The organism is Trichococcus collinsii (genome assembly GCF_900107505.1).
GTDB classification, from domain to species: Bacteria; Bacillota; Bacilli; order Lactobacillales; family Aerococcaceae; genus Trichococcus; species Trichococcus collinsii.
Genome location: NZ_FNQH01000001.1, coordinates 461,372 through 519,042 on the forward strand (window position 1 = coordinate 461,372; position 57,671 = coordinate 519,042).

Genomic DNA, 57,671 nt, shown 5'->3' on the forward strand with positions numbered 1-57,671 from the left:
GCTAGCCTGCTTGCTGCTGAAAAGATCTTGATGGAAGATGCGGGTATCGCACCTCTGTATCAACGCTCTTATGCAGTTCTGCAAAAACCTTATGTAACAGATTTAGGCGAGCACTTAGTCGGTGCTGACTACTCATATAAATGGGCTTCAAATTCTGGAGCTCAAAACGTGGATTAATTAAGGCAATAAAAAATCCATCTGGCATACATTCATGCCGGATGGATGTTTTATTTATAAAATATAATCCCAGAGACAGACAATGCTGATCCCCAACAACAACAGACCGATAGTCAGGACATTTTGATAACTTTTCCCGACGGAAGATGATAAAGCATGCGGATTCAATGGTTCTTTGAAGCCATCCTCCTTTGGCTCTCTTCTGAGCGTTTTTCTGACGCTGTAGTGAAAGAAATCGAAACTTCCGGAAGCCAACACGAGACCGGACAAACCGATGATCAACAAAAGACCCGCTATCATGAACAGGATGTTGGATGTTTCAGTCCAACTTAAGGATCCATATTTAATCAGTTGATATACCAGTGCACATATAAAAATAAATAATGAAGCAAGTACGTTTTTTTTTGTGAGTTTCACTTATTTTTGCTCCTTTTTGTTTTCTCAATTTTAAATGTACAAAAAAAAGAAAGAAAACTCAATTAAAATATGATTTGATTTTGTGTTCATTTTCTTTTTTGTATATTTAAATATGATATACTATCAGGTGCTATTTACAAAATAACTAAATAATGGAGGATGACAAACGATGAAAAGTTATGCAAAGTACATCGGCAAGCGTATTTTATATATGGCAATTACTTTGTTTTTGATTGCATCGATAACTTTTTTTCTGATGAAAGCTTTGCCGGGTACACCATACAGTAACCAAGACAAGTTATCTGAGGAACAAATTTTTATCATGAATGAGAAGTATGGGCTGAATAAACCGATTATGGTCCAATACGCGGTCTACATTTTTGGACTACTACGTGGAGACCTGGGTGTTTCATTCCAATTCAACAATACACCGGTTACGGATTTATTGAGCAGCAGAATTGGACCCTCCATACAATTAGGACTTCAAGCAGTTATCATAGGAACGATCCTCGGTATTGTGCTGGGTGTAATCGCAGCGATGAGACAGGGTACCTGGGTGGATACAGTTGCCACATTGACTGCCATTGTCGGCCGCTCGATCCCTAACTTTGTTTTTGCTGTTATTCTTCAATTGGTATTCGGCGTATGGCTGAAAGTTTTGCCAATCGCACTGTGGAATGAAGGCTTCCGTTCTTCGATCCTGCCTACGATCGCGTTGAGCATTTCACCGTTGGCCGATTCGGCCCGGTTCATGCGGACAGAAATGGTCGATGTGTTGGGCAGCGACTATGTCGAACTCGCGAGAGCAAAAGGTCTGAGTCGTTGGGAAGTCGCGTTCAAACATGGTATTCGTAATGCGCTGATTCCCTTAGTCACCATTATCGGCCCGATGACAGTGGGTTTGATGACCGGTTCGATGGTTGTTGAAAATATTTTTGCCATCCCTGGTATCGGGGAACAGTTCGTAAAATCCATCCTGACAAATGATTACCCGACAATCATGGGCGTTACGATGATGTATTCGACCATGTTAGTCATTGTCATTTTGTTGGTTGACATCCTTTATGGTATCATCGACCCTCGTATCAGAGTTGCTACAGAAGGAGGGGAATAAGAATGAGTGAAAATGAATTACGAAATACAACAACTATTCCGACAGTCACGAAAGATCTTTTCGAAACGGCATCCGAGTCTAGTATGCAAGATAAAGAAAAAATCTCAGCGCCTTCCCTGAGCTTTATGGCAGATTCTTGGCGCCGTCTGAAGAAAAATAAAGTTGCCATGGTCAGTTTGATCATCTTGATCATCATTAGCATGTCCAGTTTGTTGGCTCCTGTCATCGCACCCCATGACCCGAATGCGCAAACGGTTCAGTACGCTAATATGCCACCGAAGATTCCCGGTATCGACATCAATGGTTTGAACGGAACCGTGAAGCAGAATGGCGTCGTCATCGATAAGTACGAGGCGTCCAACGTTCCTGAAGATGTTTACTATTATCTTGGTACAGATAGCTTGGGTCGCGATTTGTTGTCGCGTATCCTGTACGGGACTCGCGTATCTTTATTCATTGCCTTTATGGCAGCCTTTTTCAATCTTACACTCGGCGTTGTCTATGGTCTGACATCCGGCTGGTTAGGTGGAAAAGTCGACAATATCATGCAGCGAATTCTCGAAATACTTTCGGGTGTGCCTAACTTGGTAGTCGTTATTTTGATGTTGCTTGTTTTGAAGCCCGGCATCAGTTCCATCATTATTGCTTTGGCTTTGACAGAATGGCTTTCGATGGCGCGTGTCGTCCGCGCACAAACCTTGAAATTGAAAAATCAAGAATACATACTGGCTGCCCGCACGTTGGGTCAATCACCGATGAAAATTGCATTCAGACACATTTTGCCTAACTTGGCTGGTGTCATTATCATACAAGTTATGTTCTCTATTCCATCGGCAATCTTCTTCGAAGCGTTCTTGAGCTTTATCGGTATCGGTATTCCTGCTCCAAATGCATCGCTTGGTACGTTGATCAACGATGGTTACAAGACATTCCGTTTCTTGCCGCATCTGATGTGGTATCCAGCCGGAATCATGAGCGTCATCATGATTTGCTTCAACTTGTTGGCTGATGGACTCCGTGACGCGTTCGATCCAAAAATGAGAGATTAGGAGGTAACCAGATGGAAAATATATTAGAAGTAAAAGACCTACAAATTACTTTTGATACCTATGCAGGTAAAGTAAAAGCTATCCGTGGAGTCAGTTTTGACCTGAAACCAGGTGAAACATTAGCCATCGTTGGTGAATCCGGCTCTGGTAAATCAGTGACTAGCCGCAGCATCATGCGTCTATTGGCAAATAACGCCAACATTGAACACGGTCAAATCTTGTTCAAAGGCGAAGATTTAGTGCATAAGACCGAAAAACAAATGCAGAAGATCCGCGGTTCGGAAATCGCAATGATTTTCCAAGATCCAATGACTTCTTTGAATCCGACTCAAAAAATCGGCAAACAGATCGCTGAACCAATCATCAAACATCAAAACATCAGCAGGGAAGAAGCCTACAAAAAAGCTGAAGAATTATTACAGCTAGTAGGTATCCCAAGCCCTGCCAAAAGAATGAAACAGTACCCGCACCAATTTTCAGGCGGCCAACGCCAACGGATCGTCATTGCGATCGCATTGGGGTGCAACCCGGATATTCTGATAGCGGATGAACCGACTACAGCGCTTGACGTTACGATCCAAGCGCAAATCCTCGAGTTGATGAAGGATCTGCAGCAGAAAATCAAAACATCGATCATTTTCATCACCCACGATTTGGGTGTAGTGGCGAACGTCGCTGATCGTGTAGCCGTTATGTATGCCGGCAAAATCGTCGAAGTAGGGACAGTCGATGAGATTTTTTACAACCCACAACACCCTTACACTTGGGGGCTGTTGAGCTCGATGCCTACTTTGGATACTGCAGGATCGCTGTATGCAATCCCGGGAACACCTCCGGACTTGTTGGATCCTCCGACTGGTGATGCTTTTGCGCCACGGAGTGAGTATGCAATGAAGATTGACACCATGTACGATCCGCCGTTCTTCAAGGTATCTGATACCCATTCGGCCGCTACTTGGTTGTTGCATCCCGACGCACCGTCCGTGAATCCCCCTATAGGCATCATGAATCGACGTGAGACTTTCTCCGAAATGAAACTCGCGCCATCCGATGAATTGAAAGTTATGGACACTTCAGATAAGGAACAGGGTGTATTGCCTCACGGAAATAACCCGGCCATCGATCCAAAAATCACTGAGAAAGGAGGACTGCTGTAATGTATGACTCAACAGGACAGAAAAAGATTCTTGAAGTAAAAAACTTGAAGCAATATTTCAACGTCGGCACAAAGAATGAAGTCCGCGCAGTTGATGATGTTTCCTTTGATATCTACGAAGGCGAAACACTTGGCTTGGTAGGCGAATCCGGTTGTGGAAAAACGACGACCGGTCGCGCAATCATCAGATTGTATAACCCGACTTCTGGTGAAATCTTTTTCGATGGCACCGAAATCCATACGCTGCATGACAGAAAAGAACAACTGGCTTTCCGTAAAGATATGCAGATGATTTTCCAGGATCCTTATGCATCCTTGAATCCCCGCATGAAAGTGCGCGATATCGTTGCGGAAGGTTTGAAGATCCATGGGCTTGCGACAACTGAGAAGGAAGTCGATGAGCAGGTTGCGGAATTGTTGGATTTGGTTGGATTGAATAAAGATCATTCTTCCCGTTATCCGCATGAATTCTCCGGCGGTCAAAGACAGCGTATCGGAATCGCAAGGGCCTTAGCTGTAAATCCAAAACTCATCATTGCTGATGAGCCCATTTCCGCTTTGGACGTATCCATTCAGGCGCAAGTGGTCAACTTGCTGATGGAATTGCAGAAAAAACAAAAACTGACTTTCTTGTTCATCGCTCATGATCTGTCGATGGTCAAGTACATCAGTAACCGCATCGGCGTAATGTACTTCGGTAAATTGGTCGAATTAGCGCCCGCAGACGATGTTTACAACAAACCTTTACATCCTTATACGGAAAGCCTGTTATCGGCCATACCGCTGCCGGATCCGGTCTATGAGCGCACCCGCACCCGCTTCACCTATGTCCCTCGAGAAGAGAATGGTGAGCCGGAAGCAATGCGAGAAATCGTTCCAGGGCACTTTGTTTATTGCCGCGAGTCCGATGTTCCCGTTTTGAAAGAAAAATACGAAAACTATTGATACAAAAAGCCCGGAACTTGTTCTGGGCTTTTTTTGCCATAGAAACTTAATTAAATGAAGAAATGATGAAATTATTGTGATCATATTTCCCGTTATTTATAGAATATTCGGCTTTTTTATAGTATAATATTAGAATACGAATAGAAAAAGGAGAGAGATACATGAGGAGATTGAGAAGTTCTTTCATTTTAGCTACAACAGCAGTCATCTTGGCGGCTTGCGGAGGAGACGGCGCAACGGACGACAGCACAGCAAATACAGCAAGTGAAGGTGCCAGCGGACAAGTAGTCAATTATACGGCGCCGACCGAATTGGCAACGCTGGATACAACACTGATTACGGACATCAACAGTTCGAATTACATCAGCCACGCGATTGAAGGCTTATTGAAAATCAATGCAGACGGAAAGCCAGTACCTGCAATCGCCGCAGAAGCCGGCACTGTTTCGGATGATGGCTTGACTTATACTTATAAACTTCGCGATGATGCTGTCTGGTCAAACGGAGAGCCTGTTACAGCGAACGATTTCGTATTCGCTTGGCAAAGATTGGTGGATCCGGAATCTGGCGCATCCTACGCTTACTTAGCTGAGACCATCAAGAACGCCAATGAAATTATGGCCGGAGAAAAAGATCCTGCAGAGTTGGGCGTAACGGCAGTAAGCGACACAGAAATCACAATCGAGTTGACGCAGCCTACACCTTACTTCGAATCATTATTGGCATTCAGCGCATTCTTCCCGCAAAATGAGGAATTTGTGACTGAAAAAGGCGATAAGTACGGAACTAGCAGCGAAAATATTTTAGCAAACGGACCATTCACTATCGAGAACTGGGACGGCACTGGCCTGACTTGGGATCTTGTGAAGAATGAAGATTACTATGCAGCCGACGAAGTGCAGTTGGAAGAAGTCAATGTTCAAGTAATCAAAGAAACGAGCACAGTGGTGAATCTGTTCCAACAAGGATCAGTAGACAACGCACAGGTGACCGGCGAATTGGTTAAACAATTGGCGACTGATCCTAACGTAGTTGTTCAGAAAAAAGCCCGCACGGCATACATCGAATTCAACCACGACAACGTCTATCTGCAAAATGCGAAGCTGAGAGAAGCTATCGGACTTGTCATCAACCGCGATGAATTGGTCAATAGCGTAATCGGTGACGGTTCGACAGCAATCGGCGGTTTCTTGCCGGCTGATTTTGTCAGCAACCCAACAACAGGCGAAGACTTTGCCGCTGAAGCCGGCTCTTACCTGGATTATAATTTAGAACAAGCAAAAACTCTCTTGGCTGAAGCAAAAGCTGAATTAGGTGTAGATGAAATCACTTTCTCTTTAGTTGGAGATGATGATGAAAAGAACAAAAAAATCAGCCAATATATCCAAGGCCAAATCCAAAACAACTTGGAAGGCATCACTGTAGAATTGCGCAATGTACCGAAGAAAAACCGTTTGGAATTGGCGAATCAAGATGAATTCGACTTGTTGCAAACCGGTTGGGGTGCAGATTTCGCCGACGCAATCAACTACATGGACTTGCTGTACAGCACATCCGCATACAACGAAGGGCAATATGCGAATCCAGAATTTGATGCTTTGATCGATTCTTCAAAAACTACAAATGCAAACAACCCAGAAGCACGTTGGGCTGACCTAATGGCTGCACATAAGCTGATTATGGAAGATGCAGCGATTATACCGCTTTACCAAGAAGCTGAAACACAACTCAGAAATCCTAACTTGAAGGGCATCATCTTCAATTCAGTGGGAAATGAATTTGACCTTAGCAGAGCGTATATCGAAGAATAAGAATATACAGAACACACAAGAAGGACCGACTCAGTTGAGAGTCGGTCCTTCTTGTGTGTTCTGAAGAGTGTGGGGGAAATGGATACTTCGCGGTGGTATCGGGTTCGGGGCCGAAAAGATGAATACTTTGGTTTTATTCATCTTTTCTGTAATATTTTGGTCTGAAACCATGAATACTCAGCGGGTCTCCATGGTTTCCGGTGAAATCTAGGCCAAAACCATGAATACTTCATAATTATCCATGTTTTCCGGCCGCAAAAGGCCTCACCAGTCCGCCACCCGCAGCCAATCAAACCAACAAAATCAAAAAAACCTGACGTGAGCCACTAGAGAGGCTCACGTCAGGTTTTAAGTTACTTTATAGAATTAATCCGGATCAGATCAGGAAGGAATACAGTTTGGAATTCTCGTTAACCGAAATGTAATGCGGATCGAATTTTTCCAGCCTGCTGAGCAAGCCTTCGATATCGTCCTTATTTTTCAACAAAATGCCGATCAGTACAGGTCCTTCGCTGCGATGGACTTTTTTCGTATATTCGAACTTGGTGATGTCATCGTTGCCGCCCAATATGTCATTCACGAACTCTTTCAGCGCGCCTGCCCTTTGCGGGAAGTTAACGATGAAGTAGTGTTTCAGACCTTGATAGAGTAGGGAGCGTTCATCAATTTCAGCCATCCGATTGATATCGTTGTTACCGCCGCTGACGATGCAGACGACCGTTTTGTCTCTGATTTCATCTTTGTATTGTTCCAAGGCAGAAACGGAGAGTGCGCCGGATGGTTCCGCTACGATAGCTTGTTTAGTGTATAAATCGATGATGGTTCCGCAAACTTGTCCTTCAGGCACTAACAAGATGTCATCAACATTTTGTTGGCAGTGTCTGAAAGTCAAGTCACCGACAGTCGCTACGGCTGTACCATCACAGAATTTATCAATATCAGTCAAAGTCATCACTTTATTCGCATCAAGCGAAGCTTTCATGCCGGGGGCGCCCATGGACTCAACGCCGATGATCTTTGTTTCGGGCATCGCTTCCTTCATGTAGCTGCTGACGCCTGAAATCAAGCCGCCGCCACCAATTGCCGCGAAAACCATGTCAGCCGTCTCGCCTTCAGCAACGAGATCCTGGTGGATTTCCACTGCCAAAGTACCTTGCCCGGCAATCACATTGCGATCATTAAAAGGTTCAATGAAAGTCAGATTGTGTTCATCCGCATAGGCATGGGCGGCCTCATTTGATTCGTCGAATGTATCGCCAATCAGTTTGATCTCAACATACTCTTTCCCGAAATAACGGACTTGGTCTATTTTTTGGGAAGGGGTAGTCGACGGCATGAAGATGGTAGCGTTGATGGCCAAATGGTTACAGGTATAAGCTACCCCTTGCGCATGATTGCCGGCTGAGGCGCAGATTACTCCAGTCTCCGTTTCGGCTTCGCTCAGCTGCGAAATGGCATAATAAGCGCCTCTCAATTTGAAGGAGCGGACAATCTGAAGGTCCTCCCGTTTCAAAAAGATGTTGGCATGATACTTCTGCGATAGATACGCATCATGCTGCAAAGGTGTCTGCTTGACCACGTTGCGCAGTACTTTATATGCTTTAAGCACGTCTTCTTTGTTCACTAACTCATCCGTCATTCTATCTGCTCCTAATCTATTGAATACAATGATGAAGAGAGAAGGCTTAAAAATAAGGATGCTCTCAACCTACACCTGATTCATTATTGTTGTTCATTCACGAAAGGCATCATTTTACGCAATTCAGCACCGACTGCTTCGATCTGGTGACCTTGTTGCTTAGCGCGCATTGCGTGGAAGTCAGGGAAGCCAGCTTTGTAATCGTCAGTGAAGCGTTTAGCGAATGCGCCTGTTTGGATGTCAGTCAAAACGTCTTTCATGCGGTCTTTCACATCAGAAGTGATGACGCGAGGTCCGGAAACGTAGTCGCCGTATTCAGCTGTGTTAGAGATAGAGTGGCGCATTTTTTCCATGCCGCCTTCGTACATCAAGTCAACGATCAATTTCAATTCGTGCAATACTTCGAAGTAGGCGATTTCTGGTTGGTAGCCAGCTTCAACCAATGTTTCGAAACCTGCTTGAACCAAGTGAGTTGTTCCGCCGCATAGTACAGCTTGCTCGCCGAATAGGTCCGTTTCAGTTTCTTCTTTGAATGTTGTTTCCAAAACGCCTACGCGTGTAGCGCCGACTCCTTGTGCCCAAGCAAGAGCGATATCTCTTGCGTTGCCTGTTGCATTTTGGAAGACTGCGAACAAAGCAGGCACTGCAGATCCTTTAGCGAATTGACGGCGAACCATGTGGCCTGGGCCTTTTGGAGCAACCATGAATACATCGATATCAGCAGCAGGTGTGATCGTACCGAAATGGATGTTGAATCCGTGACCGAATGCGATGGCATTTCCAGCTTCCAGGTTAGGAGCGATTTCAGCTGCATAAACCTCAGCTTGTTGCTCATCAGGGATAAGGATCATTACTACGTCAGCTTGTTTTGTTGCTTCAGCAACAGAGAATACTTCGAATCCGTCTTCTTTTGCTTTGTCTGCAGATTTACCTGCACGGATTCCGATGACGACATCATTACCGTTGTCGCGTAGGTTTTGTGAATGTGCATGTCCTTGCGAACCATATCCGATAACGGCGATTTTTTTGCCCTCTAGTGCTTTTACTGTTACGTCTTGATCGTAGTATACTTTAGTCATATTGAAATGACCTCCTTATTTTTTTTATATTCTCAATGCTTTTTAAGCAATTTGATTCGGTCAGTAGGGTAGTGCGGTTGGTCGGGTTTAAGCTCTTGGGCCTAAACGTTTTTCGGTGATGTCGGTTGCGCTGATGACGTCGACTTGTTTTTCCAACTGTTTCGTCAACAGTTCAGCATCTTCTATTTTATCGAAACTGATGCCGACCGTAATCATGGAAACATCGTAATCCTCAGTGCCGGTCAGTGTCAAGGTGTCGATATTGTATTGCGGCTTCAGGATAACTTGCGTGATGCGGTTCAATACGCCAGGTTTATTCACGACTTTGGTTTGGATTAATCTTAGCATCGTCCTACACACCTTCCATTTCGTTATTTGGCCTGCCTGAAGCAACCATAGGGTATACCAATTCATCTTTTGAAATCAGGATATCCAAGACATAAGGACCAGGATAATTCAAGGCTGTCTGGATCGCTTCATCCACTTGATCGGGATCGGATACCCTCGCAGCTGTGATGCCATAAGCATCGGCCAGTTTAACGAAATCAGGTGAATCCGGAATTTCGGAATGAGAGTAACGGCCTTTGTAAAATTTGTTCTGCCATTGATGAACCATGCCCAGTACTTCATTATTCAGAATGAAGTACTTCACATTCAGTCTGTTGGCATTCAGGATCGCCAATTCTTGGTTGGTCATCTGGAAACCGCCGTCTCCGACGAAGCAGACAACCGTTTTTTCAGGATAGGCCATTTGAGCACCGATCGCTGCCGGAATGCCGAAGCCCATCGTTCCCAAGCCACCGCTTGTCAGCAATTGCTTGCCGTACTTGAACGGGTAATATTGAGCCGCCCACATTTGATGCTGGCCAACGTCGGTTACAACAATGGCTTCACCGTGAGTCAATTCACCGACTTGCTCGATTACATGTTGTGGTTTGATGAACGTATCGGATTTTTCATAACGGAAAGGGTGTTGTTTTTTGTTGTCCATCACGTGGCTGAACCAAACGGAGTGGTCGGGCACTTCAGCCAATTTTGTGTCGTTCAGCATGATCAGAGCCAATCTAGCATCAGACAACACCGGGATATGCGTGTGCATGATTTTACCGATTTCGGCATTATCAAGGTCAACATGGACAATGACAGCCTCGGGTGCAAAATTAGTTGGGTCGCTTGCTACACGGTCATCGAAGCGAGCCCCGAAGTTCAATAGCAAGTCACATTCCATCAAAGCCATATTCGAAGCGTAAGAGCCGTGCATACCACCCATGCCTAACGCAAGTTCATGTTTGATAGGGAAGCTTCCTAGACCCAATAGCGTGTTTACAACGGGAATTTGGTAGTATTCCGCGAAAGCCAACAATTCTTTCTCAGCCTGGGCATGGATAACGCCTTGACCGGCCAAAATGATCGGTTTTTTGCTTTCAGCGATTGCTTCGTTCACTTTAGCAATCTGTTCCGGAACAGGCAGACATTCTGGTTTGTATCCCGGCAGATTTTTTTCAGGTTGGTTGTAATCTTCGAAGGTGACTTCCTGGATACCGATGTTTTTTGGGATATCGATGACGACCGGTCCTTTTCTGCCTGTGTTCGCAAGGTAGAAAGCTTCGTGGATGATACGCGGTATATCCTTGGCATTACGCACTTGATAGTTGTATTTCGTCACAGGTGTCGTCATGCCGATCATGTCCGTTTCCTGGAAAGCATCCTTGCCGATACCTGCTTCGTGCACTTGACCAGTGATTACGACTAATGGGATGGAATCCATTTGAGCGGTTGCGATTCCGGTCAACGCGTTTGTTGCGCCTGGGCCGCTTGTAACGATGCAGACGCCAGGTTTGCCGGTAGCGCGGGCGTATCCGTCAGCTGCATGGACAGCGCCTTGTTCGTGTCTGGTCAATACGTGATTCGATTCGGATTTGTAGAATTCATCGTAGATGTGAAGAACAGCGCCGCCTGGATAGCCGAACAGAACTTCAACACCTTCATTTTTCAACGCTTCAACAAGAAGGGTTACGCCAGTTTTTGTTTTAGTTTTCATTTCAGATTCCATGTTAATCTCCCCGTTTCTCGTTTTTCCTATGTCCGTTTGCAATATGGATAAAAAAAAGCATCCTCATCAATCAATGATGGGATGCTTCATCCCATTTGATTACCACAAATAGGACTTAAACAATCTGCAAAAAATTTCTACAGTGTTTAACTCCTAGATCATTAAGACGATAATAATGTTTAGTGGATTCATCGTTTTCATATGGGATACCTGATTTCTATATGGATTTGTTATTGCTTAAGTGATTGATATAATCATATAAGATTTACATGAGAGTGTCAACGGTAATTTTCATATTATTTTCACTTATTTCTAATAATTGTCCAAAATGAACGTGCCGGATGATTCTTTTGTGCGGATCATCGTCTTGACAAAAAGTCCTGCAACTCAGGGAGCTGCCTTTCCGCGGCCCGTTCGGCATACTGATAATAAGCATCCAGCCGCTGCACGTTCCGTTCCATCCTGCCTATGGAAATCTGATCGGGCGCAATAACAAATGCCTTGTTTTCCTTTTCAAGTTGTTCAATCAAGGCCATCGACCGGTTATAGGCAATGTGCCGCTGTTCGATGGCTGCAACAATTTCGGGATAAGCCCGCAGATGCCGTCGGATAATGGCATTGAAGCGCTGCTTTTCTTTGATGTAGCCACGCGGACGCGTCAGGAGGATCACGTGCTTTTGGTTGCCGTCTGCGATCGCTTTTTCGATCGGTAGCGAGTCGACGATGCCGCCGTCCAGATAGAATTTGCCGTTGATTTGCGTAGGCGGCATCAGCAAAGGTACGGTGGAAGAAGCCCTGATTTTGAGGGCCAAATCTGTACTCGATGCGATGTCTTTCTTATCGAAATACACCGGCTTTGCGGTCTCCATATCCGTCACAACGATCTTCATTGAAGCTGGATTTTGCTTGAATGAATCGAATTGAAAGGGGATATCGGTCGTGATAGCATCTTCATAGATATATTTGGTGTTGAAATATCCCTGGCCGTTGAGCAAATATTTCATCCCAGAAAAAGCTGGATTTGCAGCGATATCGACAAAGGAAGCTTTGGTGCGGGAAAGGTCCCGGCTGACATAATTGATGCCATTGGCCGATCCGGAAGAGACACCAATGACATAATTCAAGTAGATTTCTTGACGCAGCAGAGTGCTGATGACTCCTGCGCAAAAGACGCCCCGCATGGCTCCTCCTTCAATGATCAAGGATATTTTTTCTTTATTTTGTTCCACACATTTTCCACCTCATTCTATAGTATAGATGACATTGCGGTGTGATGCGATGCTTTTCTCATTATTTATTCCTTAAAGCTTGGGATGGCGAAAGCCTTTTCCCTATGCGGCAAATGTGGTATATTCGCAGTAAAAGATACCCAATAACCACAATATTTTAGATGGGGTGATGTAATGATCAGATTCGACCATGTGAACGTTATTCGCGAAAATCGGAAAATTTTGAACGACATCAATTGGCACGCAACAAAAGGCGAACACTGGGCAATACTCGGATTGAACGGTTCCGGCAAGACAACCTTGTTGCAACTGTTGAACGGTTATCTGTGGCCCAGCAGCGGTAAACTGATCGTGTTGGGAGAGACTTTCGGGCAAACGGCCATACCGGAATTGCGCAAACAGATAGGCTGGGTCAGTTCGGCGCTCCAGCAACAGCTGAATCCCAACGACATCGCCGAACACATCGTCCTCAGCGGCAAGTTCGCTTCGATCGGCGTCTGGAGCATCCCGACTGAAGCTGAAAAACAACAGGCACTGGATCTATTGATAAAATGCGGCGGCAAAGAACTGATCGGTTTCCGCTACGGCATCCTGTCCCAAGGGCAACAACAGATTATTTTGATCGCCCGCGCTTTGATGGCCGAACCGGAAATATTGATACTGGATGAGCCTTGCAACGGCCTGGACCTGTTCGCAAAAGAAAAACTTCTGGAGGATATTCAGCGGATCGCCGATGAACCTGAAGGACCGACGATGATCTACGTCAGCCACCATACCGAGGAGCTCCTGCCGTGTTTCAAAAAGCTGATGCTGCTGAAAGACGGTTCCATCCACAAGACAGGCAAGACTGTCGACTTGCTGAAAGAGGAAATCCTGAATGATTTCTATGAAAAACCGGTGCAGATAGTCCACATGTCCAAGAACAGGCTAGCAGTCTTTCCCAAATGAAGAATTTGAATGAAGAGAAGACAGCAGCGAAACCAATATGCAGATATTTGGCTTTACTGCTGTTTTTTTCGCACAATCTTCACGTCTAAAAAAAGATTGTGCGAAAAATATAAAAGTTTCCAATGAGCCGTATCGAATACAAATATAAATCTTGTTATAAAGACATCTTTATTAAATTATACCTGTACAAATCATGATAAAAAAATACAATATAAAAGTAAGTAAAAGAATTGGGGGAGTAATAATGAAAAAGAGAATTGGCCTAATATCTGCTTTAAGTATGTTTATGTTGTTATCCGGTTGTGGAGCGAACACGGATAGCACAGCGGATTCAAGTGTTGCTGTTGAAAGTAAGGAATCGATTGCTGCAAGTTCTGAATCAGTGGAGGCTGTGACGGGCGCATCAGAGGTTACCTATACGGATCCGGAAGAACTGAAGAAAAGTTATGATGTCATCATCATCGGCTCTGGTGGCGCCGGTTTGACGGCGGCTATTTCAGCGAAGGATGCCGGTCTAAATCCGGTCATCTTCGAAAAAATGCCAGTCCACGGTGGAAATACAATGAAGTCTTCCGCAGGCATGAACGCATCCGCAACGAAATTTCAAGCGGAACAAGGCATCGCAGACTCAAATGAATTATTTTATGAAGAAACATTGGCTGGCGGGAAGGGCACAAACGATCCCGAATTACTGCACTATCTTGTCGACAATTCCGCGTCCGCCATCGATTGGTTGGATACAATGGGTATCACTTTGAATAACATCACCGTTACAGGCGGCATGAGCGTAAACCGCACGCATCGTCCATCCGATGGTTCAGCAGTCGGGCAATACTTGGTTAAAGGTTTGTACGCAAATGTCATGGAACGCGAGATTCCATTGTTCGTGAATTCGGATGTAAAGGAAGTCATCATGACTGACGATAAAGCTAGCGGAGTAAAAGTCGATTTCAATAACGAAGGTGAAATCACGGTTTCCTCTGATGCGGTCATCATCGCAACCGGCGGATTCGGTGCCGATTTTGATATGGTCACGGAACTTGCACCGCAACTCGAAGGCTATGTGACCACCAACCAACCAGGCTCGACAGGCGACGGCATCAAAATGGCGCAAGCTATCGGAGCCGCTGTCGTGGACATGGATCAAATCCAGATCCACCCGACCGTGCATCAGGAATCTTCATACCTGATCACTGAAGCGATCCGCGGCGAAGGCGCTATCCTTGTGAATCAACAAGGCGAACGTTTCATCAATGAATTGGAAACCCGTGACACTGTATCGGCAGCAATCAATGCTTTGGAAGAAGGCTATGCTTACCTGATTTTTGATGCAGGCGTGAAGGACCGTGTGAAAGCAGTCAACACGTACATCGAAAAAGGCTTTGTCCAATCGGATGAAACAATCGAGGCTTTGGCAGGTCAATTGGGAATTGACGGCGCAACATTGGCGCAAACGTTGACGACATGGAACGAAACGGTCGCTTCCCAAGTGGATGGCGCATTCAACCGTACAACAGGTATGGTTAACCCATTAGCAGCCGCACCATACTACGCAATCCAAATCGCACCTGGAATCCACCATACAATGGGCGGATTGAAGATCAACGCCAACGCACAAGTCATCAGCACGGAAGGCACTGTCATCGAAGGCCTTTACGCTGCCGGCGAAGTTACCGGAGGCGTACACGGCAGCAACCGTATCGGCGGAAATGCTGTAGCGGACATCATCGTATTCGGACGCCAAGCAGGGAATCAATCAGCCAGCTACGTCCAATCTAAGGAATAAATGATTCACCGACAAAAAACAAGAACGGCAACCCAATCGCTGGGTTGCCGTTCTTGTTTTTTCTTTAATTACTTTTGAGGATCACTGGTCGATTCCCAAGAACTGGGCCTCGTAGAGACGGCGGTAGGTGCCGTCCTGAGCCAGCAATTCCTTGTGCGAGCCTTGTTCGGAAATCCCTTGTTCATCGACGACGATGATCCTGTCGGCATGCTTGATAGTCGTCAAACGGTGGGCGATGATCAGAGTCGTCCGGCCTTTCGACAGGTTATCCAACGATTCCTGGATGACTTGTTCGGTCTCGGTATCCAGCGCGGAAGTCGCCTCATCCAAAATCAGGATCGGCGGATTTTTCAGGAACATGCGCGCAATCGAAAGCCGCTGCTTTTGCCCACCGGACAATTTGACGCCGCGTTCTCCGATCATCGTGTCGAATCCAAGCGGCATCTCCGCGATGACCTTGTCGAGATTGGCCATCTGGGCTGCTTGGGCGATTTCGGCATCGGTAGCATCCAATTTCCCGTAAGCGATGTTTTCCCTGACTGTCCCCGGGAAGAGGAAGACATCCTGCTGCACGACGCCGATCTGGTTGCGCAAGGACCGCAGTGTCAGATCCTGGATGTTGATGCCGTCGACAGTGATGGTCCCATCCGTTGCTTCGTAAAAGCGGGGTAGGAGGTTGCACAAGGTCGTTTTCCCCGCGCCGCTCGGACCGACGAAAGCGACTGTTTCGCCAGCCTTAATCTGCAGATTGATCTCGTCCAACACTTTTTTGGAACCGTCATAGCCGAACGACACCTTATTGTAGACGATGTCTCCATTCAGATGGTTCACTTCGATGGCACCGGGTTTATCCAGAATATCCGGCGTGCGGTCCAACTCTTCGGTGAAACGTCTGAAGCCGGCGATGCCTTTCGGGTAACTTTCGATCATCGTGTTCACTTTCTCGATCGGACGCACAAAGATGTTGGACAAGAGGATGAAACCGACGAACTCCCCGTAGGAAAGCTGGCCCTGGATCGTGTAGTAGGCTCCGAAGAACAGCGCGAACAGGTTTATCAACCGGATCAACAGATAGTTATAGGAAGAACTGATGCCCATCATTTTATAGAAGGCAATTTTGGAACGGCGATAAGCCTGGTTCAATCCTTCGAACCGTTTGGCTTCATAAGCTTCGTTCGCGAATGCCTGCACGACCCGGATGCCGCTGACTGATGCTTCAATCCCCGCGCTGAATTCCCCCAGCTCTTCAAAAATGCGGGTGTTGATCTTCGTCATTTTCTTGTTGAAAAAGACTAGCGCAATCGTAATGAAGGGAATCATGACGAAAGTGGCGATTGCCAATGGCACATGGATCTGCAGCATCAACAGGAAAGATCCCAACAAGGTGATGATGGTGATGAAGATATCTTCAGGGCCGTGATGCGCTACTTCGGATATTTCGAAAAGATCCGTCGTCAGCCGCGACATCAATTTGCCGGTCTGCTGGTCATCATAGTAACTGAAAGGCTGCTTCTGCATGTGACCATACAGTTCCCGGCGCATATCGGTTTCGATGTTGGCGCCCAGCACGTGCCCAAAATAGACGACGATATACTGCATCGCTGTGTTGACGATGTACAAAACCAACAGGCCCAGCGAAACCAAGAGAATCAAATTCCACTGCCCGGAAGGCAAAATGGAATCAATGACGCTGTTGACGACGACCGGGAAAGAAAGTTCCAGGACAGCCGCCAAAATAGCGCAACAAAAATCAAGCATAAACAGATGCTTGTAGGGTTTATAATAGCCGAAAAAACGTTTAAGCATGAGTGCCTCCTCTAAAATCATTCGAATATAGTTATAACATAGATTACCGGAATGAGGTATTGATACGCTCCTTACGCTTGATTTCCAAGGTTTCCGTCCACACCAGTCAATAATAATTTTATCCAGATAAGTCCACTATTTTTTATCTATCTTCATGATATGTGAAATGAGGAACAAACTTCAATGCGAAAAGCGAATGGCTATTTTAGAAATCGAATAATACGCTTTGATCGAGCGGATCAAGGCTTGGGCGGCCGGCTTGGCAATGGCGGATTAATAACCCAGGTCGATTTCGAAAGTATGGAAGGACCCTTCAATCGGAATCATGCGGATCTCCTCGGAGGAGTAGGTCAGATTGCAGTTATCCGGAAAATAGCAGATCAGGTTTTGGGTCCGGATCGCGAACAGCTCGGTTTCGACATCATCAACCGTTTTTGAGATCTGGGGCTGATAGCCATCCTTTCCAATATAACCCTTACAACCGATGTTCTTAAATACAAAGGATGCGCTGACCGAAGCTAATTAACGGTTTTTGAGTAAAGGATTCGTAAAGCGGAGAATGTCGGGCGCTGCAGTAACGGTTGACTCTTTCGGTGTGATACAATTTGAGCAAAGAGGAAAAGTTAAAAGGTGTTGAAATCCGTCAGATCGTCCAAACTGTGCCAAGAAGAAAATAATATGGAATGGCCGCAAAATGACTTGATGTCGTTTGTGTGGCTGTGACTTGCAAATGAGAGCGCTTGTTGATTTGCGGGTTTCTTTTGGAAAAGGAGTGGATTATTTGTGATTACGTTAAACGAGCTCGGTTTTATCCGGGCAGGAGTAGCCGTTCCAAAGCTTCAGGTTGCGGATCCAACGTTCAATTGTCGGCAAATATTGGATTTAAGCTTTAAAGCCGCTTCTCAAAAGGTCAACGTGCTTCTGTTCCCTGAACTCAGTATCACGGGCTACAGCAGCGGGGATTTGTTCCATCAGCGTCTGTTGCTAGAGGCGGCCGAGAAAGAGTTGACGGAATTGCTGCAGGGGACAAAATCTCTTGAAATGGTGATTGCGGCAGGGATGCCTGTGCGGGCAGACAATCAACTGTTCAATTGTGCTGTCGTTTTCTTCAAAGGCAGAATATTAGGCATCGTCCCCAAAACCTTTATCCCTAACTACAATGAATTTTATGAGAAACGTTGGTTTTCTTCATCCATTCACCGCATTTCCGACAAAATCAGCCTCTGCGGGCAGGAGGTCCCGTTTTGCGAGAATCTGTTGTTCAAAGATGCCGGTTCGGAGTTGGTGATCGGTGTGGAAATTTGCGAAGATCTATGGGTTCCGATTCCGCCCAGTTCCAACCATACGCTGTACGGGGCCAACCTGCTCCTCAACCTATCGGCCAGCAATGAAGTGGTGGGCAAGGCAGCCTACCGAAAAAGTCTGGTGGCGGGGCAGTCCGCGAAATGTATCGCAGCATATCTATACGCCTCGTCTGGCTCCAGCGAGTCTACCACCGATCTGGTTTTTGGCGGGCATGCCATCATCGCAGAAAACGGAACCTTGCTGCAAGAAGACAGGATGAGCCTACAGGAAACCCTGCTCATTCAGGATATCGATATCGAGCGTCTCATGAATGACCGCAGAAAAATCAATTCCTTCATGGGCAATGTGGAACGCCATGACTATCAAACCGTCATTTTCCAGCTGCATCACGCGGCAGCAGATCTGGAAGCGGAAAATGAAACGACTGACTTTCGCCGCAAGGTTGACCCTAAACCTTTTGTCCCGTCAGAAAAACAGACTCGTGAGCAGTCGTGTTCCGACATATTCACCATTCAAGCAACCGGATTGGCCCAACGTTTGAATAAGACAGGCATCAAGAAGGCGGTGTTGGGGATTTCCGGTGGCCTCGATTCCACCTTAGCCCTTCTGGTGACCTATCATGCGTATAAGCAGCTTCAGCGCCCAGCCAAAGATATCATCGGGGTCACCATGCCGGGATTCGGGACATCCAATCGCACCTACGCTAATGCCGCATCACTGATGCAGGCGTTGGGGATCACGACTAAAGACATATCCATCCGGGACGCCTGCATCCAGCACATGGAGGATATCGGCCATGATCCAAATGAAAAGGATAGCACCTACGAGAATCTCCAAGCGAGGGAGCGGACCCAAATTTTAATGGATATCGCCAACCAGGAAGCTGGACTGGTGGTCGGTACGGGCGATTTGTCGGAGTTGGCATTGGGTTGGTGCACGTATAATGGTGATCATATGAGCATGTACGGCGTCAACGCCAGCATACCAAAGACCTTGGTTAAATATTTAGTAGCATGGTTTGCGGAATCGGCTGAGCCCAATATCAAAAAGGTACTGGAAGATATCCTCAATACGCCGATCAGTCCCGAATTGCTTCCGCTGGATGAGGCCGGGAACATCCAGCAGATGACGGAAAAGGCTATCGGCTCCTATGATCTGCACGACTTTTTCCTTTACTATGTCCTGCGGTTCGGCTTCAGCCCCGCCAAGATCATTTTCCTGGCTGAGCACGCCTTTGAGGACAGCGATAGGCAAACGATCATCAATCAACTGCGGGTGTTCTACAAACGTTTCTTCACCCAACAATTCAAACGCTCCTGCATGCCGGACGGCGTGAAAGTAGGTTCGGTCAGTCTTTCCCCCCGAGGTGATTGGCGCATGCCGAGTGATGCCAGCTATGAACTTTGGCTGAGTGAATTGGAGCGGATGGTGTAACATAATAGGACTATGCTGACCGTCTCTGGATCCGGAGATACAAAGAAGACGCGAAAGGCTGAAACCTATTCTATAAGCAGAATTATTGGAAAGGAAATCAGTGAATCCGATGAAAAATAATAATGTCAACGTTCTGCATATCCTCTCATTCTTGATCATCATTTTAAGTGTGGTGTCTACTGCCACGGGGTTTTTCTATACAACAGGCGGAGCGCCTTTCGACATCATCAACCAGTATGGCGATAGCGTCAAAATGTACGGGGATGGCATCTATGCCCACGATTCTTTTTTCAGGGTACCCATCTTCAAAGGGACTGACTTAACTATTCTTTTGGTGGGGGTCCCGATGCTGGCTGCAGCAACGCTGTTGGACTTGAAAAAGAAGACTGTGAAGCGACGAATCCTACTGACCTCCATGATAGCTCTATTCCTCTACTATGCTTCAAGCATTGTGTTTGGCGTGACCTATAATTCTCTCCACTTGGTATATACCGCCCTTTTTTCATCATCGCTCTTTGCCTTGATCATTGCGATGAGCGGCATGGATTATTCAGAGTTGGAAAAGTCCATCACGAACGTACTCCCGTATAAGGGGATTTATACTTTCCTGGTGGTGACGGGTATCGCACTTCTCATTGCCTGGCTGCCCGATATCATCAGCGCCTTGCTGGCCGGCCGTTCCTTGGCGATGATCGAGGTCTATACTACGGAACCAACCTATGTTTTGGACATGGGCATCATCAGCCCACTGGCATTCAGCTGTTTATTTCTCCTGCGCAAGAGGGAGGGACTGGGCTATATGCTTCTTTCGATTTTGCTGATCATCTGCATGGTCATGGGGATAATGTTGCCTGTCCAGACGGTGTTCCAAGTTGCGGCAGGAATAGCGATTCCTTTGCCGGTCCTGATCACAAAAATTGGCATTTTTGTGGTTTTGGCAGTGTTCGCTGCCTATTTCGAAATCCGGTTCATGAGAATATTGCAACAACGATAAGGCAGCCAGAGATGTCACTTTTGAATTTAGGCCAAAATCCTGCACTAGGGATTTTGGCCTTTTTCCCGCAATACACTTCCACAGGGACTGTCTCTCATTGAGGCAAGCTTTTTTGCTGTTTTCAGATTTCTGATCCAAGACGTTCAGGAATGTTTCATTTAGCAGGCAATCAGTGATTTTGAGAGGATTGTTTCACTCATTTGATTCCGGGTCCAATAGTCTAGACAAATTTATTTCAACATAAGCGTTTCGCCTGTCATTTTTGGATGAATGGCATATACTAACGTTAATTATCAAGGAGGTATTCAGATGAAAATAGAACATATCGGTCTTTGGACTGCGGATTTGGAAAAAATGAAAGCATTCTACTGTGATTTCTTCAAGGCTACAGCAGGTGAAAAGTATCATAATCAGAAATCGGGATTCCAATCCTATTTCTTGTCCTTCGCGGATGGTGCCAGATTGGAAATTATGCATCGCCAAGATGTAATCAAAGGCTCCCATACAAATGAAATATTAGGCTTTGCGCATCTGGCAATCGCAGTAGGCAGCAAAGAGATTGTGGACGCATTGACGCAAAAGTTGGTGGATGCAGGCTATCCTTTGTTGAGCCCATGCAGAGTGACCGGCGACGGCTATTATGAATCCGTCATCGGCGATCCGGAAGGAAACAGAATCGAAATCACGATTTGACAATGAGATATGAGGTGAATTGAATGGATCTGAAAGCGATCGTTTTGGATATCGACGGCACATTGTTGAATGACCAGAAAGAAATCACGCCAAAGACGAGAGAGTCATTATTGCGGGCTCAGGAGGCCGGAGTGAAACTTGTGCTGGCATCCGGCAGGCCGTTGCCCGCGATGCTGAAATTTTCAAAAGAACTGAAGATGGAACACTATCATGGCCTGCTGCTTTCCAATAACGGGGCCTGCGTGACGGATTGTGCAACGGATGAGATGCTGTTCAGCCAAAGCATCTCAGAAGAAATAGGCGCAGCGCTGTTGACGCACTTGGAGAAATTCGAGGTCAAACCGATGATTGCGCATAAGGACTACATGTACGTGAACAATGTGTATGATTGCATGATCACCGCACCGCCGCACGGCTTGCGGAACATCATCGAATACGAGTCCCGTAGCGGTGACTTTAAGTTGTGCGAAGTGGAGCATCTGGCGGACTTTGTAGATTTCCCGCTGCATAAGATCCTCATCGCCGGGGAGCCGGACTACTTGGCGCAGAACTGGGAGGAAATCATGCAGCCGTTTGAAGGAAGGATCAACGGCTTTTTCTCGGCGCCGTTCTATTTCGAGATTGCCGACAAAGGCATCGATAAGGCTTTTGCTTTGGACAAAACCCTGCAGCCATTGGGAATCAATGCCGAGCAGGTCATCTCATTCGGGGATGGGCAGAACGACGCTTCCATCGTCGCCTACGCAGGGGTCGGGGTCGCGATGGGCAATGCGAACGACGCCCTGAAAGCAAACGCGAACGAAATCACCTTATCCAACAATGAAGACGGCATCGCCCATATGCTGGAAAGATACTTGTGAGAACAGAATAAGCTGAAAAAGCCAGGCCGCATCCTTTGGGCGGTCTGGCTTTTTTGGCGACCATAAAGTGGAGCACGTTAGTTAAGAATTGTTTAAAAGAATAAATAATTATTGTTAAACGATAAATAATAGACTAAACTAGCATTAACAAATCCAAACGAGGTGTTGTAAACATGAAACGAGAAACATTCTTTTTGAAGGCGGTCGTCGTTCTGATGGGACTTCCGGTGGTGGCGCTATGCATTTTTATCATCCCGGAAATTGCGGCTTTCCTGGTCGAACTGGTCCCAAGTCTTACTTATTTGCAATATCCATTTATGATCGGACTGTACGCATCTGCTGGCATCTATTTCGTCGCTCTGTACCAAGTCTTTAAACTGCTGGGCTACATCGATAAGGACTTGGCGTTTTCCGATTTGACGGTGCAAGTCCTGAAGAACATCAAACTCTGTGCAGCTGCGATCGGCGGGCTGTTCATCCTGTTTATGCCGCTCATTTTTATGATGGGTGATATGGATGACGCTCCCGGTATTGTCCTGATTGGCTTGATCGTCATTTTTGCCTGCATGGTGATTGCCGTATTTGCCGCTGTCCTTCAAAAACTCCTGCAAAATGCGATCGCAATCAAGCAAGAAAACGACTATACGATATGAGGTGTGCAAAATGGCAATAATCATCAATATAGACGTCATGTTGGCAAAACGAAAAATGAGTGTGACCGAACTGTCGCAGCACGTCGGCATCACGATGGCCAATCTCTCCATCCTGAAAACCGGGAAAGCGAAGGCGATCCGCTTCTCGACTTTGGAAGCCATCTGCAAGGCGTTGGACTGTCAGCCTGGTGATATTCTGGAATATCGGGACGATGAAGAGGAATAGCAGTACTGCGCCGACATGATCAAAAATACAGGGGAAACCCTTAGTTCGACATAGTGCGAACATTCACAATCCGTGGTAAAATAGTAAAAAAACGGAGGTTTACCATGGCCAGATATGAAGAACAACGCAATTTTCTGAAATCGGATTTCAAAACATTCAGCACGATCGAAACGGATAAACAAAAGGGGATTCCGCAACCGCCCAACGTCAAAGCCTACGATGCCGATGCGGAAATCGTGGACTTGCCTGCCATCGATGGCGGGGTTGTGAAGAAGGAAAACATCTACGAAATCATCAAGGAAAGAAGAAGCGTCCGCCACTATGCGAAGGATGCGCTCACGATAGATGAACTCTCCTACCTGTTGTGGAGTACGCAAGCCATCACGGGCACCAACCGATCGGGCATCACCTTCCGCACGGTCCCGTGCAGCGGAGGGACGCATTCGTTTGAGACCTATCTGTTCATCCTCAATGTGGATGGGTTGAAGAAGGGCGTGTACCGCTATTTGGCGGATTGCCATAAACTATTGTACCTGAGCGAAGTCAACGACATCGATGAACAGGTCGATAAAATGACGCTTGATCAACCATTCGTGCCGAACTTCGCCAAACGCGCTTCGGTCATCTTCTCTTGGAGCTGCATCCCTTACCGTTCCGAGTGGAAGTATGACATCACCGCCCACAAAAAAATCCTGATTGACATCGGTGCAGTCATGGAAAACTTGTACCTGACGAGCGAATCGATCGATGCCGGCACTTGCGCATTGGGCATCTACGACCAGGACATGGTCGACGAGCTGCTACATTTGGACGGAGAAGAAGAATTCACGATTTTCCTGGCGGCTGTCGGCAAGAAAGTGGAGAAGAAATAGCAAAGAAATTGAATGTATGCTCAGAAAAAGCCCGCCAAAAGCATTTTGGCGGGCTTTTTCCGTTCCGAACACAGTGAGAAAAACCGCGAAAAGCATCTTGACGGGGTATCTCGTGTTGCCCTTGGACATTTTACCCCGCTAAATGGGCTTTCGCGGGGAAAGTCTTAGCACATTACATCAGCATAAAGGGAGCTGTTTCTTTCGAGAATACCCTTGGGGAAAGGGCAGCGAGGGATGATTTTTTTGTTTTCCTCCCTGGCCATTTCCGCCACGCGTTTAACCAGTTTCGCGGCAATTCCCTGGCCACGATAATCGTCATTCACAAAAGTACGGTCGATGATGATCATGCTACTGTCTGAAAAAGAATAGGTGATTTCGCAGATCAAATTTTCGTTTTCGTCGTTTTTGTAGAAACGTAATTCTACGCTATCAAAGTTCATAGTATAATCTCCTTTTTATTTTTTCGGTGTATTCCTGACAACAAATATTCGGTTTCTATTTCATATTATTCTTGCGGTTAATACCAGTCAAGCGATTAGCATTGAAAAGATAGTTTCGACGAAAGGAAAGTTCTTCTTGTAAATCATCAATGAAACGGTATACAATCTAAGAATATTGTAACGAAAATTAAATGTTATAGTCGCTCGAAATCAAGTTGAACAAGGCTCTTTTCAGTATTTCCAAATCCGTGGCGTAACCGACCATCCATGGTCGATTTTTTTATCAAGAAAGGGGAAATAATATGGTTTCGAAAAGATTTTATGCAGTCTTATTCACATCTTTGTTCATTTTTAGCCATGCATCCATAACTACTGAGGCGATGGCAGCCGAATCACCAGTCCAAGCAGAAGCAACCCCGAACAACTCGGCAGATTTTCAGGATGTCATTGTAAGATTTAAAGACAAACCGGGTCAGGCGGAATTGCATGCATTTAAGGGCCTGGGTGGTGACGTCAGCAATGTTTTCACCATCATTCCTGCAATATCCGGAAGGCTTCCGGCGAAAGCCATCGAAGCACTGAAAAATAATCCTCAAGTGGAAGTAGTCGAATTGGATTATACCGTGCAGGCACTCGAATATTCGGCAGAAAACGAGCTTGGAAACAGTTGGGGCGCCGATCACATCAATGCCGATGCAGCTCTTGCATCCGGGTATTCCGGCGAAGGGATCAAGGTCGCCGTTTTGGACTCCGGAGTGAATTTCAATCACTTCGACCTGCGGGATAACTTTGACTTTTCCGCAAATGAATTAGGCTACGATTTTGTTTCGGATGATCTTTTCCCGGAGGACGTTTATGGGCATGGCACGCATGTAGCAGGGATACTTGCTGCAGCGAGCAACGGATTTGGGGTTGTCGGCGTTGCGCCAGACGCTCAGATGGTGGCACTCAGAGTTCTGGATGAAAATGGGGAAGGTACCGCAAGCAGGATCATCGAAGCCTTGCAGTGGATTCAGAATTACAATGCTGCGCATCCTGATTCACCTATTCGCATCACAAACAATAGCTACGGCACCGGATCCAATTCGTCCCAGCTTGGGGCAGCATTTGATGTGTTAGCCAGCTCCGGGGTTCTGCACATAGGCTCAGCAGGCAACGACGGGCGCGCTGCGGGCAATGGCAATAATGTCAGTTACCCTGCTAATTATGAATCAGTGGTGGCCGTTGCGGCTCTCGACAAAACCAATCAGCGGGCCAGTTTTTCCAGTACGGGATCGGACGTTGAAATAGCTGCGCCTGGGGTATCCATTCTGTCGACATGGAAAGACGGTCTCAACATTGCGGGCCCGCAGCCGTTTTCGTTCGCAGGTTACGCAGGCGAGTACTTCATTGAAGCAAACGGAACCTCAATGGCTTCACCTCATGTCGCAGGCGTCGCAGCTTTGCTGATGGCAGCTGATCCGAGCTATACCGCGGAGGCAGTCCGCAACAAAATGAATCAGACGGCTTTGGATTTAGGGGATTCTGGGAGGGATAACCAATACGGTTACGGATTAGTGGACGCTTCCTCAGCGCTGGGTATTGTGCCGGTTACCAATAAGCCCCCTGTCGCGTATAACCAGGTGGTTGAGACAACACAAAATACTTCTGTAGCTATCACGCTCATCGCTGCAGATCCAGACGGCGATCCGCTGACCTATACGATTGCATCAGCTCCGGCAAACGGAACAGTCAGTGGGGCAGGACCAGATATCTCCTATACTCCGAACATAGACTTCACAGGCGCGGATGCCTTTACCTATGAAGTGAAAGACAGCGCGGGCGGTGCTGCAACCGGAATAGTGACGATAAATGTTGCACCTGCAGCTACAAGGACTGTGGATGTGGTTGTCGAGATGAGCGCCACTACCAGAAAAATAAACAAAATAAATCAGATTTGGACTACAGCTAAAGTGAAGGTCATGGAAGCCGGATCACAAGTAGCCGATGCAACTGTTACTGGCCACTGGGAAGAAGCAACATCAGGCCTCAATTCTGGTAACACCGGAAAAAGCGGGACGGTATCATTTACATCTGAAAAAGTGATCCAGTCGATCGAACAACAAACTTTCACATTTGTTGTCGATAGTGTGGTTATAGGCGATGCTGACTGTACGCTTAGCGGCCAGACGATAAATTCGATAACGAAATGATAGAGCGTCCTGCTATCCTTGATGGGGAATAGCTGGACATTCATGGCTACAATGCTAATAAAAAGACTTGAACCTTCACTTGCCGAAAGTTCAAGTCTTTTTTTCTGCGTTCAGCTGATACATTTTACCTAGAAAAATGGTCAAAACAGCATTTGGCTGTTCGGTAAAACCTATCAACTGTGTTCGATTCTCCATAATATTCATTTATTGGCAGTCATGATACCATATGTGAATAGTAATTCAATGGAAATAATACGACAGGAAATTGCTGGTTTAATCATCTTTTTACAGAAATATTGTCTAGGTATTTTGATCCTAGCCAACAGTAAAAGCTGACAAAAGCGCTAAAATAATCGTTTCTTCCTGAATATATTGGGAAGTGTTTTTATTTGTGAGGTGATGATTAGAATCTGCAAATAATCAAGAAAGGATTGGAGGTAAACAATGGATTGGGATTTTATAAGAAAGGCTATCCCCATGTATCAGGAAGCGGCCTTCCTTGTGTTGCGCCTGGGCGGAATCGGGATCATCTTTGCCTTTATCATCGGTCTGATCGTAAGCATCGTGCGCTATTATAAACTGCCTGTTTTGTCACAGGTTTTTGAAGGATACATCGAATTGTCACGGAATACCCCATTGATGATCCAGTTGTTTTTTCTGTATTTTGGTTTGCCGCAAGTAGGCATCCAGTTGAGCGCCGAAGTCTGCGGCATACTGGGGTTAATTTTTTTGGGAGGCAGCTACTTTGCGGAAGCGATAAGGGGCGGTTTGGAATCCGTCCCAAATATTCAGATGGAATCAGCTTCCAGCCTGGGTTTGTCAAACACTCAAATTTTCCTGTACGTTATTTTCCCGCAGGCGATCGCAAACTCCTTTCCCAGCATCGGGGCTAACATCATCTTTTTGCTGAAGGAAACCTCCGTGTTCAGCGCAATCGCATTAGCCGACCTAGTTTTTGTCGCAAAAGACATCATGGGATTGTATTACAAAACCAATGAAGCGCTGTTCTTGATGGTCATAACCTATCTGGTGTTTTTATTGCCGATATCCCTTTTGATCCATTTCATCGAAAGGAGGTTGCGTTTTGCAGGATTCGGGAATTAACATTTTATTTGAAGGCCAAAATCTGCAGCGTATCTTGGAAGGCCTGGGGCAAACAATTTTTATCGCCATCATATCAGTCGTGCTTTCGTTCGTATTGGGACTTTTTGTCGGAATGCTCATGACAAGCAAAAATATCGTTGTCCGATTCGTCACAAGATTCTATCTCGAAGTCGTCCGGATTGTCCCCGTATTGGTGATGCTGTACATCCTATACTTCGGCCTTACGCGTTGGACAGGCATTCATATTGATAACACGGTGATCGCCATTTTCGTGTTTACCTTTTGGGGAACAGCTGAAATTGCCGACATCGTCAGGGCATCGGTCACTTCCATACCCAAAATTCAATGGGAAAGCGGACAGGCATTGGGATTGTCAGCAGGGCAACTCTATGTGTATGTCATTATTCCCCAGACAGTGCGGCGCATCGTTCCGCCGGCGATCAACTTGGCTACCCGGATGGTGAAAACGACAGCCCTGCTGCCGCTGATAGGGATTATCGAAGTCATCAAAGTCGGACAGCAAGTGGTTGAAGTATCCGTGAAGGACTACCCGAGTGCCTCCTTCTGGATCTATGGGTTGATCTTCTTCCTGTACTTCATCGTCTGTTATCCGTTATCGAAATTATCAAAAAAATTGGAATTGAAATGGCAAGAGTGAGAAGGGGTGAAGAAACGTTGGAAAGCCCAATATTAACGTTGAAGCATGTAAACAAATATTACGGAGAAATTCAAGCGTTGGCTGATATCCAGCTGGATGTCGCCAAAGGAGAAGTTGTGACAATCATCGGCCAATCAGGCTGCGGCAAATCGACTGTTTTACGCTGCATCAATGGTCTGGAGGGAATTCAGTCAGGCAGCATCTTGCTGGATGGAAAAGAAATAGCCGCAGCAGGGACGAATTGGAAAGAAGTCAGGCAGAAAATCGGAATGGTCTTTCAAAAGTATGACCTGTTTCCGCACATGACGGTTCTTGACAATGTCCTGTTGGCGCCTTTGAAAGTCCAAAAGCGCAAGAAAGATGAGGCGGCCGAAGAAGCCATTGCGTTGCTGAAACGGGTCGGTCTTGAAGATAAGGCGTACAGCTTCCCACGGCAATTGTCCGGCGGGCAGCAACAACGTGTTGCGATCGTGCGCGCGTTGATGACGCACCCGGAAATCATGCTCTTTGATGAAGTGACGGCAGCGCTCGATCCGGAGATGATCAGGGAAGTCCTGAATGTCATCCTCGATTTGGCTAAGGATGGCATGACCATGCTGATCGTCACCCATGAAATGGCTTTTGCAGAGGCAGTCAGCGATAAAATCGTCTTTATGGAAAAAGGGAACATCGTCGAAGTTTCAGATGATCCTACAGCTTTTTTCAAGCAGCCACAATCGCAAAGGGCCAACGAATTCATCAACACATTCAGGTTTCAATAGAAAGACAATATAGAAAAAAACATTGGAGGAATGAAGAATGAGAAACAAATTTATCAAATCATTAGCCATATTATCAGCGACAGTGGGTCTAGCGGCTTGCGGCGCAAGCGCAACAAGTGATTCTTCAGAAGGCTCCGTTGCCAATATTGAAGATAAAACGACAGTGGACACAATCAAAGAAAATGATGTCATCCGCATCGGCGTATTCGGCGACAAACCTCCCTTCAGCTATGTGGATGCGAACGGAGATAACCAAGGCTTCGACGTTGAGATTTCCAAAAAAATCGCAGAAGATTTGCTGGGTGATTCTTCAAAAATTGAATGGGTTATCACAGAAGCGGCTAACCGTGTGGAATATCTGGAAACAGGCAAGGTTGACCTGATGATGGCCAACTTCACCGTCACACCTGAACGTGCCGAAGTAGTTGATTTCGCCAATCCGTATATGAAAGTATCCATCGGCATCGTTTCCCCTGAAGGTGACGTCATCACTGATGTTTCCCAATTGGAAGGCAAACAATTGATCGTCAACAAAGGAACAACCGCTGAAGCTTACTTCAGAGAAAATTACCCTGATATCGAGCTGTTGGTCTATGAACAAAACACAGAAACGTTCCAAGCCTTATTGGATGGCCGTGGCGCCGCTCTAGCACACGACAATACCTTGATCTTTGGATGGATCAAAGAAAATCCTGGCTTTGTGGCAGGGGTGGAAGCCATCGGAAACGAAGACACCATCGCTCCTGCAGTAGCAAAAGGGGACACTGCATTGTTGGAATGGGTGAATGAAGAAATTGACACGTTGAATGAAAGTGGTTTTATCGCAGAAGCATACGAAAAGACATTAGCGCCAGCGTTCAGCTCCGAGATTGATCCTGCATCTGTATTGATAAATTAATAAGGTCAAAAATTGGAATTGTCTGATGAGTCAGCGTTAAAAGTTTCCTCAATAAAAAAACAGGTCGGGACTTCGGTTCCGGCCTTTTTGTGTTTCTCGGATGTTGTGAAAAGACAGTCGTTAATCTATGAGTAAAAACAGATAATATAGCGAATTATAATGAAAGTTAATTAGAATTCAAGAAAAAGTTGAAATTCAGACAATATTTCTGAAAAAAGCTTTCATATCAAGTCAGAAAGCGGATTCGATGGATTTCCCCCCGTTTGACATGTCAGGTGGTCTCTCTATAATGAGGGATGTTGGTTTGGATGTATTCTGATAATGAATCTATACAAAATACGTTAATTAGTTTGAGTCCATTTGTAAGCTACCTGAAAAATTGCCTTCAAATGAAAACACATGTGAATCATGTCTCGTAAATGAAAGCGGTATTTCTGGTGTGGATAAATATAATTACATTACAGACTGACCATATTCCCTGTAATAAAGTATATCCAGTTACAGATGGTGGTTTAATTTTTAACAACACAAAAAATATCATTGTGAGGAGCGTTTTACTTTGTCGAAAAAATATATACGGATTATCATTGCCAGTATGCTGTTGATGCTTGGTGTAGGGATTCCGATGAACGGGTTGGCCTCGTTTTTCAAACCGGTAACAGAAGCAACCGGATTTTCAGTTTCTCAATTCAGTTTGGTGGGCAGTTTTCTAAATCTGACCGGCATTGTGGCGGTGCCTTTAGTCACAAAGTTTTTGCTGCCTAAAATTGGCTTGCGAAAAACATCTCTTTTAGGAGGTGTTTTCGGAGCGTTAGGATTCATCCTGCTGGCCAACGGAAAATCCTTGTTCTCATTCTACTTGGCGGCAGTCGTCATCGGCTTGTTCATGATGTCGTCAACGGCTATCGTTGCCGTAACGCTTGTGAATAATTGGTTCCGCAAAAGCCATGGCCTGGTTATGGGACTCGTTGCTGCATCAATCGGGTTAAGCACTGCGATCACTAGCGCAATTGTTCCTTCTTTCATCCAAAATTATGGTTGGGAAAAAGGGTTCTTATTATTGGGCGGCATGTACGCTGTTGCATTGTTTCTGGGCGCGTTCCTGCTGATCGAAAAGCCATCTGATGTTGGCATGTTGCCTTATGGCGTGACGGAAGATTCGCTTGCAGCAGAAGCAGTGCAAGCAACGAATGATTCTTCGGCGGTTGTCATCAAGCATAAAGATACAGATATGACCTATGCGCAGGCATTGCGTTCGCCGGTATTCTACTTATTGGCTTTGTCATTCGTGTGTTTCGCGATGATTTCAACATTCACTCAGCAAATTCCGATCTTCTTTACGACAAAAGGCGCGACTGATGTGCAAGCTGGTATGGTTTTGTCGATTGCGGCCATCGTCATGATCGCTTCCAAAATCATCATGGGTATCTCCAGCGACAAGCTGGGTGCACCAAAAGCATTCTACATCTTCACGATTATCTACATCCTTGCATTCTGCATCTTTGCCGCAACTGATAACATCACGATCCTGATCGGCGCAGCGATGATCTATGCAGTCAGCACAGGAGTTCCTGCCGTAATGAACCAATTAGTGACGTTTGAGGTTTTAGGCAAAAAAGAATTCACGGCTATCTGGGGCATCTTATCGACAGCAAGCAGCCTAGGTTTAGCTTTGGGCGGCCCACTGCTGGGTTACTTCTATGATGCAAGCGGCAGCTACAACACGACGATCATCGTCAGTATCTTCTTCATGGTTGTGTGCTTAGCTTCGTTCTTCTTCGCAGTAACGTTAAGAAAACGAGAACTCAACAAGGCTTAATATAAGATTAATGATCAAAAATTGTTATCTGAACGAGGATTTGAAAGGGTGCTCTCTTAATCGAGAGCATCTTTTGTTTAGGCATTATTTCGTGAAAAAAAGAAAATTATTGACAAAGCATAAATCATTTTGTAGAATGTTGGAGTAGATGAGAGCGGTTGCGATATAGTATTCGCAATAACTAGGAGTGTTACTGGAAACAGGCAGACCTAAGATAAATTTTTACACTTTTTTGGTGTCGAAAATTTATCTTAGGTCTTTTTGTGGTGAAAATTTAAGGTGGTGAAGAATATGAAAATAAAGCAGATCCTTAATAACAACGCTGTATTAGTAAAAAAAGGGACAAATGAGCTCATTGTTCTGGCTAACGGCATTGGATTTAAGAGGAAGATAGGCCAATTTGTAAACGAGGAAGAAGTCGATAAAATATTTGTTCTGGATACGCATGAAATGGTCGAGCATTTTAGCTACTTGCTTGGCAATATACCACCCGAACATATATACATGATTGATGAAATTGTAGAATATGCAACGAGAAATCATAAGATGATCATCAATGATTACATCTATCTAACTTTAATAGATCATATCGAATTTGCAATTAAAAGAAGCAAGGATGGGTATTTTTTAAAGAGTCCACTTGCTTGGGAAATAAAAAAATTCTACAAAAAAGAATATGACATTGGCCTAAACGCTTTAAAAATCATCCAAAGCAAAACCGGAATAACTTTGAATGATGATGAGGCTGTCTCAATTGCCCTACATTTCGTTAATATTCAAACCAATAAACAAGATATGGAAACCACATTAGCAATAACAGAAATGGTTCAGGATATTTTAAATATTGTTAAGTATCAATATAAAATAACTTTGGACGAAAACTCCATGAATTATGCTCGATTCATTACACATCTACAGTATTTTGCTCAACGCATCGTCTCACATGATCTTCATGAACAGCAAGAGAATGAACTTTATATGCAAGTGAAAACGCTATATCCAGAAGCGTTCCAATGTGTCCAAAAAATCAAAGTGTATATCTACAATAAGCATCAAGTTTTGATGTCCAATGATGAAGATGTATATCTTACTCTGCATGTCATGCGTGTAACCCAAAGACAAGATACCAGGAGGTAGCAATTATGAATTATACAGATACAGCAAAAAAAATATTAGAAAATCTTGGTGGCCCTGCAAATGTTCAGTCACTGGTCCACTGTGCAACGAGATTACGATTTAATCTAAAGGATGAGAGCTTAGCCAATGATGCAGCAATCGAAAATAGTGTTGGTGTAGTCGGATTAGTCAAAGGTGGCGGACAATACCAAGTTATTATTGGACCAGATGTCGCAAATGTTTACCGTGAATTTCAAAAACTTGGTGTGTCTTCTGACAGTAGCCAAACTAAAAATGAATCCACAGGAGCTAAAGGTATTTTAAATACCGTTTTGGATTATATTGCTGGTTCATTTACGCCAGTCCTGCCGGTCATTACAGCTGGTGGTATGATTCAAGTTGTACTTTCGTTATTAGTGACATTCAAACTCATTTCGGAAACATCAGACACTTACCTGATTTTTTCTCAGGTTTCTCAAGCGGCATTTTATTTCATTCCAATGTATCTGGGGTACTCAGTAGCGAAGAAATTCAGAATTGACCCATTCTTAGGAATGCTGTTGGCGGGGGTGCTGTTGATCCCTCAAATGAGTACATTACTGACTCAAGAAGGAGGCATAACGCTACTTGGCTTCAAGTTACAAGCAATTACGTATAGTTCAAGTGTTTTGCCTATCTTCTTAGGTGTTTGGGCAATGTCCTATTTGGATCGAGTGGCAGACAAATTTATTCCGAACTCTCTGAAGTTTGTTTTGAAACCGCTTGTGATGATAATGATTGCAGTGCCATTGACACTAATCGTTTTAGGGCCACTAGGATTTACGGTGGGTAATTATTTAGCAATGTTCTTAGAGTTTTTACAAGCTAACTTAGGTTGGGCTGCAGTTTTAGTAATGGGTGCTTTCTCACCAGTGTTAGTAATGGCGGGTATGCACTATGCCTTATTCCCAATGTTGATGACCGCTTTTGCAACCAATGGTTATGATATGTTGGTAGTACCAGGAATGCTCGCTGCAAATATGGCACAAGCGGGTGCAGCAACAGCTGTCGCGCTGAAAACAAAGAGCAGCGTAATGAAACAATTGGCCAGTTCATCAGCAATCACCGCCTTAATGGGTGTGACGGAGCCAGCGATGTACGGGGTCAACTTAAGATTGAAAAAACCTTTCGTTGCAGTAATGATTGGTGGTGCTGCTGGTGGACTTTATGCGGGGATTTCAGGACTAAAAGCCTATGCTTTGGTTTCCTCATTAGTTGCGCTTCCAAGCTATCTTGCCAGTACCACAAACTTTATTAATGCTATTGTGACATGTGCTCTCGGTTATGGTGTTGCATTCGCAGCAGCCTATGTGATCGGGTTTGAAGATATAGTGGATGTAGAACAACAACCTGTGGTTACAATCGACAAATCTTTGGTTAAAGAAATGAATTTAGCAAGTCCTGTTAAAGGTAAAATTATTGACTTGATGGATGTAAACGACAGTGCATTCTCCTCACTGGCATTAGGAAAAGGATTCGCGGTCATTCCGAGTGAAGGCAAGGTCGTATCGCCAGTATCAGGCAGTATAAGTGCTATTTTCCCAACTAAGCATGCAATTGGGATAACGACAGATGAAGGTATTGAAATTCTGATTCATGTCGGAATTAACACAGTCCAATTGGGCGGTAAACATTTCACTAATCATGTAACTATGAATGAGAAAATCACCAAAGGACAGTTACTGATTGAGTTTGATTTGAAGGCAATTCAAAAAGACGGATATGACACGACCACTATGGTTGTCATTACCAATACTTCGCAGTATTTAGATGTATTAGCACACCAAGATGATGAAAAAGCATTAACTGTAGTTTTATAAGAGGAGGAAAGAATTGATGAGTTTTCCAAAAGATTTTTTATGGGGTGGGGCAGTAGCTGCTAATCAAAGTGAAGGAGCATATAATGTCGATGGTAAAGGTCTTTCTTCTGCTGATATGCTGCCAGCAGCCAAACATGGTGTTGCGCGAACCGCAACAGATAAGATAGAGAAAGATCTGTTTTACCCTTATCAGGAAGCAATTGATTTTTATCATCATTACAAAGAGGATATCAAGTTGTTTGCTGAGATGGGATTCAAATCCTTCCGCACTTCCATCAACTGGACAAGAATTTTCCCGACAGGAATGGAAGAAACTCCCAATGAAGCTGGACTTCAGTTTTACGAAGATCTGTTTTCAGAATGCAAAAAATATAACATCGAACCAATCGTAACGCTTTCCCATTACGATACTCCGTATTATTTGGTCGAACATTACAATGGCTGGGCCGGCCGTGAATTGGTTGACTTATTCGCAAAATATAGCGAAACAGTCTTTTCACGTTATAAGAATCTGGTCAAATACTGGCTGACTTTTAATGAAATCAATTGCATGGGGATTTTGCCTTACGTTGCAGGCGGTGTAAAACATTCAAATAAACAAATTCAAGCACAAGCTGCGCATCACCAATTCGTAGCCAGTGCAAAAGCTGTCAAAATTGGACATGAAATAAATCCAGATTTCCAAATCGGCATGATGTTGGCGGATTTGTTGACCTACCCGTACTCATGCAACCCTAACGATGTATTGGAGTCTTTGCATAAAACGCATGATTATTATTTTTATTCGGATGTTCAATGCAGAGGATATTATCCGTCATACCAACTGAAGAAATACGAAAAAGAAAATATAAAAATCGTAATGGAACCAGAAGATGAGAAAATATTGCTGGAAGGAAAAGTTGACTTTTTGGCTTTGTCTTATTATATGTCCATTACTGCAGCAGCAGATAAAACAGTTGGAGAAGTTGCAGACGGGGGCAACTTGATGGATCGCGGCCTGAAAAATCCCTATTTGGAATCGAATGATTGGGGATGGCAAATTGACCCGGTGGGTTTACGAATTTCCTTGAACTATCTCTATGATCGCTATCAAATTCCGTTGATGATTGTTGAAAATGGGTTGGGGGCTTACGATAAAATCGAAGAAGATGGTTCGATCCAGGATGATTATCGAATCAATTATCTTACCCAGCACATTACTGAAATGGAGAAAGCGATAAACGAAGATGGCGTCGATTTGATTGCCTATACCCCTTGGGGATGCATCGATATTGTATCCGCAGGAACAGGCGAGATGGAGAAAAGATACGGATTCATTTATGTCGACCGTAATAACATCGGCGAAGGTACATTGAAAAGAATGAAAAAGAAATCTTTCGATTGGTACAAAAACGTCATCCAAAATAATGGTTTGTAAATGTTTGGATGCAGAATGTTTTCTGGTTTCAATACTAACGGTTTTGGTTTTAGTTTTCCCTATGTCTCATACGGTGGTTAAACAACACAGTTACTTGATTGCGTAACAAAATTATCTTTTAATATCAGACTAAGACAAACTAAAAACGCGGAAATCCTTATTTTGAGGGGTTTCCGCGTTTTTGTATTATCAAGTATAGTAAGTCTAATAAATGGATTTGAATTAAGGCATCGCCCTTATCCTTATCCATGTCCATAGGTTGAATATATCCATCACTTCATTTTATATTATCGATTGACATTATAAACCAAACGGTTTATATTTATGGCGATAGGAGGGACGACATGAATACTTCAGAAATGGTTAGAGAACTTTGCAAAGCTATGAATATCAGCTTAGCTGAACTTGCTCGAAGATTGCAGCAATCACCGCAGAATTTTTTCAAAAAAATAAAGCGAGACAGCCTGACATTGGAAGAACTATTCACAATTGCAGATATTCTCGGAGTCAGGTACGAGCAAGTATTTGTACGCCCTAATGGGGAATATATTTCAACTGCCAACGAACTTCAATGGGTACAACCGAAGGGAGAAAGAAATATGACAAAGGTTAAAGGCACTTTCGAGAAAATAATGATAGAACTTGGTGAAACAGCGAACGCAGCGGTACAGGATTATATCCATGAGATTTTGAACAATGTAGTCGAAAGAGAGAAGCAATTTGGAATCCAACATGCAGTCGAGGCCCTTCTTGATTCTAATGTAGATGATGACAATATTATTCGGTACCTTGAAAAATATTGGGGTATGCATGATGGGGAAGCAATTGAGGCGGTTAGAATAATCAAGACGCAAGTTCATCCGAAGAATGAACTGAAATATTATCTGAAGAAGCAAGGATATTCTGATGAGGAGATAAGAGACTTTGTTATAACGTATCGTGTTGGACCAGAGTTGCGAACGGATCACGAATTGTGGAAACTTTCTCCGGTGAAACTTGTAGAGAAACTCAAGGATATCAAAGAAAAAAGGACTAATAATCGGGAGGACAAATAGTATGCCAAAGCACTGGGATTATGAAGATGATCACGATTGGGACGATAATTATGATTACAAGGCGAATGGACAAGTTTACTGGTATGGTAAATACTATCCGGCAGAATATATTGATAAACTTTTCGAAAATCAAAAAAGTTCACATGATACTAAGGCTACTAATAAATCCGGCGAAACCGGAAAGGGTATTGCCGTTGTCTTAGGAGCTGCCAGTCTTGCTGCAATTGTTACCTATGGTGTTAATAAGGGGGTCCCGTATATTAAAAATTGGTGGACGAATACAGTTGAGCCAAGTATAAAAAAGGCAAAGAAAAAGAGAGCTCGTAAAAAAGTTTCCAAATAAGAATTAAACGTTCCCAGTTATATAGTAGCAACTCTAATCTATTATTTTGGGTGTATGAATATATTCCTAGCTAAATACAATTGGGGGACAGGTAGTATAAAGTAGTGATGGAGATAAGAAATTTTGACTTTGTGGCAGAATTCGATTTCGGGATGGTTATAATAAAGGAGAATAATATGGACCCAACAATAAGCGAAATGAAAATTATTATTGCGAATCACATTGATATCAGCCATAGCCGTTTAAAAAATAAGGAAGTTGAATTTTTGTACCAATTTATTATGCAGTATGATCGCTTCCAAAGCCTTGACTATTTATATAAACACTGTAACGATAATCTGTGGTCATCAGATGGAAGGTATACACGATGGTATGAGGATTACTATTATTTTGGTGAAAGTGAAATCCGTATTTTTAAGAACTGGAGTTTTCATGATGACGATGGTCAAAATAGGAATGGTACGACTAGTGTTGAAATGACAGCGAGAAAAGTTATCGACTGGTTCAAGGAACACCATAGATTACCAATGTTTGCTGGAGTGAATGATATAGTCACGATATTAATTTAATTTATTTGGCAAAAAGTAGCAGAATCATTGATATATCAATGCTAAATCTTTGAGCTACATTTTTAGTTATTAATAAATTCCAATTCTTTTAACTGTTTTAATTATTTTGCATTTACAAATCTCAGTGGCGCTATTTATGTCTCCCATAACACAAATAGTTCAGTAAAAAAATCACTAATATCATTATGCCAACCCCATCCTGACTTTGATCCAGTCAGGATGGGGTTGGAGAATCGATGAAATCCGATTTATTCATCGTTTGTGGCAAGACCGATATGAGGAAAGGCATCGATGGGTTGGTCGCTCTGATTCAGGACGTTTACGAACTGGACCCTTATGAAGATGCCATTTTCTAGTTCCCAGGAAGATGTAAAGACCGCCATACAAGATTGTATTTTCAACGGTAATGACTATACCATGATTAGTGATATATATTATTAAATAGAATGAGATATTTGCGAATGGTTTCTGTAACTAATAGAATAACGCAAGTAAAACAGCCAAGAGGTGGGTATATAAATCCAAAAGATTTTAAGTTCGTTGAACTAAATGACAGCAAAGAATTGTTTCCAGATGAAAATACGCACAGTACTATTGTCGGTTTGGCTGTTGATTATCTGACTAGATTTACGATGGGAACATCTGCTAAAGAAGCATTCCAAATTTCAATCCTCGGTTCCATGCTTGTTCATGAGAATGATTATGCAATGGCGCTTGTAGATGCTGTTATTGGCCTTGACGATAACTCAATTATCAATGCCTGCAAGTTAGTTGGATTCGATGTAGCTCGTAGAGCGGGTGTTGCAGCTTATAGACCTGTTGAATCTATTCTTCCTGATCATGAAGCCATTTCAAACATACGGATTATGGTTGAGAGAAGTACTACTTTCCTAAAAGAATTCGGCCCAATAGTAAAAGATGGCTTTACATTTGAATGTGGGTACACACAGATAGTATCCAGTGGAGATGGTGATTTTTTAACGCAATCCACTCTTTGGGATTTTAAAGTTTTGAAAAAGGAACCCACTAATAAACATACCTTGCAACTACTCATGTATTATTTAATGGGCTGTCACTCTATACACGAAGAATTTAAAAGTGTAGATAAATTGGGGATTTTTAACCCAAGATTAAATAAGGTGTACTTATTGAACATCAATGGAATTCCGTCCGAGGTCATCCATCAAGTTGCTAGTGAGGTTATTGGTTACTGACCAGAATGATTTAAGCCTACATTTTCATAAATAGCGACAGACAAAAGTAAACCTAATAAGCGGAAATCCTATCAATATGAGGATTTCTGCTTTTTCTGTTCTATAACCTAGCAACCTGTAAAGAGCATGCATTATCATTTTTTATTTCTTTCCGCAAAAATCTCTTAAAAAAACATTTTCAATAATCTAATTTCCTTTATGTATGATAACTAGAATTAGATTGAATAACTGACGGAATATTGAGATAATAAAAAAAGACAATCCAGCGATATTGCAAGCCAGTATGCGAGTCATTTGAAAAGGAACAGTAAGAGCTATCAAAGATTTCGATTGGATGTCAGAAGTGAGCCATGAAGTGTACATGATTGAGGATTAATCGGAGAGCAAATGGATATTTATTCAATCGCGTTCAACACTGATTTTATGCGCCAGAAACTTGCTGTAAACTTACGGACTATCTTGTTTGAATAGGCATAAATAAACAGGTGATATCAGTCACCTCGTGAAAGGACTCCTAATGGGAAAATACAACTATATAAAAAGACAAATCGCAAAGACGAATAAGAAAAATGACGAGAATTATATCGTTACGCGAACCTGGCATCTGTTAGACAACTACGATATAAAAATGGATACACAGCAGTACATTGCACGGGATAATCCTGATTTCCCCTATGCATTGGCGGATATGTATTTCCCTCAGTTTAATATCGTTGTCGAGGTGGATGAAGCTTACCATCAAAATAGCTTCGTGATGGAGCTTGATGAAATCCGTAAAAACGACATCATCAATGCTATCGGCTGTAAAGTTTATCGTATCAATGCAACAGCCCCCATCCAAAAAATCCACAATCAGATTAATGAAGTTGTGGCTGATATCAAAAACAGGATACTAACGGTAGGTCTTACCCCGTGGGATATTACTAGAGAGTACAGTCCAAATAGCTATGTAGAAAAAGGGTATATCGATGTAGATGACAATGTTCATTTGAGAACGGTAGCAGATTGCTGCAATTGTTTCGGAGCTGGTTATAAAGGTTTTCAAGGCAGCGGTGCATCACATAAATTCGAGAAGGATACTGACATCAAGCGTTTGAAATTCTATCCTAATGGAGTTTGGGACAATGTATTAGAGGCAGACGAATCCAGATTTATTGAATTCCACACCGATCATAATGAAAATGAATCTTATCTCCAGAAAAGACTAACTAACTTAAATCAAAAAATCGCTTTGTTCACTCATGCCAAAACGGCTTCAGGTCAATTTGAGGCAACTTTTAAGGGACTCTATAAAGTGAACAAAGAGGATAGCGCAAAGAGCGGCAAAGTGACATATGACAGAATTTCAAAAATTATGCCCACCTATTATCCTCAAGACACCATTAAACCGCATAAAATAGCAGAAGCATATGACTCAACAGGGTACAAAGTTGCTCACTTTTATAATGAAAAAACATTGTCTGAGTTCAGGCATAGATATGCAGTGGAACAGTATTCCTATACTTTTTGATAGATACATAGGGGATTACAGAATAATCTTTGGAGGGGAAACATGTACTATTTTAAATAGTTCTCGCTTGGTATAGACCTGAATATTCACATTCTGAGCGTTATGAAGTCAGCCAAATCGATGAAATTTAAAAGGGGATGCAAATGTGATTGCTGAAATTAAGGTTAAGCTGAGGCAAACAGGCTATAATTTGAATGAAAGGCTGGAAGATATCTTTGGGGTTGATAGCACATACTTCAGTTAAGAAGTTGCAGAAATTGGTCAGCTGGAGATCCAAAAAGAAAAGATAAAGCTAGAACTGAAGCCTATCGTTAAAAAAATTGAGCAGCAGTTCTTCTTAGGTGAGATCAACGATTTGGTGGCTGTTCCAGTATACGACAAAGAAGAAATGAATGTCATTGAGCGGGATATTGAAAGAACAAAGCTTATGGCTAGATTCAAAGCTGCGTTGGAAGTGGTGGAGGACAATCCATACATGGATACGTACAGGCTGATTGTTGAATTAATGGAAAAAGCGCAGCAGGAAATCGTGTTGCAAAAAAACAGTCGAGGCGTTGGCCCATTACCATCAGGTGTTGCCGGATTGGGTCAGCACCGGACCGAAGCAGGATGAATATGAAGGCGAGCTATTTGAATTTTTTGATGACAATAATTATTAACGATCGGAGGAAAAATAAACATGGCAGAACAGACAGGAAACATAGGATTCGAGGAAACACTCTGGAAAGCAGCTGATAAATTAAGGGGCAGCATGGATGCCAGCGAATATAAACACGTGGTTTTAGGGTTGATTTTCTTGAAATATATTTCTGATAAATTTGAAACAAAGTACGATGCCCTTCTCGAGGAAGGCGAAGGATTTGAAGAAGACCGGGATGAATATGAATCGGAGAATATCTTCTGGGTTCCCAAAGAAGCCAGATGGACTTTTATCAAGGATAACGCGAAAGTCGCGAAGATTGGTCAGTATATCGATGATGCGATGATCTTGACCGAAAAGGAAAATACTTCACTTAAAGGGGTATTGGATAAACGGTATGCACGCCCAGAGATTGATAAAAGACGGTTAGGTGAATTGATTGACCTTATTTCGACCATCAAGTTACACCAGAACGGTGAAAAAGACCTGCTCGGCAGGGTCTACGAGTATTTCTTAGGCCAGTTTGCTTCAGTTGAAGGTAAAGGCGGCGGAGAATTCTATACGCCAACCAGCATTGTTAAGACGCTGGTTGAAATGATTGAACCCTATCAAGGCAGAGTTTATGACCCTTGCTGCGGATCCGGGGGTATGTTTGTACAGAGTGAAAAGTTTGTCGAAGACCATCAGGGAAGGATCGAGAACCTTTCGATTTATGGACAGGAAATGAATTCTACAACTTGGAAACTTTGCAGAATGAACTTAGCGATTCGTGGACTGGATGCGAATCTTGGACTGCACCATGCAGATACCTTCCATCATGATATGCACAAGACATTGAAGGCGGACTACATCCTTGCAAATCCACCCTTTAATATCAGCGACTGGGGCGGTAATCACCTAGTGGATGACGTGCGTTGGAAGTACGGTATCCCACCAGTAGGGAATGCCAATTATGCTTGGCTTGAACATATGGTGTACCATCTTGCCCCAAATGGAGCAGCAGGTATTGTGTTGGCCAATGGCTCATTGAGTTCCAATACATCCAATGAAGGTGAGATAAGAAAGAACCTTCTGGAAGCAGATTTGGTGGATGCGATTGTCGCGCTTCCCGATAAGCTATTCTACTCAACCGGAATTCCGGTATCACTTTGGATCCTCAATAGAAACAAGAAAGAGAATCCTATATTTCGAAACAGAGAGCATGAAATATTGTTCATCGATGCGAGACAACTAGGAGAAATGATAGACCGTCGTCACAGAGAACTTAATGAAGGGGATATCGACAAGATTGCAAACACCTATCATGAGTGGCGCAACCTGGATGGCGAATACGAAGACGTCAAAGGCTTCTGTAAATCTGCGAAGATTGAAGAAATCAGGGGACATGAATATGTCCTGACTCCTGGAAGATACGTAGGCATAGAAGATGCAGAAGATGATGGCGTCCCGTTCGAGGAGAAAATGGGAGATATGACTGCTGAACTGGCAGAACTCTTTGCCAAGTCCAGACACCTAGAGGAAGAAATCAGAAAGAATCTAGGAGGGATTGGGTATGAGTTTTAATGAGTGGAAAACAGTTAAATTGGAAGATACTGTTTATATACTTGGTGATGGATTACATGGAACCCCTAAGTATGATGAAAATGGAGAATATTATTTCATTAACGGAAATAATTTAGACGGAAATATAGTCATAGATGAAAAGACTAATAAAGTTGGCTTTAAAGAGTACGAGAAGTTCAAGAAAGATTTGAATGATAGGACGATATTTGTATCAATTAATGGAACATTAGGTAGAGTTGCTACTTACAATGGAGAGAAAGTTGTTTTAGGAAAGAGTGCTTGCTATTTTAACGTAAAACATGATCACAGTAAAAATTATATAAAATATATCATGCATAGTGCGGATTTTAGGCGTTATCTGAATACACACTCTACAGGTACAACGATTAAGAACATGGGATTGAAGCAAATGAGAGAATTTACCTTTCAATTGCCCCCCTTAGAAGAACAAAAAGCCATCGCCCATGTCCTTTCAACCCTAGACGGAAAAATCGAAGTGAACAACCAGATAAATAAAATTCTTGAGAATATGGCCCAGACGATTTTTAAACAGTGGTTTGTGGATTTCGAATTCCCTAATGAAGATGGTGAGCCCTATAAGTCCAATGGCGGTGAAATGGTTGAAAGCGAGCTTGGGATGATTCCGAAGGGGTGGAAAGTGAAATCAGTATATGAATTAGTTGATTCTATATCAGTGAAGCATAGCTTTCCAAATGATAAAATTGTTTTTTTAAATACATCTGATGTCTATGATGGAGAGGTACTTTTGCATAAAGAAACAATAGTACAAAATTTACCTGGGCAAGCGAAAAAGTCAATTAGAAAACATGACATTCTATACAGTGAAATTCGGCCTAAAAATAAAAGGTTTGCATATATCAATTTTGATTCAGACAATTATGTAGTATCAACAAAGTTAATGGTTTTAAGAGTAAAACATATCAGTTCGGCAATAGTTTTTTTCTTGTTAACTTGTGAAGCTACAATAAATGAACTACAGATGATGGCTGAAAGTAGATCAGGCACTTTTCCACAAATTACATTTGATAATATGAAATACATAAAAATAGCATTACCTATTGAAGAGCCGTTTCCAGATGATATTAGTAACAATTTTGAGGGCATTATAAATATGATATCTGAAAAAAGAAAAGAGAATGCTAAGTTAAGAACTATTAGAGATTCTATTCTCCCAAAACTAATGTCAGGTGAAATCAGAGTACCAATCGATTCCGAAGGTGGAGGCTAATGAAATTGGGTATCAGAATACCAAGCCTGAAGAAAAGAATATCTGTAAGAACAAGCATCAAAAGACAGGTTTTTCACAGAATTGGATTAATGATGCCACGAGGATAGGGTGTTTTGAGAAATACTAAGAAAGCTGTCAATAATAAAGTTTACAATCAGACATCCTTTGATATTTTTAAATTGCTAAAGCAACAATTCAAATAATCAAATTTTAGAGGAGATAAATCATGAGTTTAACTGAAAACTTTACCGAAGACTTACTTGAAGAAGCAGCCATTGAGATACTGCAAACCTTGGGCTATGAATATGCTTTCGGTCCAGATATCTCCTTGGGAGGAGATTATCAGGAACGAACTGATTATCGGGAAGTCATCCTGCCATCTAGAGTAAAAGATGCGCTCTCTAAAATTAATCGTGGCCTTCCAAGAGAAGCACTAGAAGACGCCTATCGTCAGCTGATTACCTTCAATAGCCCGATGGTTGTAGAGAACAACAAATACTTTCATCAACTCATGACGGAAGGGGTAGAGGTTAGCTTCAAGGAAGATGGCGTGATCCGTACAAAGAGAGCCAATATCATCGACTTCGAAAATCCTTCAAATAATGAATTTCTGGCGGTAAACCAATTTACGATCATTGAACACGAAGATCGCAGACCGGATATCATTGTTTTCATCAATGGACTCCCGTTAGTCCTGATCGAGCTGAAGTCTGCCAGCGATGAGAATGTTGGCGTTGAGAATGCATTTAATCAGATCCAGACCTATAAACGGGATATCCCGTCTCTGTTCCATTACAACGCGTTCTGTATCTTATCCGATGGGATCAATGCGAAGGCGGGAACCATCACTTCCAGCGAAGAGTGGTTTATGAATTGGCGTACCGTTGATGGCGAGAATGTGGAACCTCTTTCTAATCCGCAATATGAAGTACTGTTTAATGGCATGCTCCAAAAAGAGCGGCTCCTGGATATCATCCATAACTTCCTTCTTTTTCAAGAATCGAAGGAACCAGAGAAGGACATCATTGGAAAGAAGATAGGCGATAAAAAATCCATCATCAAAATTCTTGCAGCCTACCATCAGTACTTTGCGGTTAAGAAAGCCGTAATGAAAACCAAGGAAGCAACGCAAGAAGAAGGGGATCGTAAAATTGGTGTTATTTGGCATACACAGGGATCGGGCAAAAGTTATTCCATGGTATTTTATACAGCCGGTTTGGTTCGAGAGTTGAACAATCCTACGATTGTCGTCATCACGGACAGAAATGATTTGGATGAGCAGCTGTTCACTACCTTTGCTAAATCCAAAGATATCCTAAGACAAACGCCAAAACAGGCTACTGTCAGAAAACTGACGGACGCACAAAAGCACAACCACAGCAATGGAAACAGCGTAGAAGTCAATGGGCTGTACGATCTGTTGAACGACAGGGAGTCCGGCGGCATCATCTTTACAACCATCCAGAAGTTTAAGCCGGAAGAAAGCGAAATGCCGGTTTTAACGGACCGGAAAAATGTCATCATCATCGCGGACGAAGCACACCGCAGCCAATATGGACTGGAGGCGAAGGTCGACAGCAAGACCGGTGAAGTCACCTATGGCTATGCTAAATATCTTCGAGATGCCTTGCCGAATGCTTCCTTCATTGGATTTACCGGCACACCGATTGATTTAGAGGATCGCTCTACGGTGGCGGTGTTTGGTCATACCATCGACACGTATGATATGACGCAGGCGGTTGAAGATGAAGCGACCGTCCGTATTTATTATGAGAACCGGATCATCAAACTGGAGACGAATGAGGAAGAACTCACAAAAATCGATGATGAGTTTGAAGAGATAACAGAAGGTCAAGAGGACTTCGAGAGAGATAAGAATAAATCCAAATGGTCAAGGATGGAGGCTATTGTTGGCTCGCCGAATCGCCTCAAAAAGCTGGCTGAAGATATCGTCATGCATTTCGAAGTAAAGGAAAAGAGCATCGATGGCAAAGCGATGGTTGTCTGCATGAGCAGGCGCATTTGTGTGGAGCTTTATGATGCGATTATCGCTTTGAGACCCGATTGGCACAGTGATGATGCAGACAAGGGGAAGATCAAGGTTGTCATGACCGGCAGTGCGTCCGATAGTGAGAATCTCCAGAAACATGTAGGCGGCAAGCGGCGTCGCGACCTGCTGGCGAGACGGATGAAAGACAACGCTGATGAACTAAAGATTGTCATCGTCCGCGATATGTGGCTGACTGGCTTTGATGTGCCCTCCATGCATACGATGTACATCGATAAGCCCATGAAAGGCCATAATTTGATGCAGGCCATCGCCAGGGTCAATCGCGTCTTCAAGGAGAAATCCGGGGGCGTTGTCGTCGACTATATTGGGATCCTGGAGAGCCTTAAAAATGCGCTGAATCAGTACACGAACAGTGACCGCAGGAACACCGGTATTGATACGGATGTCGCAATAGCGATCATGCTTGAGAAATTGGAAATCCTCAGTAATATGATGCATGGTTTTGATTATTCCAAATACATGGGCACTTCCCAATTGGAGCGCATGCGTGCGATTGTAGGCGGGATGGACTTTGTGCTGGGCAAATCAGAAGAAGACCAGAAGGAATTCAAGAATACGGCCTTGGAGTTAGGGAAAGCGCATTCTTTGTGCGCGGCCACTGAAAAAGGAAAGCAGAGAGCGCTGGAAGTCAGCTATTTTAAAGCCGTTAAAGCGAGTCTTGCAAAATTGAAAGAGAAAGAAAATCCAGCCTTATCCAAAAAGGAAGTGGAAGCAAGGCTTCACCAGTTGTTAGAAAGATCGATCATCTCTGAGGAAATTATAGATGTCTTCGAAGCGATGGGAATAAAGAGACCTGAGATCTCAATCCTGTCCGAAGAATTCCTTGAGGAAGTGCAACATATGCAGCAGAAAAATCTAGCCGTTGAGCTGCTGAAGAAACTGCTTGAAGGAAACATCAGAGCGATGGAGAAAAGGAATCTGGTGAAATCAGAAAAATTCTCCGAGCGGCTAACAAAAGCGCTCAATAAGTATCGCAACCAGGCGATAACAAATGCGGAAGTTATTGAGGAACTCGTTCGGATGGCCCATGATATCAAGAAAATGAGCGAAGAAGAGGCAGAGCTTGGGATCAGTGATGACGAGATAGCATTCTATGATGCGCTCACTGCGGATGATATTGTGAAAAAAATGATGGAAGATGAAATACTGAAGAAAATTGCACACGAACTCACCATTGCCATCCGAAACAATATTACCATCGACTGGAGCGTCAGAAAAAGCGCACGAGCCAGCATGAGAAAAGTGATCAAGAGACTCCTTAAAAAATATGATTATCCGCCAGATCAAGCAAAGAAAGCACTGTTAATCGTTATGCGTCAAGCAGAGAAAATGGCAGGCAATGCGTATGAAGAAGTCATTTGGGATAGGATTGCGGAAGGCAATGAGGTTTATAGGAGTTTGTAGATAACGGAGGATTCAAATAATTCAGAAGCTAAACGCTTGGTAATCAGTGGTCAGTTGAATGTCTGTGATCATTACATTTATGAATGAATTCAGCGATAAAAATCTGTTTGTCAAAAGGTAAGCAGAATGTTCGCAAAGATAAAATGATCAAATGGATCTTGTTGAAGGAAGCTATTACGTATCCCTTTGCAAGATCCATTTTAATTATATTGAAAGTTAAAATATATATTGCATTCTAAATGGCAGCTTTTATATTACCTTGATATTAATACGAGCTAAGTAAATATAATTGAGAAAGGTTGATGGTATTGAATAAGCAATTACATCATGAATTAAAATCGATTTTTGGAACTAAACTAGATACTAAAAAATTTGATGAAGTATCTGATCTGCTTAACTCTGGGAAAATTTTATTTTCCTCTGATCATAGCAAATTAATTCAAAAGATTTTAGAAAATAAAATTTTTGAAACAGTGCTAGCACCGACACTTAATTTAGGTACTACACTGGCCTGGTTGGAGAATAAAAAAATAATAGCCTATGAAAAAAATTCGTCAGAATATGAATTATCAAAACAATTATTTGGGAATAGGGATATAAATATTGTAAATAGGGATTTTTATAACGAAGAAATAAAAGACAAATTCGATGTCATTATATACACAACTCCGTGGGGAAATGTGAAAAAGGATAATGGGAAAACTGCAAGATTAGAGAAAGAGTATATCAACAAGGCACTCGATTGTTTAAATGATGATGGTTTGTTAGTGGTGACGGTCCCAAGTAGTGTATTGGAGAATAGAACATGGCAAGATACTCGGCAAAAAGTTATCGATAATTACTCCCTAGAAATGACAATTTACTTAGGAAACGCCTTTGACGGAACATTAATCGACTGGTATATCTTAGTCATTTCTAATAATCCTCAGACAGATAATGTTTATTATGCTAAATTAAATAATAATTTTGATGAGATTTCAAATAAATTCATCTCTAGTTCGCACGAATTCTTAGTTGAATCAAAAGATCTGCAGGGTAGATGGGATATCAAGTATATGAGCCCAGAAAATGCTACTCTAAGAGCACAAATATATAGCAAAAATACTGTGAAATTAGGTGAGATAGCAGAAATTATTAGTGGAATACACGTTCAATCAAATGAGCGTTCAGAATTGGGAGATTATATGATACTATCACCTAAACTCATTGATAACAATATGTTAATTGACAATGATGATAGATATTTTTTTTGTAATCTAGAAGCCGTTACTCACCCAAAAGTCAAAAGCGCTATTTTACAAAAAAATGACATAATTATTAGGCTTTTAGGTAATTTAAATTGGTGTAGGTATGATGGTTCAAAAAAAATTATAGCAAGTCCCTTTATGGCGATAATTCGTACTAAACCTGAATATTCTAAATATTTAGAATTTTTTTTTGAGAGCACTACCGGCCAAGAGTATTTAAAAAAACAAACAAATCTTTTCAGTATAGGTAGAGGGGTGCGAAGTTTAACAATTGCTGATATAAAGCAGTTTGTTGTACCTAATGTGGATACACTGGAAACTGCAACAAAATTTCAAGAAATGCACAATCCGATTATTAAGGTAAAAACTGCATTCACTGCAGTTGGTTGGGATGTGCGTGAAGAGATAATAATAGGAAACACAGTGATTGATATCGGATTATATTATAATGAAGAACTCAAGGGTGCAATAGAAGTAAAAAATTATAAATCCAGTGATTTGTCTAAAGAAAAAAATTTTAATATTCAATTTGATAGGCTTAAAAAAAAATTAGGAAATGCTAAATTATTAGTTTATTTGAATGAAGAATTGTACGAATACGTAAATAGACAATTGATAAGATTACCAGAAATACCCTCTCCTACTAAGGATCTTACTCATTTAGACAACTCTGCATACGTAGAAGAAAAAGCAAAACATGTTGTAATTAAGCAACTTCAAGATGATGCAGTATCAATTTCTGATAACTACATAAATGAATCTATTTGGATAAAAAGAGTATTTGAAAAACTGGAAAGAATTGAAGCGAAAGTTGATGATATGTATCAAATATTAATTAAAATGTCAGAGCAGATAGCTAGTTATCAATCATTAATAGAAAGACAAATTGATAGAGCAATTGGACCAGAAGAGATCGAAAGGATAATTCAGTCTTTCTCAGATGAATGTTCAGAACGTATCATAACACAACTTAATAGGAACTATACTGAACAAGAGTGTATGATCGAAGTAGAAAAATTAAAAGCCTCATTAGGAGAAAAAGCTTGGAACAAAATGGATTACTCCTCGCAAACGTTTCTTTTTTCATCAAAATTAATGTATAACAAATTGATATCTATGGGAAATGTGGTTGATTATTCGGGAGTATGTCTATTAGTAACAAAGGCTCTTGAAGTAGAAATGAGTAATCGCTTTTTCAAGCAATACGTAGCATTCCTAACAGAGAGGTATCCAGGTAAAGCTAATTTATTACAATGGCCAACTACACTACTTAATAGCTATGGGAAAAAAATGAACCAAAAGAATTTTACATTAGGTAGCGTAGCATATATTCTATGCTTTTCACCTGTAAGCGAGATATCGGATGAACAAAAAGGGACAAACCAGAGCAGATTACTAGAATATACCAAAAGCGAATTGTTTATTGAAGAATTGGATGATGAGACTATACTTGAAAAACTTATGCAATATGCAGAGTGGATAGAAGAAGTGAGAAAGGATTATCGTAACCCTTCTGCACATACTAACCAGCTCAAAAAAGTTGATGCAGAAAATTGTTTTGCGTTAGTTACAGATGTCGAAAAAATATTAAAAACAATGTTGGATGCATTCAAAGCATAATTCTGTTGGGTGGTATTATTCAAATTCTGAAATATTGAATTTAGTGTGATAGTTAGGGGGATATTATGTTATATAAATTAGATACGGTTACAAAAGATTATGCAAAGGTTAATAGAGTCAACTTGAAATCGCTTGGTTGGAAAGAGGTGGATTTGCAGAAACTGCTATCTAATCACATACAGGATTTAATTTCTACAAATGAATTAATGACCATCTTTAATGAAAGGCCGCGCCAAGAAGAGCCAGATATCTTAGCACTTGATAAGAATGGAGATTTATTCATATTTGAACTTAAACGATGGAGTTCTCATGAAGAAAACTTATTGCAAGTCTTAAGGTATGGGCAACTTTACGGTAATAGCAGCTACGATGAGTTGAATGATTTGTTTAATAAATATCTCAGAGATAAAGACTCAAATGCAGAGTTATACGAAATACATCAACAGTATTTCGATCTTGCAGATAGTTCCAGAATTAGCAAAGAGGAATATAATCGAAAACAACATTTTCTGATAGTAACAAACGGATTAGATCAAAAAACAGTTGAGGCTATAGCATATTGGAAGAAAAACGGATTAAACATCGATGCAGTTGTCTATTGGGTTTTTGAAATAAATAATGAATACTTCATTGAATTTAATTTGTACTCTCCAGTAGAAGGGTTACTTGAGTATGAAAGCAACACGTATATTCTTAATACAAACTATGCAAATAACGAACAGCACACTGAAGACATGTTGAAGGAACACAAGGCAGCTGCATATTACCCGGGATGGAGAGAAAAAGTATCAAAATTACAGAAGGGTGATACTGTATTCTTATACAAAAGTGGTACTGGAATAATAGCACATGGCATTGCTTCAGGTAAATTGGAAAAGCAAGATTGTGATGGACATCATAACTACGAATATTATATGAAACTTGAAAAGTTCCAAGAATTAAAAAATCCATTATCGGCCTCTGAGATGAAAAGAGTTGCTAAACAAGGCTTTAATTTTAGGCAGACAATGTATTCAATTAGTGAGGAATGTACAGACTTGTTAATCAAAGAAGTTAAAGATAAGTGCTTATAAAAAGAAATAGGTATTTTACGATAGAGCTCTGTATACTTACATTTTAATTTTTCTGATCTCAAGAAAACAGATGTTTTAAGAATTACTGAAGGGGCTCAATAGTCTCCGAGGCTGTGCATAATAGTTTTAAAAGAGGGGGGCAAAAGATAAACTATGAATCTAAAGTACTATTTGAATAAAGTTAATGAAGAAAATGCAATAGATGAATACATCAGAGAAGAGGAATTATATGAGGATATTGAAGATGACTCATTAAGAAATTTTCTGGCGCTCTCCCATCATGAATTAAATAGATTATTGATTTATTTAAACTCTAGATTAAGCAATGGATATTATACTGCAGCTGAAAGCCGGGAACTTATACATTGGATTAAACTTATTGAAGATTCAAATGACATATTTACTAAAACAGGAATGGATATTCGAATCAACCCAAATTATTTAGCGGTACTTAGGGACTGTAAAAAATTTTTACAGCATTCTAGCGGAAGTGCGATACCGTCTGATTTCAATAAAGTGGAAATTATTGAATATGAACCTATTTATTCACATGTGGATACTACAGAAGTAAAGCATAAGGATAACATAACAAAATATCCATTAAAGCTTATTGGTGAAGGCTCATATGCAAAAGTGTTTAAGTATAAAGATGACTTCTATAATAAATGCTTTGTTGTGAAGAAAGCTAATAAGGATTTAAACGAAAAAGAAAAGGATAGATTTAAAAGAGAATTCGAAATAATGAAAGCATTGAAATCACCTTACGTCATTGAGGTTTATCAATATAACGATTCAGAAAATGAATATACAATGGAATGTGCTGATGAAACATTGCATCACTTCATTTCTACTAACAATAACAAAATTAAGCATTCTGAGAGAGTGTCGTTAGTAAACCAAATTCTGCGTGGTTTTGAATATATACATTCCAAAGGTTATCTTCATAGGGATATCAGTTTTACGAACATTTTGATACAACGATATGATGATATTAATATTATCAAGATCTCTGACTTTGGATTAGTAAAAACTAGAGAGAGTACCTTGACTAGTGTTGGAACTGAATTTAAAGGTTCACTAAATGATGGGGTACTCCAAGTTATAGGGTTTGATAAATACGATTTTGTACATGAGACATATGCTTTGACGAGATTAATATTTTTTATTATGACTGGCAAAATGAATCTTGAAGGAATGAAAGAAGGACGTATGAGAAAATTTGTAGAAAAAGGAACACATCCAGACACGAGCCAGAGATATCAAAGTATTCAAGAATTGAAAGCATCTTATCGCAAAGTATTTTAAGTGAGGCGTTGAGAAAATCTAGTTAAATTTAATTTTAGGAGATGCTATTTCATGAGAAGTATAGTGTGAAAAATGGATGTTAACACCGGTAGTAAAAAATGGAGACTCTAAGGGTGTATACAATAATAATTTGACAGCAGAGCTCAGCAAATGAGCACTTGTTCTCAGATTATTAATTAACTAATTTCATAGTTCGTTGCTGAAATATCTGGAATCTATGTACTTGATTTAGTATTCTTTTATTTAAGATCCACGGCCATTTGATGCAATCTCGGTTTCAGTTAAAATCATTCGAATGGCATTGGTGGGTAGGTCGCAATACAATTTATTCGGTTATTTTTTATACCAATATTAAGAAGGCGGAAAAAAGGATTTCCGCTTTTTTATTTACCCCTAAACCCAATGTTTCACCACCCCTGTATGGTAAAATAACCTTATTGACTTACACGAACAGGAGGCGATCCGATGGGGTTGCAGTTTATTTTAGGCAAGGAATCAGCGGATAAGAAACAGGCGATATATGAGCGGATTTCGGGGATCATGACGGAGGAGCCGGATGCGGAGGTATTTGTGCTGGTTCCGGAGCATGCGAAGTTCGAGGCGGAGATGTCGATCCTGGAAAAGCTTTGGCAATTCGAGGCGTTCCGCGACCAGGACATGATGGGCTCGATGAATCTGCAGACGTTCAGTTTCAGCCGGTTGGCGTGGTATCTGCTGAAGAAGTCGCCGATTTTCCAACAGCAGCAATTGTCGGAAGCCGGCCTCAGCATGCTGGTGCGGAAGATTCTGATGGAGAAGGAACAGGAACTGATCCTTTTCCGCCGGGAAGCCAACAAAGAAGGCTTCATCAAGCAACTGACGGAACTGTTTCTGGAGCTGCGTAGCGGGCGCATCGAAGAGGACGACTTGCAGGGGATTTTGGCGAACCAGGCCGAATCCGGCAACGAGGCCGATTTCCAGCTGAAGTTGACCGAATTAAAGGAGCTTTACCATGCCTTCAATGAAGCGCTGCTGGATAAGTATCTCGAAAAGGAGGTCATCCTTGAGGCGCTGGCCGGCGTCATCGAAACGCTTGATATGCAGAATACCTATGTCTTCATCGACGGCTTTTACCGTTTCACGGCCCGCGAGCTGCAGATCGTCACGACGTTGCTGCGCTCCGCCAAACAAGTCACGATCACGTTGGCGCTGGACAAAGCTTACGTTGACGAACCGCCTGCCATGCATCAATTGTTCTATACGGCCGGATCAACCTACCATACGCTCTATCATTTGGCGCGCAGTCTGCGCGTACAGGTCATGAAAGACCACTGGGTTGCGAAGGACACGTACGGCTATAAGGATGCGCTGTTGACACTGGAGAATTATTGGATTGCATCCACCGATGCGACTGCCAACAAAATCCAAGGCTCGTTTGAGCTGACGGCTGCTCAAAAAGAGGATATCCGGGTTTGGGGCTGCGAAACGAAACAGGCGGAAGTTTTCCATGTGGCTAACGAAATCAAAAAACTGGTCGCCGAGGACGGCTACCGCTACAAAGATATCCTGATCTTGGCGCGGACGGTCGAGGAATACGAAACGATCGTGAAGCCGATCTTCGATAAGGACGGGATGGATGTCTTCTACGACAAGGCGGACGCCATGAAGCACCACCCGTTCATGGACTTCATCGACGCGCTGTTCCGCATCCGCCGCCATCATTGGCGCTATCCGGACATCATGCGCTTGCTGCGCACGGAACTGTTGACGCCGGCCAATCCTGACAATCCGCAAGGGCTTGAGGAAAAATCGGCAGCCGTGCTGCGATTCCGCGAACAGGTCGATGTGACCGAGAATGTCTTGCTTGCATACGGCTATGAAGGCAACAGTTGGCTTTCGAAAGATGACTGGTATTTCGCGACATTCAGGGACGAGAACGGCAACAGCAACCAGAGCCCCGAGGACAGACGGATGCAGGACACTTCCAACGAGGTCCGCAATTATCTGAGGGATCTGCTGCTGCCGTTCTTCCAAAAGATGGCGAAAGCCAAGACCGGCCGGGAAGCCGCTAAGAATCTGTACAATTTCCTGATCTCCGCCAAAGTCGACAAACAGATGCTCTTCTGGCGCGATCAAGCATTGGCGCAAGGGGACCTGATCCAGGCGCGGCAGCAGGAACAGATCTGGAAAGTTTTCCTGAATCTGCTGGACGAATACGTCGAAATTCTGGGGGACAGCCCTTTCCAGGCGGCAGCTTTCCATGAAATCCTTTTGACCGGTTTCCAGAACGCGACCTTCAGTCTGGTGCCGCCGAGCATTGATCAGGTCGTCTTCTCGAGCATCGAGGGGGCGCGTTTCGAGCCGGCCAAGGTGGTCTTCCTGATGGGGATGACCCAGGACCATTTGCCTGCGCAGAAAGAAAACAAATCGCTTTTGACCGAAGAAGACCGCGAACGGCTCAGCGGTTCGTTGAATAATAATGAAGAGAAATACCTGCACCCGACAACCGCCGAATCGATGGCCGCCGAACCGTATGTGGCCTATCAGGCTTTCCTTTCGGGGACGGAGAAGGTCATCTTCAGCTATCCGATGAGTGCGGACGACAGCAAGAAATCGCCGAAGATTTCTCCATATGTGTCGCGCGTAGCCAATGCGCTGCAGATCCCTGTCGAAATCAAGCACCAGGACATCGCCGATGCGGAGGATACGACTGCCTTCCTCGGCAGCAAACAACAGAACATCAGCCAACTGGTCCATCTCTTGCGCCACCAGCGCGCGACGAACGAGCCGGTGCCGACGCTATGGAAATACATCTTGGCGTACATCTCCAAGGATCCGCAAGCCAAACGGATCATGCAGCAGGTCTTCGCCAGCCTCTGGCACAAGAATGTGCCGAGCAAGCTGACGGCGCCGGTTGCCGAACAGCTCTACGGGAAAGAGCTGTATCTGTCGGTTTCGCAGCTCGAACGCTATTTCGAAGATCCATACAGCCACTTCCTGCAATACGGCCTGAAGCTCAAGGAACGGGCGAAATACGAGCTGTCCGCTGCCGGCACAGGCGAATTTTTCCATGAAGCTTTGGAAAAGATCGTCAACCATCTGAAGAGCAGGCTCATCGATACTGATAATCTGAGCGAGGAGACGGTCAAACAGATTGCCGATGCCGTCCTGGATGAGCTCTACGGAAGTAAAAAATTCGAAATTCTGAGGACCTCCAACCGGATGAACTTCATCCGCGACCAATTGGGCGAAACAATCCAGAAGATGGCTTGGGTGCTCAACCAGCACAGCCGACGGACAGCGCTGAAGAACATCCGTACCGAAGCGGTCTTTGGCCAAATGGGCGGCGAACAGATGCTGGACGGACTCGATATGCCGCTTAATAACGGCGGCACTCTGCACATCCGCGGGAAGATCGACCGGATCGATTTGGTCAATGCCGGGGACTCGAATTACCTGACCATCCTCGACTACAAATCGAGCGCGCACAGTTTCGATTTCTCCGACGCCTACTACGGCTTGGCAATGCAGATGATCACCTATCTGGATGTGGCTTTGCTGAACGCCGACAAGCTGTTGGCCGGGAAGACGTTGCCTGCAGGTGCCTTCTATCTGCACGTCAAGAACCCGTTCATCAAGCAGAACAGCTTCATGACACTCGAGGATTACCAGAAGACGATCATCACCGATTATAAGCTGAAAGGGCTGTTGCTGAACGACACGGCCGTTTTGGACCTGATCGATCCGTCTGTCGAAAGCGGCCAGGCTTCGGAAATCTTCACCTTCAAAAAACTGAAGGCCGGCAATCTTGGCAAAAATGACGATTTGATCACACTGGATGATTTCAACCATTTGATCGCCAAGAATCGGGCAAACATGGTGGAGGCCGGCGACAAGATCCTTTCCGGCGACCTGAAGCTGGACCCGATCAAGGAAAGGCCGTATACGCCGACCGTCAGCGGTCCTTACCGCGCCATTTCGCAGTTCGACAACACGCTGCCGGAGAACCGTTACCGCAAATACATCAAGTTGAGCAGGGAAGATGTCCTTGCGAAGATCAAGGAAGAACTCGACAGGAATGACGGGAACAATCAAGAATCCAACGAGGAAGGGGAGGAGCAATGATGACGGGCATACCGGCACGCACACCCAATGAAAAATTCACGGAAACGCAATGGCAATCGATCTATCAGACCGGGGACAACATCCTCGTCTCCGCCTCGGCAGGCTCCGGCAAAACGACGGTCCTGATTCAGCGGATCATCGAAAAAGTGAAGGGCGGAACGAACGTCGATGAACTGCTGGTCGTAACATTCACC

48 protein-coding genes (2 of these 48 running past the window's edge) are annotated in these 57,671 nt (G+C 43.2%); 40 read left to right on the forward strand and 8 right to left on the reverse strand.

Going from position 1 to position 57,671, the window contains the following annotated elements:
- Positions 1 to 177: the final stretch of a peptide ABC transporter substrate-binding protein gene (locus tag BLV66_RS02190; RefSeq protein ID WP_086985003.1), read on the forward strand. It extends 1,500 nt beyond the left edge of the window; the window shows 177 of its 1,677 coding nt (coding positions 1,501-1,677); the start codon falls outside the window, past its left edge; it ends in the stop codon at positions 175 to 177.
- Positions 178 to 231: 54 nt separating this feature from the next.
- On the opposite strand, the gene BLV66_RS02195 is transcribed toward BLV66_RS02190, so the two are convergent.
- A complete protein-coding gene (locus tag BLV66_RS02195) occupies positions 232 to 594 on the reverse strand; it encodes a DUF3899 domain-containing protein (protein ID WP_086985001.1) in 363 nt (120 codons plus the stop codon).
- Positions 595 to 763: 169 nt separating this feature from the next.
- Here BLV66_RS02195 and opp3b point away from each other — a divergent pair, with 169 nt between their 5' ends.
- The 5 genes from opp3b to BLV66_RS02220 all read left to right on the forward strand — a co-directional run bounded on the left by opp3b (position 764) and on the right by BLV66_RS02220 (position 6,669).
- Positions 764 to 1,708 carry an oligopeptide ABC transporter permease gene (opp3b, locus tag BLV66_RS02200; RefSeq protein ID WP_086984999.1) on the forward strand — a complete coding sequence of 315 codons (945 nt, stop codon included), beginning with the start codon at positions 764 to 766 and terminating at the stop codon, positions 1,706 to 1,708.
- Positions 1,709 to 1,710: 2 nt separating this feature from the next.
- Positions 1,711 to 2,757 (forward strand): oligopeptide ABC transporter permease, encoded by a 1,047-nt coding sequence (gene opp3C / locus BLV66_RS02205; RefSeq protein ID WP_086984997.1) that lies wholly within the window; start codon positions 1,711 to 1,713, stop codon positions 2,755 to 2,757.
- A gap of 11 nt (positions 2,758 to 2,768) precedes the next feature.
- Entirely contained in the window at positions 2,769 to 3,914 is a 1,146-nt protein-coding gene (locus BLV66_RS02210; RefSeq protein WP_086984995.1) for an ABC transporter ATP-binding protein, read from the forward strand.
- On the forward strand, positions 3,914 to 4,858 hold the full coding sequence (locus BLV66_RS02215) for an ABC transporter ATP-binding protein (protein WP_086984993.1): 945 nt from the start codon (positions 3,914 to 3,916) through the stop codon (positions 4,856 to 4,858). The genes BLV66_RS02210 and BLV66_RS02215 overlap by 1 nt, the downstream gene beginning before the upstream one ends.
- Positions 4,859 to 5,019: 161 nt before the next feature.
- Positions 5,020 to 6,669 (forward strand): peptide ABC transporter substrate-binding protein, encoded by a 1,650-nt coding sequence (locus BLV66_RS02220; RefSeq protein WP_086984991.1) that lies wholly within the window; start codon positions 5,020 to 5,022, stop codon positions 6,667 to 6,669.
- 376 nt (positions 6,670 to 7,045) lie between these two features.
- Here the strand turns inward: BLV66_RS02220 and ilvA are convergent, their stop codons facing one another.
- The 5 genes from ilvA to BLV66_RS02245 all read right to left on the reverse strand — a co-directional run bounded on the left by ilvA (position 7,046) and on the right by BLV66_RS02245 (position 12,669).
- A complete protein-coding gene (gene ilvA / locus BLV66_RS02225) occupies positions 7,046 to 8,308 on the reverse strand; it encodes a threonine ammonia-lyase IlvA (protein ID WP_086984990.1) in 1,263 nt (420 codons plus the stop codon).
- A gap of 83 nt (positions 8,309 to 8,391) precedes the next feature.
- Positions 8,392 to 9,387 (reverse strand): ketol-acid reductoisomerase, encoded by a 996-nt coding sequence (gene ilvC / locus BLV66_RS02230; RefSeq protein WP_086984988.1) that lies wholly within the window; start codon positions 9,385 to 9,387, stop codon positions 8,392 to 8,394.
- An 87-nt stretch (positions 9,388 to 9,474) separates the two neighbouring features.
- A complete protein-coding gene (gene ilvN / locus BLV66_RS02235; protein ID WP_086984987.1) occupies positions 9,475 to 9,735 on the reverse strand; it encodes an acetolactate synthase small subunit in 261 nt (86 codons plus the stop codon).
- A gap of 4 nt (positions 9,736 to 9,739) precedes the next feature.
- Positions 9,740 to 11,440 carry a biosynthetic-type acetolactate synthase large subunit gene (ilvB, locus tag BLV66_RS02240; protein WP_086984985.1) on the reverse strand — a complete coding sequence of 567 codons (1,701 nt, stop codon included), beginning with the start codon at positions 11,438 to 11,440 and terminating at the stop codon, positions 9,740 to 9,742.
- 359 nt (positions 11,441 to 11,799) lie between these two features.
- Entirely contained in the window at positions 11,800 to 12,669 is an 870-nt protein-coding gene (locus tag BLV66_RS02245) for a patatin-like phospholipase family protein (protein WP_086984983.1), read from the reverse strand.
- Positions 12,670 to 12,843: 174 nt separating this feature from the next.
- Between BLV66_RS02245 and BLV66_RS02250 the strand changes: the two genes are divergently transcribed.
- Together BLV66_RS02250 and BLV66_RS02255 are read left to right on the forward strand one after the other, a co-directional pair.
- Positions 12,844 to 13,617 (forward strand): ABC transporter ATP-binding protein, encoded by a 774-nt coding sequence (locus tag BLV66_RS02250; protein ID WP_086984981.1) that lies wholly within the window; start codon positions 12,844 to 12,846, stop codon positions 13,615 to 13,617.
- Between the two features lie 244 nt (positions 13,618 to 13,861).
- A complete protein-coding gene (locus BLV66_RS02255) occupies positions 13,862 to 15,403 on the forward strand; it encodes a flavocytochrome c (RefSeq protein WP_086984979.1) in 1,542 nt (513 codons plus the stop codon).
- A gap of 81 nt (positions 15,404 to 15,484) precedes the next feature.
- On the opposite strand, the gene BLV66_RS02260 is transcribed toward BLV66_RS02255, so the two are convergent.
- Entirely contained in the window at positions 15,485 to 17,209 is a 1,725-nt protein-coding gene (locus BLV66_RS02260) for an ABC transporter ATP-binding protein (protein WP_086984977.1), read from the reverse strand.
- A 183-nt stretch (positions 17,210 to 17,392) separates the two neighbouring features.
- On the opposite strand from BLV66_RS02260, the gene BLV66_RS02265 reads away from it, so the two are divergent.
- The 8 genes from BLV66_RS02265 to BLV66_RS02300 all read left to right on the forward strand — a co-directional run bounded on the left by BLV66_RS02265 (position 17,393) and on the right by BLV66_RS02300 (position 24,246).
- Positions 17,393 to 17,647 carry a hypothetical protein gene (locus tag BLV66_RS02265; protein WP_086984975.1) on the forward strand — a complete coding sequence of 85 codons (255 nt, stop codon included), beginning with the start codon at positions 17,393 to 17,395 and terminating at the stop codon, positions 17,645 to 17,647.
- A gap of 345 nt (positions 17,648 to 17,992) precedes the next feature.
- Positions 17,993 to 19,948, forward strand: coding sequence for an NAD(+) synthase (locus BLV66_RS02270; RefSeq protein WP_086984973.1), 1,956 nt, complete (start codon positions 17,993 to 17,995; stop codon positions 19,946 to 19,948).
- Between the two features lie 109 nt (positions 19,949 to 20,057).
- Entirely contained in the window at positions 20,058 to 20,942 is an 885-nt protein-coding gene (locus BLV66_RS02275; protein ID WP_086984971.1) for a hypothetical protein, read from the forward strand.
- Between the two features lie 309 nt (positions 20,943 to 21,251).
- On the forward strand, positions 21,252 to 21,635 hold the full coding sequence (locus tag BLV66_RS02280) for a VOC family protein (RefSeq protein WP_086984969.1): 384 nt from the start codon (positions 21,252 to 21,254) through the stop codon (positions 21,633 to 21,635).
- Positions 21,636 to 21,658: 23 nt separating this feature from the next.
- Positions 21,659 to 22,495 (forward strand): Cof-type HAD-IIB family hydrolase, encoded by an 837-nt coding sequence (locus BLV66_RS02285; RefSeq protein WP_086984967.1) that lies wholly within the window; start codon positions 21,659 to 21,661, stop codon positions 22,493 to 22,495.
- 173 nt (positions 22,496 to 22,668) lie between these two features.
- The gene (locus BLV66_RS02290) at positions 22,669 to 23,148 is read left to right on the forward strand and encodes a DUF2975 domain-containing protein (RefSeq protein WP_086984965.1); all 480 of its coding nucleotides are present in this window, start codon (positions 22,669 to 22,671) and stop codon (positions 23,146 to 23,148) included.
- Positions 23,149 to 23,158: 10 nt separating this feature from the next.
- On the forward strand, positions 23,159 to 23,374 hold the full coding sequence (locus BLV66_RS02295) for a helix-turn-helix domain-containing protein (RefSeq protein ID WP_086984963.1): 216 nt from the start codon (positions 23,159 to 23,161) through the stop codon (positions 23,372 to 23,374).
- A gap of 104 nt (positions 23,375 to 23,478) precedes the next feature.
- Entirely contained in the window at positions 23,479 to 24,246 is a 768-nt protein-coding gene (locus BLV66_RS02300) for a SagB/ThcOx family dehydrogenase (RefSeq protein ID WP_086984961.1), read from the forward strand.
- A 164-nt stretch (positions 24,247 to 24,410) separates the two neighbouring features.
- On the opposite strand, the gene BLV66_RS02305 is transcribed toward BLV66_RS02300, so the two are convergent.
- Positions 24,411 to 24,686 carry a GNAT family N-acetyltransferase gene (locus BLV66_RS02305; RefSeq protein WP_086984958.1) on the reverse strand — a complete coding sequence of 92 codons (276 nt, stop codon included), beginning with the start codon at positions 24,684 to 24,686 and terminating at the stop codon, positions 24,411 to 24,413.
- Between the two features lie 302 nt (positions 24,687 to 24,988).
- Between BLV66_RS02305 and BLV66_RS02310 the strand changes: the two genes are divergently transcribed.
- The 24 genes from BLV66_RS02310 to addA all read left to right on the forward strand — a co-directional run.
- A complete protein-coding gene (locus tag BLV66_RS02310) occupies positions 24,989 to 26,878 on the forward strand; it encodes a S8 family peptidase (RefSeq protein WP_086984956.1) in 1,890 nt (629 codons plus the stop codon).
- 444 nt (positions 26,879 to 27,322) lie between these two features.
- The gene (locus BLV66_RS02315; RefSeq protein ID WP_086984954.1) at positions 27,323 to 27,982 is read left to right on the forward strand and encodes an amino acid ABC transporter permease; all 660 of its coding nucleotides are present in this window, start codon (positions 27,323 to 27,325) and stop codon (positions 27,980 to 27,982) included.
- Complete coding sequence (locus BLV66_RS02320; RefSeq protein WP_086984952.1) at positions 27,963 to 28,640, forward strand: amino acid ABC transporter permease; 678 nt, start codon at positions 27,963 to 27,965, stop codon at positions 28,638 to 28,640. The genes BLV66_RS02315 and BLV66_RS02320 overlap by 20 nt, the downstream gene beginning before the upstream one ends.
- A 17-nt stretch (positions 28,641 to 28,657) precedes the next feature.
- On the forward strand, positions 28,658 to 29,401 hold the full coding sequence (locus BLV66_RS02325) for an amino acid ABC transporter ATP-binding protein (RefSeq protein WP_086984950.1): 744 nt from the start codon (positions 28,658 to 28,660) through the stop codon (positions 29,399 to 29,401).
- 37 nt (positions 29,402 to 29,438) lie between these two features.
- Complete coding sequence (locus tag BLV66_RS02330; protein WP_086984948.1) at positions 29,439 to 30,299, forward strand: cysteine ABC transporter substrate-binding protein; 861 nt, start codon at positions 29,439 to 29,441, stop codon at positions 30,297 to 30,299.
- 559 nt (positions 30,300 to 30,858) lie between these two features.
- The gene (locus BLV66_RS02335) at positions 30,859 to 32,118 is read left to right on the forward strand and encodes an MFS transporter (RefSeq protein ID WP_086984946.1); all 1,260 of its coding nucleotides are present in this window, start codon (positions 30,859 to 30,861) and stop codon (positions 32,116 to 32,118) included.
- A gap of 291 nt (positions 32,119 to 32,409) precedes the next feature.
- A complete protein-coding gene (licT, locus tag BLV66_RS02340; protein ID WP_086984945.1) occupies positions 32,410 to 33,255 on the forward strand; it encodes a BglG family transcription antiterminator LicT in 846 nt (281 codons plus the stop codon).
- Positions 33,256 to 33,260: 5 nt separating this feature from the next.
- On the forward strand, positions 33,261 to 35,093 hold the full coding sequence (locus tag BLV66_RS02345; RefSeq protein ID WP_086984944.1) for a beta-glucoside-specific PTS transporter subunit IIABC: 1,833 nt from the start codon (positions 33,261 to 33,263) through the stop codon (positions 35,091 to 35,093).
- 16 nt (positions 35,094 to 35,109) lie between these two features.
- Positions 35,110 to 36,510 carry a 6-phospho-beta-glucosidase gene (locus BLV66_RS02350; RefSeq protein ID WP_086984942.1) on the forward strand — a complete coding sequence of 467 codons (1,401 nt, stop codon included), beginning with the start codon at positions 35,110 to 35,112 and terminating at the stop codon, positions 36,508 to 36,510.
- Between the two features lie 344 nt (positions 36,511 to 36,854).
- Positions 36,855 to 37,565: a helix-turn-helix domain-containing protein gene (locus BLV66_RS02355; protein WP_086984940.1), complete on the forward strand. Its 711-nt coding sequence runs from the start codon at positions 36,855 to 36,857 to the stop codon at positions 37,563 to 37,565.
- Between the two features lies 1 nt (position 37,566).
- Positions 37,567 to 37,908 carry a hypothetical protein gene (locus tag BLV66_RS02360; protein ID WP_086984939.1) on the forward strand — a complete coding sequence of 114 codons (342 nt, stop codon included), beginning with the start codon at positions 37,567 to 37,569 and terminating at the stop codon, positions 37,906 to 37,908.
- Positions 37,909 to 38,012: 104 nt separating this feature from the next.
- Positions 38,013 to 38,477: a hypothetical protein gene (locus BLV66_RS02365; RefSeq protein ID WP_143033077.1), complete on the forward strand. Its 465-nt coding sequence runs from the start codon at positions 38,013 to 38,015 to the stop codon at positions 38,475 to 38,477.
- Between the two features lie 236 nt (positions 38,478 to 38,713).
- A complete protein-coding gene (gene tnpB / locus BLV66_RS02370) occupies positions 38,714 to 38,833 on the forward strand; it encodes an IS66 family insertion sequence element accessory protein TnpB (protein ID WP_086984935.1) in 120 nt (39 codons plus the stop codon).
- 105 nt (positions 38,834 to 38,938) lie between these two features.
- The gene (locus tag BLV66_RS02375; RefSeq protein WP_086984934.1) at positions 38,939 to 39,691 is read left to right on the forward strand and encodes a hypothetical protein; all 753 of its coding nucleotides are present in this window, start codon (positions 38,939 to 38,941) and stop codon (positions 39,689 to 39,691) included.
- 517 nt (positions 39,692 to 40,208) lie between these two features.
- Positions 40,209 to 41,201: an AbaSI family restriction endonuclease gene (locus tag BLV66_RS02380; RefSeq protein WP_086984932.1), complete on the forward strand. Its 993-nt coding sequence runs from the start codon at positions 40,209 to 40,211 to the stop codon at positions 41,199 to 41,201.
- A gap of 358 nt (positions 41,202 to 41,559) precedes the next feature.
- Positions 41,560 to 41,814, forward strand: a complete 255-nt coding sequence (locus tag BLV66_RS02385) for a hypothetical protein (RefSeq protein WP_143033078.1) — start codon at positions 41,560 to 41,562, stop codon at positions 41,812 to 41,814.
- 66 nt (positions 41,815 to 41,880) lie between these two features.
- Positions 41,881 to 43,404, forward strand: coding sequence for a class I SAM-dependent DNA methyltransferase (locus BLV66_RS02390; protein WP_086984929.1), 1,524 nt, complete (start codon positions 41,881 to 41,883; stop codon positions 43,402 to 43,404).
- Positions 43,394 to 44,653 (forward strand): restriction endonuclease subunit S, encoded by a 1,260-nt coding sequence (locus BLV66_RS15485; RefSeq protein ID WP_086984927.1) that lies wholly within the window; start codon positions 43,394 to 43,396, stop codon positions 44,651 to 44,653. The genes BLV66_RS02390 and BLV66_RS15485 overlap by 11 nt, the downstream gene beginning before the upstream one ends.
- A gap of 226 nt (positions 44,654 to 44,879) precedes the next feature.
- Positions 44,880 to 48,128, forward strand: a complete 3,249-nt coding sequence (locus BLV66_RS02405; protein WP_086984925.1) for a type I restriction endonuclease subunit R — start codon at positions 44,880 to 44,882, stop codon at positions 48,126 to 48,128.
- A gap of 302 nt (positions 48,129 to 48,430) precedes the next feature.
- Entirely contained in the window at positions 48,431 to 50,995 is a 2,565-nt protein-coding gene (locus BLV66_RS02410; RefSeq protein WP_086984923.1) for a type I restriction-modification system subunit M/S, read from the forward strand.
- Positions 50,996 to 51,060: 65 nt separating this feature from the next.
- A complete protein-coding gene (locus tag BLV66_RS02415) occupies positions 51,061 to 52,068 on the forward strand; it encodes a PDDEXK family nuclease (RefSeq protein ID WP_086984922.1) in 1,008 nt (335 codons plus the stop codon).
- 153 nt (positions 52,069 to 52,221) lie between these two features.
- On the forward strand, positions 52,222 to 53,373 hold the full coding sequence (locus BLV66_RS02420) for a protein kinase family protein (protein ID WP_086984920.1): 1,152 nt from the start codon (positions 52,222 to 52,224) through the stop codon (positions 53,371 to 53,373).
- A gap of 465 nt (positions 53,374 to 53,838) precedes the next feature.
- On the forward strand, positions 53,839 to 57,477 hold the full coding sequence (locus BLV66_RS02425) for a PD-(D/E)XK nuclease family protein (RefSeq protein ID WP_086984918.1): 3,639 nt from the start codon (positions 53,839 to 53,841) through the stop codon (positions 57,475 to 57,477).
- Positions 57,474 to 57,671: the 5' portion of a helicase-exonuclease AddAB subunit AddA gene (gene addA, locus BLV66_RS02430; protein WP_342746281.1), read on the forward strand. 3,615 nt of this gene lie beyond the right edge of the window; only the first 198 of its 3,813 coding nucleotides appear in the window; the start codon lies at positions 57,474 to 57,476; the stop codon falls past the right edge of the window. Before BLV66_RS02425 ends, addA begins: the two co-directional genes overlap by 4 nt.

Excerpts from the sequence above, each read along its gene's own strand:
- BLV66_RS02310 (WP_086984956.1), top strand. The coding sequence starts at position 24,989 with ATGGTTTCGAAAAGATTTTATGCAGTCTTATTCACATCTTTGTTCATT.
- BLV66_RS02280 (WP_086984969.1), top strand. The coding sequence starts at position 21,252 with ATGAAAATAGAACATATCGGTCTTTGGACTGCGGATTTGGAAAAAATG.
- BLV66_RS02300 (WP_086984961.1), top strand. The coding sequence starts at position 23,479 with ATGGCCAGATATGAAGAACAACGCAATTTTCTGAAATCGGATTTCAAA.
- BLV66_RS02215 (WP_086984993.1), top strand. The coding sequence starts at position 3,914 with ATGTATGACTCAACAGGACAGAAAAAGATTCTTGAAGTAAAAAACTTG.
- opp3b (WP_086984999.1), top strand. The coding sequence starts at position 764 with ATGAAAAGTTATGCAAAGTACATCGGCAAGCGTATTTTATATATGGCA.
- BLV66_RS02285 (WP_086984967.1), top strand. The coding sequence starts at position 21,659 with ATGGATCTGAAAGCGATCGTTTTGGATATCGACGGCACATTGTTGAAT.
- BLV66_RS02255 (WP_086984979.1), top strand. The coding sequence starts at position 13,862 with ATGAAAAAGAGAATTGGCCTAATATCTGCTTTAAGTATGTTTATGTTG.
- ilvN (WP_086984987.1), bottom strand. The coding sequence starts at position 9,735 with ATGCTAAGATTAATCCAAACCAAAGTCGTGAATAAACCTGGCGTATTG.
- BLV66_RS02345 (WP_086984944.1), top strand. The coding sequence starts at position 33,261 with ATGAATTATACAGATACAGCAAAAAAAATATTAGAAAATCTTGGTGGC.
- BLV66_RS02405 (WP_086984925.1), top strand. The coding sequence starts at position 44,880 with ATGAGTTTAACTGAAAACTTTACCGAAGACTTACTTGAAGAAGCAGCC.
- BLV66_RS02360 (WP_086984939.1), top strand. The coding sequence starts at position 37,567 with ATGCCAAAGCACTGGGATTATGAAGATGATCACGATTGGGACGATAAT.
- BLV66_RS02295 (WP_086984963.1), top strand. The coding sequence starts at position 23,159 with ATGGCAATAATCATCAATATAGACGTCATGTTGGCAAAACGAAAAATG.
- BLV66_RS02210 (WP_086984995.1), top strand. The coding sequence starts at position 2,769 with ATGGAAAATATATTAGAAGTAAAAGACCTACAAATTACTTTTGATACC.
- BLV66_RS02420 (WP_086984920.1), top strand. The coding sequence starts at position 52,222 with ATGAATCTAAAGTACTATTTGAATAAAGTTAATGAAGAAAATGCAATA.
- BLV66_RS02220 (WP_086984991.1), top strand. The coding sequence starts at position 5,020 with ATGAGGAGATTGAGAAGTTCTTTCATTTTAGCTACAACAGCAGTCATC.
- BLV66_RS02250 (WP_086984981.1), top strand. The coding sequence starts at position 12,844 with ATGATCAGATTCGACCATGTGAACGTTATTCGCGAAAATCGGAAAATT.
- BLV66_RS15485 (WP_086984927.1), top strand. The coding sequence starts at position 43,394 with ATGAGTTTTAATGAGTGGAAAACAGTTAAATTGGAAGATACTGTTTAT.
- BLV66_RS02425 (WP_086984918.1), top strand. The coding sequence starts at position 53,839 with ATGGGGTTGCAGTTTATTTTAGGCAAGGAATCAGCGGATAAGAAACAG.
- BLV66_RS02410 (WP_086984923.1), top strand. The coding sequence starts at position 48,431 with ATGGTATTGAATAAGCAATTACATCATGAATTAAAATCGATTTTTGGA.
- BLV66_RS02315 (WP_086984954.1), top strand. The coding sequence starts at position 27,323 with ATGGATTGGGATTTTATAAGAAAGGCTATCCCCATGTATCAGGAAGCG.
- ilvC (WP_086984988.1), bottom strand. The coding sequence starts at position 9,387 with ATGACTAAAGTATACTACGATCAAGACGTAACAGTAAAAGCACTAGAG.
- BLV66_RS02355 (WP_086984940.1), top strand. The coding sequence starts at position 36,855 with ATGAATACTTCAGAAATGGTTAGAGAACTTTGCAAAGCTATGAATATC.
- BLV66_RS02375 (WP_086984934.1), top strand. The coding sequence starts at position 38,939 with ATGGTTTCTGTAACTAATAGAATAACGCAAGTAAAACAGCCAAGAGGT.
- ilvB (WP_086984985.1), bottom strand. The coding sequence starts at position 11,440 with ATGGAATCTGAAATGAAAACTAAAACAAAAACTGGCGTAACCCTTCTT.
- licT (WP_086984945.1), top strand. The coding sequence starts at position 32,410 with ATGAAAATAAAGCAGATCCTTAATAACAACGCTGTATTAGTAAAAAAA.
- BLV66_RS02275 (WP_086984971.1), top strand. The coding sequence starts at position 20,058 with ATGAAAAATAATAATGTCAACGTTCTGCATATCCTCTCATTCTTGATC.
- BLV66_RS02290 (WP_086984965.1), top strand. The coding sequence starts at position 22,669 with ATGAAACGAGAAACATTCTTTTTGAAGGCGGTCGTCGTTCTGATGGGA.
- BLV66_RS02390 (WP_086984929.1), top strand. The coding sequence starts at position 41,881 with ATGGCAGAACAGACAGGAAACATAGGATTCGAGGAAACACTCTGGAAA.
- BLV66_RS02415 (WP_086984922.1), top strand. The coding sequence starts at position 51,061 with ATGTTATATAAATTAGATACGGTTACAAAAGATTATGCAAAGGTTAAT.
- ilvA (WP_086984990.1), bottom strand. The coding sequence starts at position 8,308 with ATGACGGATGAGTTAGTGAACAAAGAAGACGTGCTTAAAGCATATAAA.
- BLV66_RS02330 (WP_086984948.1), top strand. The coding sequence starts at position 29,439 with ATGAGAAACAAATTTATCAAATCATTAGCCATATTATCAGCGACAGTG.
- BLV66_RS02265 (WP_086984975.1), top strand. The coding sequence starts at position 17,393 with ATGCGAAAAGCGAATGGCTATTTTAGAAATCGAATAATACGCTTTGAT.
- BLV66_RS02260 (WP_086984977.1), bottom strand. The coding sequence starts at position 17,209 with ATGCTTAAACGTTTTTTCGGCTATTATAAACCCTACAAGCATCTGTTT.
- tnpB (WP_086984935.1), top strand. The coding sequence starts at position 38,714 with ATGAAATCCGATTTATTCATCGTTTGTGGCAAGACCGATATGAGGAAA.
- BLV66_RS02350 (WP_086984942.1), top strand. The coding sequence starts at position 35,110 with ATGAGTTTTCCAAAAGATTTTTTATGGGGTGGGGCAGTAGCTGCTAAT.
- BLV66_RS02305 (WP_086984958.1), bottom strand. The coding sequence starts at position 24,686 with ATGAACTTTGATAGCGTAGAATTACGTTTCTACAAAAACGACGAAAAC.
- opp3C (WP_086984997.1), top strand. The coding sequence starts at position 1,711 with ATGAGTGAAAATGAATTACGAAATACAACAACTATTCCGACAGTCACG.
- BLV66_RS02380 (WP_086984932.1), top strand. The coding sequence starts at position 40,209 with ATGGGAAAATACAACTATATAAAAAGACAAATCGCAAAGACGAATAAG.